The following is a 55873-nucleotide window of genomic DNA, read 5'->3' on the forward strand; positions in this document are numbered from 1 at the left end:
ATGAATGCGAGGATCCCATAAACCACCAGCGGCACCGCGGGGTGGATGGCAGCGAGCGGCGATGCGGCGAGGAAGCCGAGCATGCCGCCGGCTGCGCGGAGACCGTCGAAGCCCTGGGCCACCGTGGGCTGCCCGCCCAGGACGTGGGCCAGGCCGGAGCCGGCGAAGGTCATGATGAGGAAACCGATGCCTACCCGGTTGTTGCCGCGCCCGTCGGAGGGCTGCCGGAACAGCCTGAACGCGCAGACGAACAGGATCAACGGAAGCAGGAGCGCCATCCAGCCGAACGTGCCGTTGACCACGGCGTGGACGGCGTCCGGGAACCAGCCCGTAAGCCCCCACCAGGCGAAGGTGGCGATGAAGACCGCGAGCACCAGATTGAAGAGCGCGGCCCCGTCGCGGCGCTCCTCGGCGGGGAGATCGCTGACGTCATGTCCGATGCGCCGGACTCCCCCGCCCACCAGGTGGCCGATTCCCAGCCACGCTCCGCCCACCACGCGCAGCAGCCACGGCTGGTGGTGTTCGACGGCGGGAAGCGCGCGGGTGCGCGAAGAGCCTGCCGGGGTTCCCGACCGGCCAGGCCTGGAGGCGGTGCCGCGGCTTCCCGCGCCGCCGGATTTCGTGGCGGAGCTGCCCCTGCCTGATCCCTTGGGCGCGGAAGTAGTACGTGTGGCCATACTGCCACGCTACCGGAAGCAGGGCCTCATTCCGCGGATTGACGGGCTTCCTGGACTGTTCGTCAGCGCACGTTTAAGCGACTGTGCCCCGGTTCGGGAGAACCGGGGCACAGGGCGCAGCAACGCGCTGGCGGATCAGGCCTCGAGCACCACAGGGATGATCATCGGCTTGCGGCGGAGCTTGCGGTTGACCCACGTGCCCACGACGCGGCGGACCACCTGCTGGAGCTGGTGCGTGGTGTGGTCTGCGTGGTTGAGAACGGCTTCTTCCAGTGCAGCGTTGATCTTGGGCATGATGTCGTCGAACACGGAGTCGTCCTCCGCCACCCCGCGGGCGTGGATTTCGGGACCCGAAACGACCTTGCCGGTGGCGCGGTTGATGACCGTGATGATGGAGATGAAGCCCTCATCGCCGAGCACGCGGCGGTCCTTGAGGTCGGCGTCGGTGATTTCGCCCACGCTGGAACCGTCCACGTAGACGAACCCGACCTCCACCTGGCCCACGATGTCCGCCTGGTGGTCCCGGAGGTCGATGACTGTGCCGTTGTCTGCGAGGATGACGCTTGCTTCCGGCACGCCGGACTCGATGGCGATCTTGCCGTTGGCGATGAGGTGCCGGGTTTCGCCGTGCACCGGCATCGCGTTCAGCGGCTCGAGGATGTTGTAGCAGTACAGCAGTTCGCCGGCGGCAGCGTGTCCGGAGACGTGCACCTTGGCGTTGCCCTTGTGGATGACGTCCGCGCCCAGCTTCAGCAGGCCGTTAATGATCCGGAATACGGCGTTTTCGTTGCCCGGGATCAGGCTGGAGGCGAGGATGACGGTGTCGCCTTGGCCCACCACCACGCGGTGGTCGCCGTTGGCCATGCGGGACAGCGCGGCCATCGGCTCACCCTGGGAGCCGGTGGACATGAGCACCACGCGGTTGTCCGGCAGGTTGTCGATGTTCTTGATGTCCACGATCAGCCCGGCCGGAACGTCCAGGTAGCCGAGTTTCTCGGCGATGGCCATGTTCCGCACCATGGAGCGGCCCACGAAAGCCACCTTGCGGTTGTGCTTGGCGGCTGCATCCAGGACCTGCTGGACGCGGTGCACATGTGAGGAGAATGACGCAACGATGATGCGCTTGCTGGCCTGGCCGAACATCCGCTCCAGGGTGGGGCCGATTTCCTTCTCGGCGGTGGTAAAGCCCGGGACGTCGGCGTTGGTGGAGTCGGACATGAAAAGATCCACGCCTTCCTCGCCGAGCTTGGCGAAGTGGCGGAGGTCGGTAATGCGTCCGTCCAGCGGCAGCTGGTCCATCTTGAAGTCGCCGGTGTGCAGCACGGTACCGCCGGCGGTGCGGATGAACACGGCCAGGGCGTCCGGGATGGAGTGGTTGACGGCGACGAACTCGCATTCGAACGGACCGAACTTCTCCACCTGCCCCTCTTCCACGGTAAGCGTGTAAGGACGGATGCGGTGTTCCTGCAGCTTGGCCTCGATCAGGGCAAGCGTCAGCTGGGATCCCACCAGGGGAATGTCGTTGCGCAGGCGCAGCAGGTACGGCACGGCACCGATGTGGTCCTCGTGGCCGTGCGTCAGCACGACGGCCACCACGTCATCCAGGCGGTCCTCGATGTAGGAGAAGTCCGGCAGGATCAGGTCTACGCCCGGCTGGGTCTCTTCCGGGAACAGAACACCGCAGTCAACGATCAGCAGCTTGCCGTCGATTTCGAATACGGCCATGTTCCGGCCGATCTCCCCCAGCCCGCCCAGCGGGACAATCCGGAGCGTGCCCTGCGGGAGGCGGGGCGGGGTAACAAGGCCGGTAAGGGCGGTTTGGGTCATATTGCACTACTTTCCAGGCGGAAGGGTGCCGGGCTTCGCCGTCAGGAGAAGACCAGCCCCGCTTCCGCCAAATCCCCGCGGATGGTTTCGATCTCGGCTTCGTCCGGCTCCACGAGGGGCAAACGGACAATCGAGTTGGGCAGGACTCCCTGCCATTTAAGAATCTGTTTGGCGGCTACGGCGCCCTGGACCCGGCTCATCGTGGCGCGCACCACCGGCTGGAGTTCAAAGTTGATCTTCCGCGCCGTGGAGAGGTCGTTGGCGTTGACGGCATCGATAAGCTCGCGGAAACGGCGGGTTGCCACGTGGGTCGTCACGCCGACCAGGCCAACAGCGCCCAGGGCCATCCACGGGAGGGTCAGCCCGTCGTCTCCCGAGTAGAACAGGAGGTCGGTTTCGGCCATGACGCGGGTGGCCGAAACCAGGTCAGCCTTGGCGTCCTTGACGGCCACGATGTTCGGGTGCTGGGCCAGGCGGATCATGGTGTCCGGCTCGATGGGAATGGAGGAACGGCCGGGGATGTCATAGAGCATGACGGGCACGTCCACGGCCGAGGAAATGGTCTCGAAGTGCGCCCGCAGGCCGGCCTGGCTGGGCTTGTTGTAGTAGGGCGTGACCAGGAGAAGTCCGTCCACGCCGAGCTTCGCGGCCTCCTGCGACAGGTGCACGGAGTGGGCGGTGTCATTGGTGCCGGTGCCGGCAATAATGGCCGCGCGTCCACCGACTGCTTCCTTGACCGCCCGGAACATGCCGAGGTTTTCCTCGTCAGTCAGGGTGGAGGTCTCGCCGGTGGTGCCGGTGACCACCAGTCCGTCGCAGCCGTCATCCACGAGCTTCGCGGCAAGCGCTGCCGCCTGGTCGTAATCCACGGCTCCGTCCTTGGTGAACGGGGTAACCATGGCGGTCAGGAGCGTGCCAAGGGCAGGGATGTGCGCGGAAGTGTCAGCCATGGGAAAAACGTTACCCTGTCCGCCGCTGGTTAGGACAATGCCGGGACAGTGAGGAAGATCAAATCGCGGCATCCGAAGCGGGGCGCCCGCCGCAATAGCGCCCGACGGCGGCCTTCCGCAGCTCCCCTGCCCAGGCTTCGAGCCGCTGGGCTGCCCGCACGTAGTGGAACAGCTCGACCGGCGTCAGGGCGTCAAGGTCGGTTTCGGCGAGACGGCGGGCCAGTTCGGCCCCGCCGGGCTGGTCGGAGAGGGCGACCCCTTCGCGTTCCCATTGCTCGTCCTCGGGCGGCCGGCCGTTAACGAGCTGGCGGAAAAGGTAGTCGACCACTCCGGGGCTCATGGCTTTCATCACCCCGGCGCGGGAGCCCGGGGAGGCAGGGGTATCCGGTGGCGTTTGCATGGAATCACTTTATTCGAACATATCTTCGAATACAAGACTGCTTTGGCGGCCGTGACAGGCAGCGTCCCGGTCCGGTGTGAGAGCATCGGCTCATGACCCCCCGCACCCAGGCACGGAGTTCTGCCGCCAGCATCCGGCCAGGGTCCGGACGCCTGTACGGGGTCGATGCCGCACGCGGGCTGGCCCTGCTGGGCATGATGGCAACCCACCTGCTGCCCACCTTCGAGTCCACTCCGGAACTGACGCCCACCTGGGTCGGGCTGGTGTTCTCCGGCCGGGCTTCGGCCCTGTTCGCGGTGCTTGCCGGCGTGGGACTGGCCCTGTCGACAGGGAAGCACAGGCCGCCCGCCGGCCCCGAACTTTGGGGTGCGCGGCGCGGGATAGCGCTCCGCGCGCTGGTGATTGCCGCCGTCGGACTTTCCCTGGGCGGGCTGGACGTCAACGTGGCCATCATCCTGGTGCACTACGCCGTGCTGTTCCTGTGCATCCTGCCGTTCCTGGGCATGGAGCTCAAGCGCCTGTGCGCGTGGGCCGGCGGCTGGATCGTCGGATCCCCGGTGCTCGCCTACCTGCTCCGGCCCTGGTTCCTCGCCCCCGCGCCCCCACTAACGCTGGGGCACAACCCGTCCTGGGAGGACGTTTCCGCCCCGGCCCGGCTCCTGGGCGATATCTTCTTCACCGGCTACTATCCCGTTTTCCAGTGGCTGTCCTACTTCCTGGTGGGACTCGTCGTCGGCCGCCTTGTCCTGGACCGCGCCATGGTACCCGTGGTGCTGCTGGCGGGCGGGCTGATCATTGCCCTGCCTGCCAAATGGCTGGGGACCGCGGCGATGCAGGACTGGGGCGGCCTGGAGGCGCTGGAAAAGGTGATCAACTCCCCCGGCTATCCACTGGAAAACATCCTGCAGGTGAACCTGACCGGCATCCCGCAGAAGGATTCCTGGTGGTGGCTGGCCTCTGCAGCGCCGCACTCGGGCACCACCCTGGACCTGCTGCACACCTCCGGGACTGCGGTGGCCGTTATCGGTGCCTTCCTCCTGCTCGGACGGCTGGCCGAATGGGTGGACCTGGACCTGCTGCTCCCGCTGCGCGGCGCCGGCGCGATGACCCTGACCCTGTATTCCGCCCATGTCTGGGCGATGTCGGGGCTCTACGGGGAACCGGTACCTCGGGGCTGGACCGAGAACGGCCTGTACTTCGTCCAGGCTGCCATCGCCGTGGCGGTGGGCGTGGTGTTCGCGCTGCTGCAGCGCAGGGGCCCGCTGGAGTGGGTGGCGCACTCGGCCGCCCGGCTTGGGCGTGGAAAGGTCAGCGCGCGGCGCTGAAGAGGCGTCCGGCGTCGCGCATTGCCGCCCGCGCCCGCTTCCGGTCCCCCGAAGCGTCATAAGCGCAACTGAGGCGGAACCACGAACGCCAGTCGTCCGGCGCGGCCTCGGCCTCGGCCCGGTACTTCTCGAACTCCGCATCCGCCGCGGACCGGACAATCCTGCCGGCAGGAGTACGGGGAAGCTCGTCGACGGGCAGTCCGCCTTCGGCCTCCAGGGCCTTGGCCATCTGTTCGGTGCGCGCCCCGAACATCAGCTCGCGGATCAAGGCCCAGGCGCCGATGACCGGCAACACCAGGTAGGCGGCACCGATGGCCTGCGCGGCGAGGTTGGAATCGGTCAGGAGCAGCACCGAGCGCTGCAGGGACACCACCAGGTAGAAGACGAGCAAGAGCGTCACCGCTCCCACCCAGATCTTGGTGCGGTTCTTCCGGAAGGCACCCATCACGGCCGGCATGCCGCTAGATTCCCAGGTCCAGGTAGCCGTCCAGGCCCACGGTGAGGCCGGGGTGCGCAGCCACCTGGCGAACCCCGAGCAGGACGCCGGGCATGAACGATGCACGGTCGTAGGAATCGTGGCGGAAGGTCAGCTGCTCGCCGGGACCGCCCAGCAGCACTTCCTGGTGCGCGACCAGGCCGCGTAGCCGCACGCTGTGGACGCGGACACCATCCACCTCGCAGCCGCGGGCTCCGGCCAGCTCCGTGGCCGTGGCGTCGGGGCTGGGCGGAACCTGCGCTGCGGCGCGCTCGGCGGCAATGAGCTGGGCCGTGCGGACGGCGGTGCCGGACGGGGCGTCCACCTTGTCCGGGTGGTGCAGTTCGATGATCTCGACCGATTCGAAGTACTTCGAGGCCTTGGCCGCGAATGCGGAGGCCAGCACCGAGCCAAGCGCGAAGTTGGGGGCGATCAGCACGCCGGTCCCAGGGTGTCCTGCCAGCAGGTCCCCGAGGGAGGAGAGGCGCGCGGGGTTCCAGCCCGTGGTGCCGACGACGGCATGGATGCCGTGTTCGACGGCGAAGCGGACGTTTGCTTCGGTGCTTTCCGGCACGGTGAGGTCAACCACGTACTGTGCGCCGGCTTCCGTGACGCGCTCCAGCGAGTCGCCGCGGCCCAAGGCTGCGACAAGTTCCATGTCCGGTGCGGCCTGGACGGCTTTGACGGCTTCGGCGCCCATGCGGCCGTTGGCGCCCAGCACGGAGACCCGGAGGAGGGCAGGGTGTTCTTCGGTCATGCCGTTAACCCTACCGGCGGAACCGGGTGTCAGCCGCCCGCGCCCACCCACTCCACGGTGCCGTCCGTAAAGAACTGTTCTTTCCAGATGGGCACCTGCTCCTTGATCCTGTCCACCAGCTCCGAGCAGACGGCGAAGGCCTGTCCGCGGTGTGCTGCGGACACGGCGCAGACCAGGGCGGGGTCGCCGATTTCCAGCATTCCGATCCGGTGCGCGGCCCAGATGCGGACCGGCTGGGCCGGTGCCGAGGCGTCAGGCTCACCATTTCCTTCCGCCTGCCCGGCAACCAGGCGGGCGACGACGTCGGCCATCACCTGGTGGGCCGTGGGATGCGCGCTGTAGCTGAGGCGCTCAACCTGCCTGCCGCCGTCGTGATTGCGCACTACTCCGCTGAAGCTGACCACCGCCCCTGCCGTGTCGCTTTCTACGGCCGCTATGGCCTGGTCCACCGAGATGGGGTCCGCACTGAGCACGGCGTGGACCACCTCGAATGCCTGGTCAGTGTCCATGTACGCCTTCCAATTGGTCGCAGAGGTGCCCGATCATCGGGTCCAGGACGGTCAGCCCGTCCATGACCCCCTTGGGTGATCCTGGCAGGTTGACGATAAACGTGGTCCCGGCGGCGCCCGCGTAGCCACGGCTCAGCGCCGCGAGCGGTGTCTTGGCGGCACCGGCGCGGCGGATGGCCTCCATGATGCCGGGAATCTCCCGCTCCAGGAGCGGCAGGGTGACTTCAGGCGTGCGGTCATCGGGGTTCAGCCCGGTTCCGCCGCTGGTGATGACGACGGCGGGCCGCTGGGTGAGCAGGGCCCTCACGGCGGCACCCACCGGCTCGCCGTCCGGGACCACCATGGCCGGGAAGACGTCGAAGCCGTGTTCGGTGAGCCAGTCGGTGATCACGGGGCCGGTTTCGTCGTCGTAGAGCCCGGCGGCTGCACGGGTGGAGGCGATGACAACCCCGGCTTTCCTGCCCTGGACGTCACCGTGGCGGTGCGGTTCGGGGGTGGTGCTCACAGGGTCCAGTCTCCGCTCTTTCCGCCGCTCTTGGCCAACACCTTGATGTCCGTCAGGACGGCGTGCCTGTCCACGGCCTTGACCATGTCGTACACGCTGAGCGCGGCGACGGAGGCGGCCGTGAGCGCCTCCATTTCAACACCGGTGACACCCCGGGTCTTGACCGTGGCCAGGATTGTCACCGCATCGGCGTCGAGCGAAAAGTCCACCGTGACCTTGGACAACGGCAGCGGGTGGCACAGCGGGATCAGCTCCGGGGTTTTCTTGGCGGCCATGATCCCGGCAACGCGCGCGACGGCGATGGCGTCGCCTTTGGGCAGGCCGCCGGAGCCCAACAGCCCCATGACGTCGCGGGTGGTCCGCACGGTGGCCGTGGCCGTGGCCTCGCGGGTGGTCTCGGTTTTGGCGGAAACGTCCACCATCTGGGCGCTGCCGTCCTGGCGAAGGTGCGTGAGGGCCGGCGGGGTCTGTTCTGCATTCACAGTGTCCATACTTCCACCTCGTCCCCCGCGCTCAGAGCCGATTGTCCTTCCGGGACGTGGACCAGGGCGTTGGACCCTGCCAGCGCGTGCATCAGGTGCGAGCCCGCCCCGCCCTGCAGCCCCACCGTTCCGTCCGGGTGGAGGGTGCCGCGCCGCACCTGGTGCTTATGGTGCGGCGACTCCAGCGGATGGCGCAGCCGCGCCCGGACCCGCGGCCGGGGCGCCGGGGCGCCGAGTAGTTCCGTGAGGGCAGGCCGGAGGAACATCTCGAAGGACACCAGGCAGCTCACCGGGTTTCCGGGAAAGCCAAGGATCGGAACGCCGTCAACGGTGCCGATGCCTTGGGGTCCGCCCGGCTGCATGGCAACGGGCAGGAATTCCACCGGCTGGTCCGCCAGCGCCTGCCGCACCACTTCGTAGGCGCCCTTGCTCACCCCTCCGGTGGTCACGATGAGGTCCGCGCCTGCGGACTCGGCGCGCAGGAGTTCCAGGAGCTCTGCCGGGTTGTCCGTGGCGATGCCCGCCCGGCGCACCCGGAGTCCGGCCTGGACCATCGCCGCTTCGAGGAGGGTGCCGTTGGCGTCGTAGATTTTGCCCGCCGGCAGTTCCTGTCCCGGCGCCACCACTTCATCACCCGTAGTGACCAGCAGGACCGTGACCGCCCGGTAGACGGCCACCTCCGGGAGGCCGAGGGCCGCGAGCAGCCCCAGCTGGGCCGGCCCCAGGAAGGAACCGGCCGGCAGGGCAACGGACCCTTCCCGGAGGTCGCTGCCAACGGCACGGACATACGTTCCGGCCGCCGTGGCCGGCAGCGTCACCGCCGCTTCATCCCCCGCGGCCAGGAACCGGTCCGGCACAGCCTTCTCAATAGGTACGACTGCGTCCGCCCCCGCCGGGAGCATGGCACCGGTCATGATGGGCGCCGCTGTCCCCGGGGCCAGCCCGGGCGGCGTTGTGCCCGCTGGAACCGGGGCTGACACGCGGAGGCGGGCGCCGGCGTCGTGCGCTGGCATGTCCGCGTCCCCGGGGCGTTGCGTATCAACGGCGCGGACCGCGTAGCCGTCCATCTGCGAATTTGCGAAGGGCGGAAGGCTGACCGGGGCGGTGACTGGCTGTGGCAGGCCCCTGCCCAATGCCTGGACCAGGGGCAACACCTCGGTGCGGCCGGGAGCGCGGAGCCCCTCGAGCAGCGCGACGACCGCGGCACGGTGGACAGCGACGGTTCGGGGAGTCATGCGGGCGCCTTCGGTTGCGGGCTGTGGACAGGGTCCACTCTAGCCAGCGCCGCCCGTCATGTGTGATGGCCCACCCAACGTGGCGTAGCCTGAAACCATGACTGTCCAGCTAGGCATCCCGCAGCCCCGGGAGGAAAGTTCACGGCCGACGCTGCCGGAACCGGGGCCCAGGCCGGCTGATGCCCCCGACGGCCTTGCGGACCGCTATGGCCGGCGCGCCACGGACATGCGGTTGTCCCTGACCGACAAATGCAATCTGCGCTGCACCTACTGCATGCCGGCCGAGGGCTTGGAATGGCTGGCCAAGCAGGCGGTGATGTCGGCGGAAGAAATCGTCCGGATCGTGCGGATTGGCGTGGAGCACCTCGGCGTGCGCGAACTGCGCCTGACCGGCGGTGAGCCGCTGGTCAGGCACGACCTTGTGGACATCATTGCCGCGCTGCGCCGCAACCATCCTGCGCTGCCCATCTCCATGACCACCAACGGCGTGGGGCTGGCCAAAAAGGCCGCGGCCCTCAAGGCCGCCGGGCTGACGCGCATCAACGTGTCGCTGGATTCACTGCACGAAGAGACTTTCACTCAGTTGACCAGGCGTCCGTTCCTGGACCAGGTGCTCGCCGGGGTGGACGCTGCGCGGGCTGCCGGGCTGGGGCCGGTCAAGCTGAACGCGGTGCTGATGCGCGGAATCAACGACGCCGAAGCTCCGTCCCTGCTCGCATGGGCGCTGGACCGGGGCTACGAACTTCGGTTCATCGAGCAGATGCCCCTCGACGCCGACCACGGCTGGACGCGGCGCAACATGATCACCGCCGCCGAAATCCGCACCCTTCTCTCCACCGATTACGTCCTCAGTCCTGATTCCAGGGAACGTGACGGGGCGCCCGCCGAACGCTTTGAAGTACGACGGCGGGTGGCGGCTTCCGGGGACGGTTCCGCTCCGGTTCTGGGCACGGTGGGGATCATCGCGTCCGTCACCGAACCCTTCTGCGCGGATTGCCGCCGGACCAGGATCACCGCCGAGGGAAAGATTATGAGCTGCCTGTTCTCCCGTGAAGAGTTCGACCTCTTGGGGCTGCTTCGTTCCGGGGCGCACGACGCCGCGCTGGCGCGGCGTTGGCAGGACGCCATGTGGCTCAAGCCAAAGGCCCACGGAATGGACCACGTGGGACTGGACGCTCCGGACTTCGTCCAGCCGGACCGCAGTATGAGTGCCATCGGGGGCTGACACCGCATGAACGTACGTTATTTCGCTGCCGCGCGCGCCGCTGCAGGGCTGGAAGAAGAACGCTTCGACCTGCCTGCCGGGTCGACAGTGGCCGATCTCCTTGACGCAATCCTGGCCGTCGAGCGCGCCACGCCGCCGGCCGGGACGCCGCCTCTCCCCCGAATCCTGGGGCGCAGCAGCTTCCTGCTGAATGAAGTTGCCGTGCGGGATCACAGCACTGCTTTGGGGGCGGACGACGTGGTTGACGTGCTGCCACCTTTCGCCGGCGGGTAACGGCCCGGGCGGCGGTAACGGCCCGCTCCGGGGTACCGCGCGCTCGGGGGTAACGGCGCGCTTCCAGTCCGCTTCGGCCTATGTTCCGGGACCGGTCGCCTATGTCCTGGGACCCGGACGCATGGCCCTTCGATCCTGCGGACAGGTTCTCCGTGATGCTCCAGCTCAAAATGTCGGACCCTCGTTGGATGATGTGGGTATGGGTTTTGGTGGGGGTATCGGGTTGGCGGTGGAGGCTGTTGGGGGCTCCGCCGCGCGGTTGGATGCGCTGGTGCGGCAGGCAGGACACCCGGTACCCGGCGGCGCAGGTGGTGGGGTGCGGGATTGGTGGGCTGATCCGATGCGGGTCGAGGCCGATGCCCTCCTGGAGGTGATGGCCGAAGCGGCCCGGTGTGAGGCGAAGGCCGCGGCGTTGAAGGCCCGGGCTGCTGCCCGGTTCGTCGAGCTCGAAACGGTCCTCGCTCCGCCGGCGGTGAAGGCCGCGGGGATGCTGGAGGTGTCGATCCGGGCCGAGGTCGGCTGTCTCCTGCGGATCAGTGACGGCGCCGCGGCCTTGTTCCTGTCCCAGGCCCGGGCCCTGTGCACGGACCTGCCCGTAACGTTGGGTGCGTTGCAGGCCGGGGCGATCTCCTGGCGCCACGCGGTCATCGCGTGTGATGAAACCACCGGTCTCACCACCGCCGGGACCACAGCCCTGGAAACACACTTCCTCACCCCACAACCGTCCCTTCCCGGCCCCGATGCGCCGGACCCGGCCGGCCCTGGTGTGGCTGATCCTGATGCGGCTGGCGCTGGTGGTCTGGCTGGCGGGGTGTGGGGGTGTGTGGCGGGGGATCTGACGCCGGGGAGGTTCCGGTCCCGGGTGCGGGCCTGGCGCGAACGGCACCACCCCGAGAGCCTGGAGAAGCGGCATGTGCGGGGTGTCGCGGACCGCAGGGTGGAGTGTTCGGCGGACCGGGACGGGATGAGTTGGTTCAGCGCGTACCTTCCCGCGCACCAGGCCGAGGCGATCTGGAACCGGACCACCGCGATCGCCCGCGCCCTCCAGGGCCCCACCGAGTCACGGACCCTCACCCAACTGCGGGCCGACATTTTCGCCACCGCCCTCCTGACCAACAACACCGCCCCCGACCACGCCACAGCCGGCGGCAACGGTTCAGGGCGCGACCCCGACACCCACACCCACACCCACACCCACACCCACACCGACACCGAGAATGGTGCCGCCCGCGCCGCCGATACCGCCGCTGATGCCGGTGCTGACTCCGCCGGGCTGGCCGAGGAGGGGCGGGCCGGTAACGGTGACCTGGCGCGGGTGCCGGTCCCCAAAGCGCAGGTCCTGGTCACCGTGCCGGTGTTCGCGCTCCTCGGGCTCACGGACGAACCGGCAGACCTGGACGGGTACGGCCCCGTCCCGGCCTCCATGGCCCGCCAGATCCTGGCTGACGGTGCGGACTCGTTCTACCGGGTCCTTGTTGACCCCCGCGACGGGGCGCCGTTGGAGATCGGCCGGACCAGCTACCGCATCCCGCAGGCCATGCGGAACTGGCTCCGCCTCCGCGACACCAAATGCCCGTTCCCGGGCTGCACCAACCACTCCCTGGACAACGACGCCGACCACCTCACCGCCTGGCGCCACGGCGGCACCACCGGCATCAGCAACCTCGCCCAGCCCTGCCCCAAACACCACCGGCTCAAACACGCCAGCACCTGGACCCCCACCCCGGCCACCAAAACCACACCGCCAGGCTGGACCTCACCGGCCGGACGCCACTACAACACCGAACCCCACCCCTGGCACCCACCCCAACTGCCCGCCACCACGCTCAACATCGACCGCGTGCCCGAGCACCCGCACGGCTGCATGCTGCCCGAACACCTCCCGAACCCTACGGACCCGGAGCACTCCTGCCCGAACACCGAATACCCGCCCGATGACCCACCACCTGACCCAACCGGCCTCCACTACATCGATGCCCGCGACCTCCACCCGGCACACCCCGCCTGGGACACCTACCCCTGCCCCGACACCCTCCCCGAAGACCCCATGGCATGGTTGTTGGAGCGGATGCCTGAACCGGCGAGGACCTAGGGTTTCGCCCGGTCCGTGCCGGCATGCCGTTGGTCGGCCGCAGCCAGGCGAGGGTGCGTCAATCAGCCACGCGTCGGTAGCGGGACGTCATCAGGGGCCGGTAACCGCCGGCTTCCGGCAAGGCTGATGCCGCTCCCGAGCGGATTTCCGCAACATGGGTCAACAGGTCGCCCTCCACGCTGAGCGTGTGCCGGGTCCAGCCGCCGTCGCTGCGCCGTTCCACCCGGAGGACACCGTCGTGGACCACACATCTGGTGGGGCCGTCCGGCACCGGACCGGCGGTGTCCACGTAGTACCAGAGGACGTCCTGGCGCTGCGGATCCAGGGTGAAGATGCCATGACCCTCGTAGTGGCTGCCGTCGGCCTCTGTATGCCGGTACGTCTGCACTACTGCGAAACCGCCGGCCAGCCGGCGGTACGTCAGCTCGGCATCAACAGTGCGCGCGGGACCCCAAGGGCCGGCGGGGATGTGGGTGCTTCCGCGCCAATGCCCCAGGAGGCTGGCCAAGGCCGTGGACGGGTGGTCCGAACTGGCTGGGGTCACGGTGGGTTCCGCTTTCGCTAGCAACTCGCGGGGTTGCACCCATACTATTCCCGTCGGGACCCAACGTTCTTGGTTACTGCGCTCAGAGTCCGAAGCTTTCGGATTCCTCGAAGGGTCCCACCACGGTGACGGTGCGTGGCGCGGCAGCAAGCTCGGCTGCAAGATCCTGTACCTGCTGGACCGTCACGTCCTTGATGAGGCGAAGGGTCTCGTCAATGTCCTGGTACTCGCCTGAGACGAGTTCAGCACGCCCCAGCCGCGACATCCGCGAGCCGGTGTCCTCCAGCGCCAGCACAATCCCACCGCACAACTGGCCCACGGCCTTACGGAGCTCATCCTCCGTGATGCCGTGCTCTGCCAGCTTGTCCAGCTCGGCGCCCAGCAGCTCCAGCACCTGGCGCACCTTGGACGGAGTGCAGCCGGCGTACATGCCGAAGTACCCGGCATCCGCGTAGGAGGACGCAAAGGAATACGTGGAGTACACCAGGCCCCGCTTTTCGCGGATCTCCTGGAACAGCCTCGAGGACATGCCACCGCCCAGCACCGCGTTCAGCACGCTCATGACATAGCGGCGGTCGTCCGTGGCCACAATCGTGGGGCAGCCCATGATGATATTGGCCTGTTCCACCGCCCGCTTCACAACGTGAAGTCCTGCCGTGCCGGTGATCAGTGCACGGTCCGTAGGGCGCCGGTCCACGGGTGCCGCGTCGGACTCCAGCGACCACCCGGCAGACTCAAGCGCATCCACCACAAGTCCGCATACGACGTCGTGGTCCAGGCCGCCTGCGGCAGTAATCACCAGCTCATCGGGCCGGTAGTAGCGCTGGTAGTGGTCCCAGACCGAGTCCCGCGCCACTGCGCGGATGGCATCCGGGGTGCCGCCGATCGGGCGGCCCAGCGGGTGGCTGCCGAGGACGGCAGCCACGAAGTGTTCGTGGGCAACATCGGTGGGGTCATCGCTGTCCATCGCGATTTCCTCCAGGATAACGTCGCGTTCCTGCTCCATCTCGGCGGGGTCGATCACAGCGCCGGTGATCATGTCGGCAATGACGTCGATCGCCATCGGCAGGTCCGTGTCCAGGACCCGCGCAAAGTAGCAGGTGCTTTCCTTGGCAGTAGCCGCGTTGGACTCCCCGCCGACTTCATCGAAGGCGGAAGCGATTTCAAGCGCCGTGCGGCGCTTGGTTCCCTTGAACAGCAGATGCTCCAGGAAGTGGGTGGAACCGTGCTGCCCCGGTGCCTCGTCCCGGGAGCCGACACCAACCCAGAAGCCGATGGTGGCCGAGCGCTGCCCGGGCATCGCCTCGGTAAGTACCCGCACTCCCCCGGGCAGCACGGAGCGGCGGACTTCGGAGCCGCCGTCGGAACCGTGGACCAGGGTGTCGCCGCGGTGGTTCTGCTCAAGCGGCAGGGGTACAACAGTCATTGAGGCCTTTCAGGAGGGGCAGCCGGATCTGGCTGCCATCGTAACAGCGGCGGGGCCGGTGGATCACCCACCGGCCCCGCCGATTAATGCTTAGGCCGGAGCCCGGAACTGACTAAGCGTCAGCGCCTTCTGCCGGTTCCGTGGAGTGCGCGCGCTCGGCGTCGCCTGCGCCCTCTTCCTCGGCAACAACCGGGGCCAGCGAGAGCTTTCCGCGGTCATCGATCTTGGTGATTTCCACCTGGACCTTCTGGCCGACGGATACTACGTCATCCACGTTATCCACGCGCTTGCCGTTGGCCAGCTTGCGCAGTTCGGAGATGTGCAGGAGGCCGTCCTTGCCCGGGGTCAGGGAAACGAAGGCACCGAAGGTGGTGGTCTTGACGACCGTGCCCAGGTAGCGTTCGCCGATTTCCGGAACCTGCGGGTTGGCAATGGCGTTGATGGCGGAGCGTGCTGCATCTGCAGACGGACCGTCGGTAGCGCCAATGTAGACGGTGCCGTCGTCCTCGATGGAGATGTCGGCGCCGGTGTCTTCCTGGATCTGGTTGATCATCTTGCCCTTGGGGCCGATGACCTCGCCAATCTTGTCCACGGGGATCTTCACGGCGATGACGCGCGGTGCGAACTCGGAAAGCTCGTCCGGGGTGTCGATGGCCGAGTTGATGACATCCAGGATGTGCAGTCGGGCTTCGCGGGCCTGCTTCAGGGCTGCAGCCAGGACCGATGCGGGGATCCCGTCGAGCTTGGTGTCCAGCTGGATGGCCGTGACGAACTCGGAGGTACCCGCAACCTTGAAGTCCATGTCGCCGAAAGCGTCTTCGGCACCGAGGATATCGGTGAGCGCCGCGTAACGGGTCTGGCCGTCAACCTGGTCGGAAACCAGGCCCATGGCGATACCGGCAACGGCGGCCTTCAGCGGCACACCGGCGTTCAGCATGGACAGGGTGGAGGCGCAGACGGAACCCATCGACGTCGAACCGTTGGAACCGAGGGCCTCGGATACCTGGCGGATGGCGTAGGGGAATTCCTCGCGGGACGGCAGGACGGGCACGAGGGCGCGCTCAGCCAAGGCACCGTGGCCGATTTCGCGGCGCTTGGGTGAACCCACGCGGCCGGTCTCACCGGTGGAGTACGGCGGGAAGTTGTAGTTGTGCATGTAGCGCTTGCGCGTAACCGGAGACAGCGAGTCGATCTGCTGCTCCATCTTGAGCATGTTCAGCGTGGTGACACCCATGATCTGGGTCTCGCCGCGTTCGAAGATCGCGGAACCGTGAACGCGGGGCAGGACCTCGACCTCAGCGGTGAGCTGGCGGATGTCCGTCAGGCCACGGCCGTCGATGCGGATCTGGTCCTTGAGGATGCGCTGGCGCACGACATGCTTGGTGACTGACCGGAATGCTGCGGACAGTTCCTTCTCGCGGCCTTCGAACTGGCCGGCCAGGGACGCGAGTACCTCGTCCTTGAGTGCGTCGGAAGCGTTGTCGCGCTCCTGCTTGTCAGCGATCTGGAACACTGCAGCCAGCTTCTCGCCTGCAGCGGACTCCACGGCTGCGTAAGCATCGTCCTCATAGTCCAGGAAGACCGGGAACTCGACCGTGGGCTTTGCAGCGCGTGCGGCCAGGTCGGCCTGGGCGTCGCAGAGGGCCTTGATGAACGGCTTGGCAGCCTCGAGGCCCTCGGAAACAACTTCTTCGGTGGGGGCGGTGGCGCCCTGTTCCTTGATGAGGTTCCACGAGTTGTCCGTGGCTTCTGCTTCAACCATCATGATGGCGACGTCGTCACCTGCAACGCGGCCGGCGACAACCATGTTGAAGACGGAGTTCTCCAGCTGGGAGTGCTTCGGGAACGCAACCCACTGGGAGCCGCTTTCGTCGGCAACCAGGGCAACGCGGACGCCGCCGATGGGGCCGGAGAAGGGCAGGCCCGAAAGCTGGGTGGACATGGAGGAGGCGTTGATGGCCACGACGTCGTACAGCTCGTCCGGGTTGATGGCCAGGACGGTAACCACGATCTGGACCTCGTTGCGCAGGCCCTTGATGAAGGCGGGGCGCAGCGGGCGGTCCATGAGGCGGCAGGCCAGGATGGCTTCGGTGGACGGACGTCCTTCGCGGCGGAAGAACGAACCCGGGATGCGGCCGGCGGCGTACATGCGCTCTTCAACGTCAACCGTCAGCGGGAAGAAGTCGAAGCCCTCGCGCGGGTGCTTGCCGGCGGTGGTGGCGGACAGCAGCGCGGTGTCTTCGTCGATGTACACCATTGCTGCGCCGGCTGCCTGCTTGGCAAGGCGGCCGGTTTCAAAGCGGATTACACGTTTGCCAAAGCGGCCATTGTCAATGACTGCTTCTGAGAACTGGATTTCGGGACCCTCCAAGAGAGTCACCTCCGTTTCTGTTTTACGGAAGTCCAGCCGCATCAACCCAGCCCAGCATCTGTCTACTGGCCCTGCACCCGGTCATCGATCGAGACCCACGGGCCGGGGCTCCTGAACGGAGCCGCTCCCGGGGATCACTACCGAGGACCGCGAATGCGTGATGCGGTTGATCCTCCTGTTTAGTTTTGGTTTGAAGAAGGCGGCCCGCTCCGTGGTGGAAGGGGCCGCCCCTAAGTCCGACTAGCGGCGCAGGCCGAGGCGCTCGATGAGCGAACGGTAGCGTGCAATGTCAGTCTTCTTGAGGTAGCTCAGCATGCGCTTGCGGCGACCAACCATGGCCAGCAGACCGCGCTGGGTGTGGTAATCGTGCTTGTGCGCCTTCATGTGCTCAGTCAGATCCTTGATCCGCTGGGTCAGGACTGCAACCTGGACCTCGGGCGAACCGGTGTCGCCTTCGCCGGTTGCGTATTCCTTGATGATGGACTGCTTTACAGCGGCGTCAAGTGCCACAATAACTCCTAGAAAATGTGCCGTGAGGGCCCAGGTCAGAAAATCACTGCCGGGTCTGCCTGCCCAGGCCTCCCGAAAAATCAGGGTTCCTGTACATAGCAGGAACCAGCCGCCACGGACTGCAGCCGGATCCATCGCCCAGTTTACCGGCCGCGTGCCAATCTTGTCGAAAAAGCTGCAGCTCAGCCGCCCAGCCGCGCGCGGATCGCCGCCATCCCCTGCAAGACCTCCCCGAAGCTGGTGCTCAACGGTGAGAGGCCTACGCGGATGCCGTGCGGGGCCCGGAAATCCGGAATGACGTCGCCGTCCCACAGCCCGGCCACGGTGGCCTTCGTGAAGTCCGGGTGGTCAACGGTGATGTGGCTGCCGCGCAGGGCGGGGTCGCGCGGCGTTGCAAGCTTAGCCCCCAGGGGAGCCAGCCACGCATCGAACACGTCCACCGCAAACCCGGTCAGCCGCAGCGACTTTTCCCGGATGGCGGCCATCGTTGCTTCCTCGATCAGGTCCAGCGTGCCCTGCATGGCGATCATTCCAAAGATGGCCGGCGTGCCGCTGAGGAATCCGCGGATACCCGCCGCCGGTTCGTAGCCGGCCGCCATCTCGAAGGCGTCCTTGCGCCCCATCCAGCCCCAGATGGGCTGCCGCAGCGAGCCAAGGTGCCGGCTGTTCACATAGGCGAACGCCGGAGATCCGGGGCCGCCGTTGAGGTACTTATAGGTGCAGCCGGCCGCGAAATCCACTCCGGCGTCGTCCAATCCGATCTCCACCGATCCCGCGGAATGGCACAGGTCCCACACCACCAGGGCGCCGGCGTCGTGCACTGCTGCCGTGATGGCGGGGAGGTCGGCGAGGTGCGCTGAGCGATAAGCCACCTGGCTCAGGAGTACGACGGCGGTGCGCGGCCCCGCTGCCTGGCGCACCTGTTCAACGGTCACCCCGCCGGCAGGGTCGGGCTGGATCCAGCGAAGGGTCAGGCCCTCCTCGCGTGCGATACCCTCCACCAGATAGCGGTCCGTGGGGAAGTTCTCGGTGTCCAGCACCACTTCGTCGCGGTGGGCGTCGTTCACTGCCGCGTGGGCGGCGCGGATCAGCTTATAGAGGACCACGGTGGTGGAATCGGCAATGACGGTCTGGCCGGGCGCGGCACCGAGCACGGCCCGGCCCAGCTGGTCGCCGATTGCCTGCGGCATCTCGAGCCACTGCTCGTCCCAGCCACGGATGAGCCGGCCGCCCCACTGGTCCGTGATGAAAGCGGCGACATCCTCCGCAGTACGCTTCAGCGGCCGGCCCAGCGAGTTTCCGTCCAGGTAGGACAGCGGGGTATCGGTGCCAATGAAATGCTGCCGGTAGTGCGCCAGCGGATCCTGGCTGTCGAGCTCCGTGGCGCGGAGCCGGAACTCCCCGTCCGCCCGCGCCGGAGTGTTTTCAGTTTCTTCCCGGTGGGTGCTCATTGTCCGATCTCCGTCCTGACAGCGAAAAGTTCCGGGAAGAACGTCAGCTCCAGGGCCTTCTGGAGGAAAGCGACACCGCTCGATCCGCCGGTTCCGCTCTTCATGCCGATAGTCCGCTGGACGGTCCGGAGGTGCCGGAAGCGCCACAGCTGGAAGTTGTCCTCGAGGTCCACGAGTTCCTCGCACGCCTCATACGCACCCCAGTTCTCTGCGGCATGCTCGTAGATGTGCTTGAACAACGGGACCAGTTCCGGGGTGAACCCGTGGGCCCGGGTCACATCGCGTTCCAGGACCGATGCCGGTACGGCATGGCCCTGCCGGGAAAGGTAGGCCAGGAACTCGTCGTAGATGCTGGGCGCTTCCAGGAGCCCGGCGAGCATTTCGTGCGACTCGGGATCGGATTCGAAAACGTCCAGCATCTTACGGTTCTTGTTGCCCAGAACGAACTCCACGGCACGGTACTGGGCTGACTGGAATCCCGAGGAATTGCCCAGGAACCCGCGGAACTGCGAATACTCGGTGGGTGTGAGCGTCGCCAGGACGGACCACTGTTCGGTCAGCGTCTTCTGGATGTGCTTGACGCGGGCGATGCCCTTCAGTGCGGAGCCCAGGTCGTCCGCGCGGAGCCAGGCTGCCGCGCTCCGCAACTCGTGCAGGACCAGCTTCAGCCACAGCTCCGTGGTCTGGTGCTGGATGATGAAGAGCAGTTCGTCGTGATGCTCTGGCTCGCTCACCGGCTGCTGCGCGCTCAACAGCGTTGGCAGCTGCAGGTAGGACGAATAGCTCATCCGGGAACTGAAATCGCGGACGATTCCCTTCTCCAGCTTCCGGGTGTTTTTCTCCACTGGCACTGGCGGGCCTTTCCTGTCTGGCTCCGGCAGTTTTGGGGCCGGGCGGTAATGGTGGCAAAACAGCCGCCCGGCCGGTTGGCGGCGGGCCGGCAGCGTCGCAGCCTGCGGGGTGCCCGGCTAGTGGCTGCGTAACAGATCGTGCGTCTGGACAACGTCCAGACGCATTTGCTCAACGAGCGCTTCCGGCCCACGATAGGCCACCATCCCCCGCAGCCGGGAGACGAATTCCACCACTACTGTCTGGCCGTAGAGATCGAAGTCCTCCACAGCTTCCTTGGGCCGGTCAATGACGTGCGCCTCGACCTGGCGGCTGACGCCGTCGAACGTGGGGTTGGAGCCCACCGAAATGGCTGCTGGCCAGCGTTTTCCGGCCTGGTCAACCAGCCAGCCGGCGTAGATGCCGTCTGCGGGAATCAGCCCGGAGGCATCGGAAGAAAGGTTGGCCGTGGGAAAGCCAAGCGCACGCCCGCGCGCGGCACCGTGCACCACTTCGCCGCGCATCCGGTGGGGCCTGCCCAGTACGGCGGCGGCGGTGGCGACGTCGCCCTCGCGCAGCGCCTCGCGCACCCATGTGGAAGAACAGCGGCGGTCCTTGCCGTCGTCCTCATGCAACGGGTAGCCCTCTGAACCGAATTCGCTGATGACCTGCACCTCGAAGCCGAACTTCCCGCCGAGCTCCTTCATGGTGTCCAGGTCACCCGAGTTGCCGCGGCCGAAGCGGGCGTCATGGCCGATCACCACGTGGCTGGCATGGAGGCAGTCCACCAGGTATTGCCGGACGAACTCCTCCGGGGTCAGGCTGGCCAGTTCCAGGGAGTACTTCATGACCAGGACGGCATCCAGCCCGAGTTCGCCAAGAGCTTCAAGCTTGTCCGGCAGGCCCATGATCATCTCCGGCGCTGCCTCGGGGCGGTGGATCACGGCGGGGTGCGGATCAAACGTGACCGCCACCGACTTCGCCCCGGAAAGCCGCGCTGAACGGATCAACTGCGACAACACCTGCTGGTGACCCCTGTGGACCCCGTCGAAGTTTCCGAAGGTGACCACGGAAGGGCCAAAGTCCGCCGGGACCTCAGCCGGATCGTTCCAGATGTAGACCATCACCCTCGCCTCAAGCTGCCTGCACGCGTCATTGTCCCCGTACCGTACCGGCCGTGGAACTCTCTAAGGTTACCCGGATTCACGAATCCCCCCGAGCGGCCCGGGGACGCCGCCGGTACAGCCAGACGAGCCCCAGGACCGGCAGGACCAGGGGTACGAAGCCGTACCCGCGGCCGAACAAAGACCATACGGTCTCGTGCGGGAACCGCACCGCGTCGAAGACGCTCAGGGCACCCACCACCAGCACGCCGACCAGCTCCACCAGGACCGCTGCGAGCGACACTTTGTACCAGGTCCGGCCGGACTTCGCGAGGGAGACGGTGGCCACCACGTAGACGAGGGCCGCGAAGGCCGAAAGCAGGTACGCCAGCGGCGCCTCGGAGAACTTGGTGAGGATCTGGTAACCGGCCCGCGCGGACGCGGAAATGGCGAAAATCGCGTAGACGGCGATCAGCAGCCGGCCGGGGCCGGTATTGCGGGTGTTCGCGGCGGGGGCGGCCGGCTCTTCTTTCAAGATGGGTGATTCTTCCACTTCAGTACCAGATCTGGTTCATTCGGGCGGCCATGACCAGCGCGGTCACGCCCACCGCGGCGAGGACAAAGTTGCTCCAGCGGGTCCGTTCCAGGATGGACCAGTACACCGCGGCGGGCGGCAGCAGCAGGGCCGTCACCAGGTAGCCCCAGAATTCCCACGCCTCCCCCGCAATCGGCTCGCCGGCCATGACCCGCACGATCGAGCCCACCAGGTAGACCACGAGGGCAAGCTCGACGGCGGCCACGGACAGGATAGTGATATCGTTCGGGGCCTTCTTCATGATGCCGGCCACCAGGCAGATACCCGTGGACAGCAGCCCGACCACCAGGATGATGTAGAAGTAGGCGTCCACGGTCAGGCCTCCCCCGCCGCGGGGGTGGCGGCGGAACCTGAGCCAGTCCCCGGGGCAAACACCAGGACCGGCTTGGCATGGTTCCCGCTGTCCGCGAGCAGGGCCACCAGGCTCCCGTCAGGGGCGAAGGCGGCCGCCGGATGGTCGGCCGTCGCCGCTGAGGGGCTACCGGCAGGCGCCCCGGCGGCGATGCGCCGGCCAAAGGAGATCTCCGTGGTTTCCTCGGCTGTGAGCTCACGGTTGGGCATCAGTGCGCGGGCCGCCTCCGCCATGTCCAGGACGTGGAGCTCCCCGGCCAGCTGCTCCAGGGTCCGCGCCTGGTCCAGCGAGTAGGGGCCCACATGCGTGCGGCGGAGGGCAGTCAGGTGGCCGCCCACGCCCAGCGCGTTGCCCAGGTCCCGGGCCAGCGCCCGGATATAGGTTCCCGAAGAACACTCCACGGTGACGTCGAGGTCCACGACATCAGCGTCGTCCGGCCGACGGATGGCGTGCACCTCAAAGCGGTGGATGGTGACCGGACGGGCAGCGAGCTTGACGTCTTCGCCCGAACGCACGCGGGCATAGGCGCGTTCGCCGTTGACCTTGATGGCACTGACGCTGCTGGGCACCTGCTGGATTTCGCCGGTGAGGGCCGCCACGCCGTCGTGAATTGCCTGCTCAGCCACCTCGGCAACCGAGGCCGTGGCCGTAACCTCGCCCTCGGCGTCGTCCGTCACCGTTGACTGGCCCAGGCGGATGGTGGCCGTGTACGTCTTGGATGTGCCCACGATGTACGTGAGCAGGCGGGTGGCCTTGTTGATGCCCACCACCAGGACGCCGGTGGCCATGGGATCCAGGGTTCCGGCGTGGCCCACCTTCCGGGTGCCGGCGATGCGCCGCATCCGGCCAACCACATCGTGGCTGGTCCATCCCTGCGGTTTGTCCACTATCACCAGTCCAGAAAGCACGCTTCCCAGTATATGGGCGCTGCCGGGCGCCACGGCGCACCCGTCGGCGGCTAGGATGGCAGGCATGCCTGAGCTTGCCGCCCATGTCCGCGACGTGCCCGTCAACCAGATCCGCGAGATCACCGAAGCCGCCTGGCGCACACCCGGCGCCCTGGTCCTCAGCATCGGCGAACCTGGCTTTCCGCTTCCGCGCCACGTCCTCGAGGCCGGCATGGCGTGCCTGGACAGGGACGAAACCAGCTACACGCCCAACGCGGGCATTCCGGCGCTGCGCGAGGCGTTCGCGGCCCGGTTCCGGGAGCGCACCGGGCTGACCGAATCAGGCGGTATCGGCGCGGACCGCGTATACGTGGTGGGCGGAGCCCAGCAGGGGCTGCATTTCGCGATGAGCCTGTTGCTCTCCCCCGGCGACGAGATCCTGATCCCCAATCCGGGGTACCCCACCTTTGCCATGACCAGCCGGCTGCTCAACGCCGTGCCCGTCGGTTATCCGCTGTACCCGGAACATTCGTTCCAGCCGCGGACCGCCGACATCGAAGCCCTGATCACCGCGCGCACGCGCGTCCTGGTCCTGAACTCACCGTCGAATCCACTGGGTGCCGTGCTCAGCGAGGACCTGACCCGCGACCTGGTGGAGCTGGCCCGGCGGCACGATCTGTGGATCATCTCCGATGAGTGCTACGAGGCCTTCACCTACGACGTTCCGCACGTGAGCCCGGCAACGTACGACGGCGGTGCACCGGGTGATGCGCGCGTGTTCACTTCGCTGACGCTCTCCAAGACGTACGGCCTTACCGGCCTCCGGATCGGTGCGCTGATCTGCCCGCCCGGGCTGGAGCAGAAGATGGACAACGTGATGGAATCGATCGTCTCCTGCGTGGCGTCCCCGTCGCAGTATGCGGCTTTGGCCGCGCTCACCGGACCCCAGGACTATGTGCGCGAGGCCCACCGGCATTACCGCGAAAACCGGGACGCGGCGTCGGCCGCGCTGGATGCGAAGGGGATTCCGTACCTGACCGCGCAGGGCGCGTTCTACCTGTGGGCGGACGTGTCGCATGCCAGCGGCGGGGACGTGCGCAGCTGGGTGCGGCGCTTCCTGAACGACTCCGGCGTGGCGCTGGCCCCTGGCACGGCGTTCGGGTCCATCGGCGAGGGCTGGGTGCGCATTGCCCTGTGCGGGCGGAAGGATGAACTCCTCGAAGGGCTGTCGCGCCTGCCGGCACGGGACTGAGGAGTACCCGGCAGCCTCGCTCTAGCGGGCCGCCTTGGCCAGCGCCGCGGCCAGCCATGACCGCAGGGCCTGCGCCGGTGCCGCGCCGGCCTGCCGTTCAATCACGGCCCCGTCCACCATCACCATCAGCGTAGGGATGGCCTGGACATCAAACCGGCGGGACAGGCCGGGGGCCTTGTCCACGTCCACCTTGACGAGCTTGATCCTGCCTGGCTGTTCCCTGGCCAGCTTGTCCAGCGCTGGGCTCACCATCCGGCAGGGCCCGCACCAGTCAGCCCAGAAGTCCACCAGCACGGGGACCGGCGACCGTTCAGCCACGGCCGCAAAATCCGAATCCCCCGCGTCCACGATCCAGGGCAGGTCAGCCTTGCAGTTGCCGCAGCGGGGCCGTCCGGCCGCGGCGGCCGGCGTGCGGTTGGTCTTCCCGCAGGACGGACACGGGATCAGGGAGGCAGCCATCATAGCTAGATCCTAGCCATGACAGGACAGGAAAGCCCGGACCAACAGCGGTCCGGGCTTTCTCCAGGCAACGGGTGTCCGCTACTTTTGCGTGCTGCCGTCTTCGTCGATGCCGTCGTCGTCACTGAGGTCGAGGTCCTCTTCGTCGAAGTCGTCTTCGTCGATTTCCACGTCACCGGAAGCGTCACTCCGGTACGGATCGGGGTCCCCTGCGTGCCGGGCCTGTGCGGCCAAAGCGGCAACCTCGGCGTCACGCTTCTTGGCCTCCCTCAGCAGCTCCTCGAGGTTGGAGGCAACGACGGGAATCTGGTCGGCCACGAACTCCAGGCTGGGAGTCAGCCGGACAGTGATGTTCCGCCCCACTTCCTGCCGCAGCACGCCCTTGGCCTTCTCCAGTCCCTTGGCAGCGTCGGCCTGCACGGCCTGGTCTCCGAAGACGGTGTAGTAGATCGTGGCGTGCTGCAGGTCGTTGGTCACCCGGGCATCGGTGACGGTAATGCCTTCAAGCCGGGGGTCCTTGACCTTGCGGCCCAGGGCCTCGGCAACAACAACCTTAATCCGCTGCGCCAACTTGGCAGCACGTGCCGGATCAGCCATATCCACTCCTAAAAATTTGGGTTGTACGACGGCGCGTTAACAGCTGGCGTACACACGTTGGGTTTTCTTGCCACGCGCCTAAAGGCGAGTCTACGACGGACTTCCGTTGGATTTTTCCGGCGGCCTTTTGGAGCCGTTGCGGGGGCCCGGGGTGGCATCCAAGGAGATGGCCGAGGGACCCGACGCGAGCTTGCGAGCGTTGGGAAGGCCAACTCCGCTGCCGAAGACGGACGGCCAACGATCGCAGATCGCTGGCTGTCCGTCGTAGGGGCGGGACCCCCTCAACGGCGGAAAAGTGCGGGGCCGCCGGAAAAATCCAACGGCCCCGCCACTGGTCTAAACCAGCTTAGACGCGCGGCTTCTCACGCATCTCGAAGGTCTCGATGATGTCGCCTTCGGCGATGTCGTTGTACGAGCCGAGGCCGATACCGCACTCGAAGTCCGTGCGGACCTCGGTGGCGTCGTCCTTGAAGCGCTTGAGCGTCTCAACGGTGAGGTTGTCACCGATGATCTTGCCGTCGCGGCTGATGCGGGCCTTCGTGTTACGGCGGATGATGCCGGAACGGACGATGGAACCGGCGATGTTGCCGAACTTGGAGGAGCGGAACACTTCGCGGACCTCGGCGGTACCCAGCTGGAATTCTTCGTATTCCGGCTTGAGCATGCCCTTGAGTGCCATCTCGATGTCGTCGATCGCGGAGTAGATGACCGAGTAGAAGCGCATGTCCACGCCTTCGCGGTCTGCCAGTTCGGCAACCCGTTCGGCCGGCTTGACGTTGAAGCCGATGATGACGGCGCTGTCCACGGTGGCCAGGTTGACGTCATTCTGCGTGATGGCGCCCACACCGCGGTGGATGACGCGAAGCTGCACGCCTTCTCCGACGTCGATCTTGAGCAGGGCGTCCTCGAGGGCTTCCACGGCACCGGACACGTCACCCTTGAGGATGAGGTTGAGGGTGTCGATCTTGCCTTCGGCCACTGCCTGGTCGAAGTCTTCGAGGCTGATGCGCTTGCGGCGCTTCGCCAGTGCGGCGTTGCGGTCCGCGGCTTCGCGCTTCTCGGCGATCTGGCGGGCGGTACGCTCGTCAGCGGTCACGAAGAAGGTGTCACCTGCGCGCGGGACGTTGGACAGACCCAGCACCTGCACGGGGCGGGACGGGCCTGCCTCGGTCAGTGCGCTGCCGTCGTCGTCGAACATCGCACGGACCCGGCCGTGGGCCGTGCCCGCCACGATGGTGTCGCCGACACGCAGGGTGCCGGACTGCACCAGGACGGTAGCCACGGCGCCGCGGCCCTTGTCCAGGTTGGCTTCGATCGCGATGCCGCGGGCGTCCTTGTTCGGGTTGGCGCGCATGTCCAGGGCAGCGTCCGCGGTGAGCAGGACTGCCTCGAGCAGGTCGTCAATGTGCAGGTTCTGGCGGGCAGAGACCTCCACGAACATGGTGTCGCCACCGTATTCTTCGGGAACCAGGCCGTACTCGGTCAGCTGGCCGCGGACCTTGTCCGGGTTGGCGCCTTCCTTGTCGATCTTGTTCACGGCCACGACGATCGGCACGTTGGCCGCCTGGGCGTGGTTGAGGGCTTCAACGGTCTGCGGCATGACGCCGTCGTCCGCGGCCACCACCAGGATGGCGATGTCCGTGACCTTCGCACCACGGGCACGCATGGCGGTGAACGCCTCGTGGCCCGGGGTATCGATGAAGGTGATCTTGCGGTCTTCGCCCTCGTGGTTGTGCGTGACCTGGTAGGCACCGATGTGCTGGGTGATGCCGCCGTGCTCGCCGGCCATGACGTCCGACTTGCGGATGGCGTCCAGCAGGCGGGTCTTACCGTGGTCCACGTGACCCATGACGGTGACAACCGGAGGACGTGCCTCCAGTTCCTCGTCGCCCTCAGCTTCGAGCTCGGCATCGAAGTCGATGTCGAAGCTGGAGAGCAGCTCGCGCTCTTCGTCTTCCGGAGAAACGACCTGGAGCTTGTAGCCAAGCTCCTCGCCCAGCAGGGCAAAGGTCTCTTCATCCAGCGACTGGGTGGCCGTGGCCATCTCGCCGAGGTGGAAGAGAACGGTGACCAGCGCGGCGGGGTTTGCCTCGATCTTGTCGGCGAAGTCCGTGATGGACGAGCCGCGGCGCAGCCGGATAACGGTGTTGCCGTCGCCGCGGGGTACGCTCACGCCACCCAGCGACGGTGCGCTCATCTGCTCAAGTTCCTGGCGCTTTGCGCGCTTCGACTTGCGCTGCTTGCCACGGCCTGCGCCGCCCTTGCCGAAGGCACCCTGGGTGCCGCCGCGGCCGCGGCCGCCCTTGCCAAAGCCACCACCGGCGGGAGCACCGCCGCCGCCACCGGGACCGCCGGTGCCCGGAGCACCCGGCCGTCCGGGACCACGGCCGCCGCCGCCCGGACGGCCTGCACCTGCGGGTGCGGGACGCTCAGTGCGGTTGGGCATCATGCCCGGAGTGGGACGGTTCCCGCCGGCACCACCGGGACGCGGGGCACCCGGACGGGGGCCACCGGCGCCTGCTGCGGGACGGGGACCGCCCGCGCCTGCTGCCGGACGCGGACCACCCGGACGGGGGCCGCCTGCACCGGCTGCGGGACGCGGACCGCCCGGGCGTTCACCGTCCGTGCGGCCGCCGCCCGGACGGGGCATGCCCTGTGAGGTGGCGAAGGGGTTATTGCCCGGACGGGGAGCACGCTCACCGTCACCGCCGCGGCCCCGGGGCATGCCCTGGGACGTGGCGAAGGGGTTATTGCCCGGACGGGGGCCGCCGGGGCGCGGTGCCGAAGCGCCGGCAGCAGCGCCACCCTGGCGGGGAGCCGGGGTTTCCGCCTTGGGGGCAGGGCGTGCACCGGGCTTGGCGCCCGTGGAGGGTGCCGCAGGGGCAGCCGGAGCTGAAGCAGCGGGGGCAGCCGGCGCCTGGGGTGCCGCGGGAGCGGGTGCTTCGGCCTTGGGGGCCGGGGCTTTGGGCGCAGCAGGGCCGGGGGCCGGTGCTGAAGGACGTGATTCTCCGGCGGGGGCAGGCGCCTTGGGGGCGGCGGCCGGTGCTGCCGACTTGGCAGCGGCATCCGGGAAGGCGTTGCGCAGCTTGCGGACAACGGGGGCCTCAATGGTTGATGAGGCGGAGCGAACGAATTCGCCCAGTTCCTGCAGTTTTGTCACTGCATCTTTGGAAGTGATACCGAGCTCTTTGGCGAGCTCGTGTACGCGGACCTTGGCCACATTTCTCCTGTCTCGGTCCGCACCGAGCCAGGCACGAACCGTCTACTTCTTACTGCGGGCCCCAGCCGCGATTGGTGCAGCAGGGCCCATTGCAGAGCGCAACAAAGTTGTCATCGTTGCGCACTCATCGCTGGGAACTCATCGGGTTTCCATCAGATTTCTGACCCGCTTTCAGGTTGGACGGTAGGTGTTGCGGCCACCGGGGCAGCTGCAACGTTCGCGCCTTGCTTGATCCGGCGTTCGACGGCGGCGGTTTCGGTTGCGCCGTTAAGGGCACGTCCGAACGCACGCCGCTTGACCGCCAGGGCCAGGCACGATTCGCCGGGATGCAGCCATGCACCCCGGCCAGCCATCCGGCGTCGTTCATCCACCAGGACAGCGGATGATCCGCTGCCTTCGGCGACGAGCCGGAGCAACTCTGACCGCAGCCCCTTCTTTCGGCATCCGATGCAGGTGCGTTCAGGCTGATTCCCGGGGTGGATTACTTCTGCCACGGTGATCGTCCTGACGTTCATATCTGCTGGCCAGGGGTTTGCCAGCCCTGCTGCTGCAGGGTGGCGCGCCCAAGGCGCACGACTGCCGGCCGTAAGGCGCGGTCCTCTTCATTCTAGCCCCTCGGGGCGGTTTGGCCCGAACCGACGGGCCCGGCCGGCCCGGCGAGGGGCAGGGCCGGCCGGCACCGGAGGTGCGGCCGCACCTCCGGCCAGCCGTCAGCGTCAGCCGGCCTGGGTGGCGGCGTCAGAGACGATATCGATGCGCCAGCCGGTCAGCTTGGCGGCGAGGCGGGCGTTCTGCCCTTCCTTGCCGATAGCCAGGGAGAGCTGGTAGTCCGGAACCACGACGCGTGCGGACCTGGTGGCTTCGTCGGTGATGGTGACGGAATTCACACGGGACGGGGACAGTGCGCTGGCGATGAACGCAGCCGGGTTCTCGCTGTAATCGACGATGTCGATCTTCTCGTCGTTCAGCTCAGTCATGACGGCGCGCACGCGGGAGCCCATCTCGCCGATGCAGGCACCCTTGGCGTTGATGCCGGGGATGTTGGCCTTGACGGCGATCTTGGTCCGATGGCCGGCCTCGCGGGCAAGTGCCACGATTTCCACCGAGCGGTCCGCGATTTCCGGCACTTCCAGTTCGAACAGCTTCCGGACCAGGCCCGGGTGCGACCGGGACAGGGTGACCGAGGGACCCTTGGAACCGCGATGGACGTCGATCACCAGGGCGCGCAGGCGGTTGCCGTGCAGGTACTTCTCGCCGGGAACCTGCTCGGGCGGCGGCAGCAGTGCCTCCACCGCGCCCAGGTTGACCTGGATCATGTGTGGGTTGTTGCCCTGCTGGATGGTGCCTGCCACCAGTTCGCCCTCGCGGCCCTTGAACTCGCCGAGGACGTTATCATCCTCGGCATCGCGCAGGCGCTGCAGGATGATCTGGCGCGCGGTGCTGGCGGCGATGCGGCCGAACCCGGCGGGAGTGTCCTCGAACTCACCGATGGGGGCGCCGTCGTCGTCGATCTCGGTGGCCCAGATGGTGACGTGCCCGCTCTTGCGGTCGAGTTCGGCGCGCGCCTTTTCGAAGGCACCCGGGGACTTGTGGTAGGCCACCAGGAGTGCCTGCTCGATGGTGGGGATCAGGAGGTCCAGCGGGATTTCACGCTCACGCTCCAGAAGTCTCAGTGCGCTCATGTCAATATCCATCAGGCCTCCTCAGAAGGTCCATTGTGTCCAGGTTCCAGACCATCCCCTGCAAGGTGGCTGAATTCGATCTCGACTTTTCCGTTGCGGATCCTGTCGAAAGGAAGTTTTACGGGTTCGCCCTGCTTGGGCTTCATGCCCTTCTTGACGGCGATTTCGGGAACGAGGGTCACGCCGCCGTCGTCCACCGACTGGATGCGGCCGGTGACGTTCTCGCCCTGCACCACATTGACCTTGACCATGCGGCCCTTGGCGCGGTGCCAGTGGCGGGGTTCGGTGAGGGGCCGGCCGACGCCCGGAGAGGAGACCTCGAGGTCATAGGGGCGGCCGTCGTCACCGGGATCGTTGTCCAGCACATCCGAGAGCACCTTGGAGATGTCCGCGATGACGTCAAGGCTGACGCCGCCGGTTTCCTCCTGGGGCAGGTCCACCACCACATGCACCACGCGGTGCGAGCCTGCGACGATGCTGACGTCTTCGAGGTACAGGCGGTTGGCCTGGACCGAGGGTTCAAGGAGCGCCCGGAGCCGCGCTGCTTCGGGGTTAGGGGCCGGTGCAGACTCAGCCGTACCCGTTCCGGTGTGGTCTGGTGAAGCCGTGGCTTCTGCGTTGCTCACGATGCCGGCCGCCCTCCTTATAGGTGATGTTGTGTGTACTAGCGTAGCTATTTTACCGGCAGAGTGGTGGACAGAGTTTTCTCCCGGCCGTGGCACCATGGTCTGTTGTGAATGACGACAGACAGGGCGCCGGCAAGCGGAGACACCTCTTCCGCTACATCCTTTTTTCGCTGGCATCCCTCCTCGTCCTCAGCCTCGGATTCACGCTGATTCCCGCGGAACCGCCGGTTCCCGGGCCACCTTCCGATGCCGAAATTGCGCGCTCCTCCGCCTTGGGGGACGCCCTCCGACTGCGCGCAGCCGGCGGGCGCCTGGCATCGCAGGCAGGGGATAAACCTGCCGCCGCGGCAGCCACCGACGAGGTTGTGACCTTGCTGACTGTGCAGGCCCGCGCGCTGCTGCTCCCGGACGTGACAGGGCCGCAGCCTGGTTTCGCGGCGGGCGCGCCGGAGGCAGCCCTGTCCGTGCCTGGCCTGGCCAAGGACCTGGCAGCCAGCGGTGCCGCGCGCCTCCGGGATGCAGAAACGGCGGACGACGGCGGCATGGCCCGCCTCTTGGCCGGCGTCGGGACCGCGCAGCTCCTTGCCGCGGAGCGGCTTCAGACCGGTGCTGCCGCTGAACGGCTGGGGGCCGGTGCCGGCGGTCCGGCGAAGCACCCTGCACCGGGGACCGGAAAGGCTGACCGGGAACCTGCCGGGCCGTGCTCCTCCCCCACAGGAGCCGACACCGGCTCCGCCGACGCTGCCCGTGCGCTGTCCGCTGCGCTGCTTGCCGAGCGGGAAGCAGTCTATGCCTACGAGGCCGCCATGTCCCGCCTCGCACCCGGGGCGGCCGGACCGGCGTCGGCATTCCTTGGCAGCCACCGGGAGCTGGCCCGGGACGCCGAGGACCGGCTCCTCCTGACCTGCCAGGCGGTCCCGCTGCAGAAGCCCGGCTACGCCATCGACGCGGAATTCCTCCGGGCCCCCGCCGGCAGGCTGGGCAGCCTCGAAGCCGGAACCCTTCCCCTTTATGGCGACCTCATCGCGCTCTCGGAGGGCGGCACCCGGGGATGGGCAGTGTCGGCGCTCCACGCGGCGGCGGCGCGGGCCGTCCAGTGGGGCGCTGATCCCGGTCCGGTCCCGGGACTGGCCATCGACGCGGCCCAGCTCCCCGAACTGGCCGGACTTTCCGGGCTGACCGGGCTGACCGGACAGGCAACACCACGTCCGGAACGCTGACGCCGGACGACGGTGTTGGCTCCGGTTCTTGCTGCCGCCCGCCGGGCGGGTTTCCTTGGGCTCCAGGGGTGGTGTAGACCCTTAGGGGCTGCGTGAGCCGCGGACTGCCGCCAGGGCGGACCTTACCGCGTCCACGGCAGCCTCGACTTCCTCCGGGCCGGTCTGCCAGTTGCTGACGGAAACGCGGAGGACCTCGCGGTCGCGCCAGCGGGAACCGGACATCCACACCCTGCCGTCCTCGATGATGCGCGCCGTCACGGCCCGGGTGGTGGCGTCATCGCCGAAGGCCACGCACACCTGGGTGTACTGCACGTCGTTCAGCACGTCCACGCCGTCCAGCCTGGTCAGCCCCTCGGCAATGCCGGCAGCCGCCTCCGTGAGCGCGGTGACCTGGCCGGCCACGCCCTCCCGGCCAAGGCTCTTCAGGGCAGCCCAGACTGGCACACCCCGCGCCCGCCGTGAAAGCTCCGGCGCTTTCTCGAAAGGATCTCCCGGCCCTTCAGCGTCGTGCATGAGGTAGCTGGCGTGCAGGCCCATCGCGGACCGTAGCGCAGCGGTGTCCCTGACGATGGCGATGCCGCAGTCGTAAGGGACGTTCAGGGTCTTATGGGCGTCGGTGGCCCAGGAATCCGCTTCCTCGAATCCCGCTGTCAGGTGGCGGAGCGGCGGGGCGGCTGCGGCCCACAGCCCGAACGCGCCGTCCACGTGCACCCAGGCGCCGTGCCGGTGGGCCACCTCGACCGCCCGGGCAAACGGGTCGAACGCGCCGGAGTGGAGGTTGCCCGCCTGCAGGCAGACCAGCGCCGGCCCGCTGGCACCGGTGCCCCTGCCGGGCTCCGCAAGGGCGGCATCGAGGGCTTCGGGAAGAAGCCGCCCCTGGTCATCGGTATCCACCACCGTTGGCCGGCCGAGGCCCAGGTAGCGCAGCGCGAGGTCAACGGTGTCGTGGCGTTCCCGGCCAACGAAGCAGCGGATCCGTGGCGCTCCAGCCAGGCCGTCGCCGTCCAGGTCCCACCCGGCGTCCGCCATCAGCCGCCATCTGGCCGCGGCCATGCCGGTGAAGTTGGCCATGGTGGCCCCGGTAACGAACCCGACGTCGGCCTGCGGCGGCAGCCCCAGCAGGTCCAGCAGCCACCCGGCGGCGCCTTCCTCGACGGCTGCCATGGCGGGGGTGGCGTAGCGCAGGCCGGCGTTCTGGTCCCAGGCGCTCACCAGCCAGTCGCTGGCGAGGGCCGCCGGAAGGGTTCCTCCAATGACCCAGCCGAAGAACCTGCCGGAGGGCATCGCCATCAGTCCGGGGTCGGCGGTGCGGGCCAGCAGGTCGACTACCTGGTCCGCAGGCATCCCCTGCGCGGGCATCGGACCGCTAAAGGCAGGCACGAGATCGTGCGCGGTCCGGCCTGGACCGATGTGGCGCTCCGAAAGGCTCCCCAACCAGGCTGCTGCATGCTGGGCGGCGGCGGCAAGCGCCGCCGCGTAACCCTCGTCATCATGGGCCATACCTGCATGCTACGCCCGGGCGCCGCGGCGGACGAGGCCTCCCGGGCGGCTGGTCAGGCCAAGGCTTCCTGCACGATGTCGTAGCCAAGCTTGATGATCAGGGCGGCCACCACCAGCAGGAAAACGGCCCGGACAAAGCGGCTGCCCTGCTTCACCGCAGTCCTGGCGCCGAGGTAGCCTCCTGCCATGTTGGCAGCTCCCAGCAACAGCCCCAGGCCCCACAGGATGGAGCCATGCGGAAGGAAAAACATCAGCGCGCCGGCATTGGTGGCCATGTTGACGATCTTCGCCTTGGCGCTGGCCTCCAGGAAGGCGTAGCCCATGGCGGAGACGAGAGCGATCACCAGGAAGGATCCCGTGCCGGGGCCGATGAGCCCGTCGTAAAACCCAATGACAGCACCAATCAGGCAGGCCACCACGTAGTGCCGGCGGCCTTCATGCCGCAGTGCGGTGAAGTGCCCGGCGTCGGGCTTAAGCGCAGTGAAGAGCGCCACGGCCACAAGCGCTGCGACAATGACCGGTTTGAAGACCGACGCCGGGAGGCTGGCGGCCAGCACCGCCCCGCCGAAGCTGCCGGCCAGCGCAATGACTGCCATGGGAAGGGCCGTTTTCAGGTCCGGCCGGACCCTGCGGTAGTACGTCGCAGCGCTGGTGGCCGTTCCGAAAATCGATCCCATCTTGTTGGTGGCCAGCGCCTGGACAGGGGTAATGCCAGGAACCAGCAGCAGGGCGGGGAGCTGGATCAGCCCTCCCCCGCCAACCACGGCGTCCACCCACCCGGCGGCAAAGCCGGCAACCAGGATCAGCAGGATGGTGCCGGGCTGCAGCGACTCCGGGAAAAAGTCCACTGCCGCGGCCGCTAGCTGCGGACTGCGTTGACTACGTAATCAACAGCTTTGTCCACGGCAACGTTCTCGGCTTCACCGCTGCGGCGGTCCTTGATCTCGACCACTCCGTCCACCAGTCCGCGGCCAACGGCCAGGATGGTGGGGACGCCCACCAGCTCGGCGTCACCGAACTTGACGCCCGGGGAAACCTTGGGACGGTCGTCGTAGATGACGTCCAGGCCGGCAGCCTGCAGGTCGAGGGACAGCCGCTCGGCCGTGGCGAAAATTTCGTCGCCGCGGCCCACGGCCACAACGTGCACGTCCGCAGGCGCGACGGCGCGGGGCCAGACCAGGCCCTTGCTGTCATGGTTGGACTCGGCCAGTGCCGCCACCGCCCGGGTGACGCCCACGCCGTATGAACCCATGGTGACCGTGACCTGCTTGCCGTTCTGGTCCAGCACCTTCAGTTCCAGGGCCTCCGCGTACTTGCGGCCCAGCTGGAAGATGTGGCCCATCTCGATTCCGCGGGCGGTCTCCAGCGGACCGGAGCCGTCCGGAGCCGGATCGCCCTCGCGGACTTCGGTGCACTCGATGACGCCGTCCCAGGTGAAGTCCCGTCCGGCCACCAGGCCATAAACGTGCTTGCCCGCCTGGTTGGCGCCCGTGATCCAGGATGTGCCGCGGACAACTCGGGGATCGACCAGGTACAGGAGCTTGGTTGCGCTGTCGGAGCCGAGGAGCGGTTCTTCCAGGGACAGGCCAGGCCCCAGGTAACCCTTGACGATGAGCGGCTGCTTCTTGAGGTCGTCGTCGTTGGCCGCTTCGATGCCGAGTTCGCCGGCTATGGGCAGGAAGGCACCGATGTTGGCCTCGACGCGCTTGAGGTCCACGCCCCGGTCGCCGGGGACGCCGATGACCACCAGCAGCCGTTCCCCGGTGGGCAGGGTGACGGCGAGCACCACGTTCTTGAGCGTGTCAGCGGCAGTCCAGGCCCCGCCGTCGGCCTCTGCCCGCGGTGCGGCCTGGTTCGATGCCGCCACGAGCGTTTCGATGGTGGGGGTGTCCGGTGTGTCCAGGACCTCCGCTGCGGGGGCGCCGGTGAAGTCGATTTCCGCGGGGACGACAGTGGTGACGGCCTCGACGTTTGCCGCGTAACCTCCGGCCGAGCGGACGAAGGTGTCTTCGCCAATCTCCGTGGGGTGCAGGAACTCTTCGCTCTTGGAGCCGCCCATGGCCCCGGCCGTCGCCGTGACGGGGATGACTTCGAGGCCAAGGCGTTCGAAGATCCGCAGGTAGGCGCCCCGGTGGGCCGCATAGCTGGCGTCCAGGCCGGCGTCGTCCACGTCGAAGGAGTAGGAGTCCTTCATGATGAACTCACGGCCGCGCAGCAGGCCGGCCCGGGGACGGGCCTCGTCGCGGTACTTGTTCTGGATCTGGTACAGGCTCAGCGGGAGGTCCTTGTAGGACGAGTAGAGGTCCTTGACCAGGAGCGTGAACATTTCCTCGTGCGTCGGCGCAAGCAGGTAGTCCGCGCCCTTGCGGTCCTGGAGCCGGAAGAGCCCTTCGCCGTACTCCGTCCAGCGGTTGGTGGCCTCGTAGGGTTCGCGCGGGAGCAGTGCCGGGAAGTGCACCTCCTGGGCGCCGATGTTGGCCATCTCTTCGCGGATTACCGCTTCCACCTTGCGCAGGACGCTCAAACCCAGCGGGAGCCAGGTGTAGATCCCGGGGGCCGCGCGGCGGATGTAACCTGCACGGACCAGGAGCCTGTGGCTGGCAACCTCGGCGTCGGCGGGGTCTTCACGCAGGGTGCGCAGGAAAAGCTGGGACAGTCTAAGGACCACGGGTGGTATCCGTTTCTGGGGAAGTGCTGGATCAGCAGGGCCGGACGGTTTTTGTCTGGGTACTAATCTACCGGCACGTGGCACGCGTGCCGCACTTGGCCGGCCCATCCGGCCGGCCTGGAAGCAGTAGAGCCACGCCCGGGAATACAAAGCCCCTGGCCCCCCATGGAGCTGGTCATCGCATCCGGGCGTGGCTCGACGCCGTTACCGCCTTTATGACTGGTGCGAACAGAGACCGTCCAAACCACTCCAGCGCAGCTAGAACGAACCTATGTGATGACGGGCACATTGACAAGTATTTTTTCGACCCGGTGTGTTGACCGCCGCTCCCCGGCGGTCCTACCGTTAATTCATCAGCTGGTGAATTAACGGGCATTCGGCCCGGACGGCCAGCAGCGGAGGCTGCCATGTCCCACTCGGCAACACTGCCAGGACCGTTTCCTGCCGCGGCAGATGCCGCGGTGACAGCCAGCGGTTTGAGTGTGCGGCGCGGCAGGATCCCGGTCCTTCGGGACCTGGACTTTTCGATACCCGCCGGCAGGATCACCGGACTCCTGGGCCCCTCGGGCAGCGGAAAGACCACCCTCATGCGGGCCATCGTGGGCGTGCAGGTGGTATCTTCCGGCACGGTCCGCGTACTGGGCCTTTCCGCCGGCAGTCCCGTGCTCCGCCACCGCGTCGGCTACGTGACCCAGTCCCCCAGCGTGTACCCGGACCTGACCGTCGAAGCCAACGTGAGGTACTTCGGCGCCATGCACGGCAAAGGGAAAGCCGCCGTGGCGGAGGCGATTGCCGCCGTCGGACTTGACCCCCAGGCGAAGCAAAAGACCGCGGACCTTTCGGGCGGCCAGCTAAGCCGTGTATCCCTTGCCTGCGCGCTGGTGGCGCACCCCCGGCTGCTGGTGCTCGACGAACCCACCGTGGGGTTGGACCCCGTACTGCGGGCGGACCTGTGGGGCCGCTTCCGCGCCATGGCGGACACCGGCACGACTCTCCTGGTGTCCAGCCACGTCATGGAGGAAGCCAGCCACTGCAGCGAACTGCTGCTGCTGCGCGAAGGCAGGCTGCTGGCCCAGCTGACGCCGGCCGAGCTAAGCCGCCGCGGCCGCAGCACCGACCTGGAACAGGCGTTCCTGGCCATCATCCGGGAATCCGGCGGGGAACAGGGCGGGCCGCTGGAGGAAAACGCCGCGACGCTGCAGGCAAAGACCCGGCAGGGAGGCGGCGCACGATGAACCTGCGCATGATGCTTGCCACTACCCGCAGGGTGCTCAGCCAGCTGCGGCACGACCACAGGAGCGTCGCCATGATCCTGGTGGTTCCCGCGCTGCTGCTGACCGCCGTGTACTTCCTCTACGAAAACGAGACGCTGCCTCCGGGGGCACCCCGCACCTTCGACCGCGTGGGCCTGATGATGCTGGCCATTTTTCCGTTCGTCGTGATGTTCCTGGTCACGTCCATCACGATGCTGCGGGAACGGACATCGGGAACGCTGGAGCGGCTGCTCACCACGCCGGTCCACAAGGCCGACCTGCTCTTCGGGTACGGACTTGCCTTCTCCATCATGGCCGGCCTGCAGTCACTGGTGGCCACTGCGGTGGCGTATTGGGTTTTTGACCTGGACATCCAGGGCTCACCGGGCTTCGTGGTGATGATCGCGGTGATCAATGCCGTCCTGGGCGTGGCGTTGGGCCTGTTCTGTTCCGCGTTTGCCCGGACGGAATTCCAGGCGGTGCAGTTCATGCCGGTGGTCGTGGTGCCGCAGATCCTGCTGTGCGGGCTGTTCGTCCCCCGGGACCGGATGAACGAGGTCCTTGAGGCGGTCAGCAATGTCCTGCCGTTGACCTTTTCGGTGGACGCCCTGCAGGAAGTCGCGGCCTATGCCGAGCCCACGGAGGCGCTGTGGCAGGATGCCGGAATCATGGCCGCGATCGTCCTGGGCATGCTGGTGTTGGCCTCCCTGACCCTGCGCAGGCGCAGCCCGTGACGGCTGCACGGGGGCGGCGCAGCGGGACCACCGCCTCCAGGGACCACATCCTGGAAGCCGCCCGCCGCCTGTTCGCCGAGCACGGGTTTGAGGGGACCAGCCTTCGGCAGGTGGCCCGGGCCGCCGGCGTGGATCCCGCCATGGTCCACCACTTCTTCACGGGAAAGGACGAGCTCTTCGCCCTCAGCGTTGAGCTGCCGGCCGACCCGGAGCAGGTACTGTCCGGTGTGGTGGACTCGGACCCCCAAGGGCGTGGGGAACTGGTGGTGCGGGCGGTCCTGCGCCTTTGGGAAAGTCCCGCCCAGCCGGGCCTGGTGGCCTTCATCCGCGGCACGCTGGGCTCCAAGGCGAAGACCACCCTGCTGCGCGAGATGGTGACCCGGACCATCATCAGCCGGATCATCGCCGGACTTCCCGGCACCCCGGAGGAGCTTGCACTGCGGGGAAACCTTGTGGCCACCCAAATGGTAGGGCTGATGATGGTCCGGTACGTGGTACGCCTCGAGCCCCTGGCATCGGCGCCGGCGGACGAGGTGGTGCGCCTGGTGGCGCCGAACGTGCAGCGGTACCTCACGGGACCCCTGGAGTCGTAGGTGCCGGCGCAGGGAGACGCTAGAAAAGGATCGTGGCGAAGGTGCCCCGCTGGACGAAACCCACCCGTTCATAGGTGGAGCGGGCCCTGGTATTGAAGCCGTTGACGTACAGGCTGGTCACCGGAGCGATCTCCTGGGCCCGGCGCACCACCGCGGCCATGTATCCCGCACTGAGCCCCAGCCCGCGGAATTCCGGATTCATCCAGACTCCCTGTACCTGAGTGACCTCCGCCGTCACCGCCCCGAGCTCGGCTTTGAACACCACGTCGCGGGCTTCGTTAAGGTGGACCAGCGAGTGGCCCTGCCGGATCAGCCCCTCCACCCTGCGGCTGTAGAACTCCCGGCCGCCCAGGAAGGGTGAGTATCCCACTTCCTCTTCGAACATGGCCGCGCAGGCGGGAAGGATGCGCTCGAAGTCGGCCAGTTGGCCCCGTTCCAGCCCGGGGTGGGGTTCGACGGCGGGCGGGCCTTCGATGGTCATGAGCGGCTGGTCGTCGCGGACTTCATGCGCGCGGTGTCCCAGGGCAGCGAGCTCCGCGTGCAGTGCCAGGACCGCGTCGGCAGGCCCAAAGGCCGAGGCATAACGGCGTCCGGAACGGTTTGCTGCTGCGGCAACGGTTCCCGCCAGAGCCGGGTCCAGCTGCACCGGCACAAGGTTGGCCCCGGCCCAGCAGGCGCCCACCAGGATCCCTTGGTCAAAGACACCAAAAATGCCGGCACCGCCGCTGGTCGGCGCGGCAGTGCCGGCAGTACGCAAATGCGCGAGGATGAAGACGTTGCCCACCGGGTCCTGCTGGGCAAGCGTGCGCAGGGAAGCGGTATCTTCCCCGTCGAGGGTGCGGACGGAAATGCCCGCCGGAACCTCGTCGTCCCTACGAGACGCTAACCACGGGGCTACCCTTGACAGCATCTTCGCCATCGGCCTCCCCCATCTCTTCAGCGATACGCATGGCCTCTTCGATCAGTGTCTCAACAATTTGGCTTTCGGGCACCGTCTTGATGACTTCGCCCTTCACAAAGATCTGGCCCTTGCCGTTGCCTGAGGCCACCCCGAGGTCCGCTTCGCGGGCTTCGCCCGGTCCGTTGACGACGCAACCCATGACTGCCACCCGGAGGGGGATCTCCATACCTTCCAGGCCGGCGGTAACCTGCTCGGCCAGGGTGTAGACGTCCACCTGCGCTCGCCCGCAGGAGGGGCACGAGACGATCTCGAGCTTCCGCGGACGCAGGTTAAGCGACTGCAGGATCTGGTTGCCCACCTTGATTTCCTCCACCGGCGGAGCGGAGAGGGAAACCCGGATGGTGTCGCCGATGCCGCGGGAGAGCAGCGCACCAAAGGCGGTTGCCGACTTGATGGTTCCCTGGAAGGCGGGCCCGGCTTCGGTGACACCGAGGTGCAGCGGCCAGTCGCCCTTCTCGGCGAGCATTTCGTAAGCGGCGACCATGATCACGGGGTCGTTGTGCTTGACGGAGATCTTGAAGTCGTGGAAGCCGTGCTCTTCGAAGAGCGATGCTTCCCAGACGGCGGACTCGACCAGCGCCTCCGGGGTGGCTTTGCCGTACTTCTTGAGGATGCCGGGCTCGAGCGAACCGGCGTTGACGCCGATGCGGATGGAGGTTCCGTGGTCCCGGGCTGCGGCCGCGATTTCCTTGACCTGGTCATCGAACTTCCGGATGTTCCCGGGGTTGACCCGGACAGCGGCGCAGCCGGCCTCGATAGCCGCGAAAACATACTTGGGCTGGAAGTGGATGTCCGCAATCACCGGGATCTGGGACTTCCGGGCGATGATGGGGAGCGCCTCGGCGTCGTCTGCCGAGGGGCAGGCAACACGGACGATGTCGCACCCGGATGCCGTGAGTTCGGCGATCTGCTGCAGGGTTGCATTGATGTCCGTGGTGGGCGTGGTGGTCATGGACTGGACGCTGATGGGCGAGTCCGAGCCCACCCCGACGGAGCCGACTTTGATCTGGCGCGTCTTGCGGCGGGGGGCAAGGACGGGGGGCGGGGCTGAGGGCATTCCCAGGCTGACCGAGGTCACGTGGACTCCTAGAGTTGGAAAGGTGTGGCGGCTACGCTGCGGTCCCGGCAAGCATGCCGGTCACGGGAGCCCATTCGGTGATGCGCGTGCCGGCAATGACGCCTGCCGCTGCGAAGGGGTCCTGCTTGAGGATGGAGTGCAGGGCCGCCTCATCGGCGGTCTTGAAGATCAGCAGCGCTCCGGCACCGTCCCCATAGGGGCCGCTCGCCAGGATAACGCCGTCCTGGGCGAGGCTCCCGGTCCATTCGCGGTGGGCCGGCCGGGCCTCATCGCGGGCTTCGGTGGAATCGGCGGCGTAAACGTACTCAACGGCAAAAACTGTCATACCGCTACCCTATCGCTCCCCCGGCCTCCGCACCCATCCGGCCGGGACCGCCCGGGCCGCCTCAGGCGGGAAACAGCATCATGACCAGGGCCGTGGTCCCGGCAGCCCACAGCAGGGACGTCAGGGTGCCGATAATGAACCGTTCCGCCGCCACCGGGGTTTCCTTCAGCTCCGCGAACCTGCCCAGTCCCTTGATGGCCACAATGTAGGCGATGGCCACGGACTGGCCGGTGAGGATGGCCACGGCCACCCCCAGGCGTTCGAGGACCCCAATAATCGCGCCGCCGCGCAGGATCCGCTGGCGGGGTGCATCCGGAGCGTGCACCGGGCCGGCGACGGTTTCCTCCCGCGCCGCGTCCGCCGCGCGGTCGTCGATGGTCCTGGCCAGCTTGAACACCAGGGCCGTGACCGGCCAGCCGCCAAAACCGGCCACTGCCAGCGCGGCAATTATCCAGACTGCGCTCACGGCACCGTCCTTCCTGATCCCTGGGCGGGCACCCCCGCCCGCTTCACGGGCCCCCGCCCGGCCCGACGACCGCGGTCCGGGCGTATTCGAGCAGCATCGCTGCCGCAGGCCTCGCCGCCCATTCTTCCTGCCAGCCGGACCGGATCAGGGTCCGGCTCACCGATTGCTCGGTAATTCCCAGTTCGCGGGCCACCTGCTTCTGGCGTCCATGTTTGTCCGGACCAAGGCGACGGAGGGCGTCTGCCACGCGCCACTGGGCGTCTGTGCGTTCCTGCACCAGGCGCCCGAGGAGGCGGAGCACTGCCTCCGCGTTCGCACATGCCCGCACCCCTTCGTCCCCGGCCGGTCCTCCCCTGATGTCCCTGCCCATCGTGCCCGACACCACCGACAACGGGACGAGCGACCCCGCAGACTTGGCTGCTTCCACGGCCTGGCGGGCAGCTACAAAGCCCGTCCCGGAACCTTCACGGGAGCTCGCGCCGGGGGTGAGGACTACATGGCCGACACCGATCCCCACATACCAGTGTCCGGATCGCAGGGCGTGGAGCGCGGCGTCCACAACCTGCCCGGGATCAGCAATGACGCCCTGCACTTCATCCCCCACGGAGCGTTCGAAAGCAGCGCCGGTCCCCGGTCCGGAAAGCCCGGAGAGCTCGGAGACCAACTCCGGCACGCGGTCGCGGTCGCCGGTGCTGCCACGTTGGTCGATGGTCAATACGAACATTTCTCAACCATAAGCATCTGATACCCAAATATCAATCATAAATGGCTGATAAAGTCAGAATAAGCCGGAAGAGGCTGAGTACAGGCTAACGAGTCCCTACCCGAAGATGTTGACCGGCTTCACGATGTCGGCATAGATCAGCAATACGCTCATCCCGATCAGCAGGGCGGCCACCACGTAGGTCACCGGAAGCAGCCTCGCAATGTCGAACGCGCCGGGGTCCGGGCGGCCCGCAAGCCTGGCCACCTGCCGCCGCGCACCCTCGTACAGTGCACCCGCCACGTGGCCGCCGTCCAGCGGCAACAGCGGAATGAGGTTGAAGACTGCGAGCGCAAAGTTGAGCCCCGCCAGCAGCCCCACCAGTGTGGCCAGGCGCGAGACGGCTGGGATTTCCTCCATAGCGGCCACCTCTCCGGCCACACGCCCCACGCCGACCACGCTGATGGGGCCGTTGGGATCGCGCGGTTCCTCGCTGAAGGCGGCCTTGGCGACGCCCACCACCCGGGCGGGCAGGTTGAGCACCACGCCGGCCACCTGGCGGATGTTCTCCCCCGCCATGGGCAGCACGGACGACGCCGGCTGGGGCACCAGGGTGGTCTGCGCGCCAATGCCCAGGAATCCGACGTCCTGGTACCGGAGGTTGCCGTCGCTGTCGCGCTCCTGGCGTCCGTCCACGCCGATCACGGGACGGGCGGAGAGGACGGGCGTCACGGTGGTGGAGACCGGCCCGCCGTCGCGCTCCACGGTGATGGCCACTTCCTGCCCGGCCGAAGCACGGATCCATTCCGTGAGTTCTTCCCAGTTGGTGACGGTCCTGCCGCCGAAGGAGACAACGGTGTCGTTGGGCCGCAGCCCGGCAGCTGCCGCGGGTGTGGGCGTGCATTCGGCCGAATCGGGATCGACGGTTTCGCCGGCCGCCACCTGGCACTTGGAGACGTCAGAGATGGTGGTGGTGGCCGTGGCCATGCCAAAGCCCATCAGCAGCACCGCCGTCAGGATGAGGCCCAGCACCATGTTCATGGCGGGCCCGCCCAGCATGATAATGATCTTCTTCCACACGGGCAGCCGGTAGAACACCCGGTTTTCGTCGCCGGGCCCCACCTCCTCGTGGGCCATGGAGCGGGCTTCCGTGGCCAATGTCTGGAACATTCCCGTGCTGGAGGCGCGGACCGTGCCGTCTTCCCTGTTGGGCGGATACATTCCGATCATGGACACGTAGCCGCCCAGCGGGATGGCCTTGATGCCGTATTCGGTCTCGCCCCTGCGCCGGGAGCACAGCGTGGGTCCAAAGCCGATCATGTACTTGGTGACCCGCACCTTGAACAGCTTGGCAGGCAGCAGGTGGCCCACCTCGTGGAGGGCGATGGACGCGGCGATACCGACGGCGACGAAGACGACGCCGACGATAAAGAGGAGTACGGGTGTCATGGGGGTACTTACTGCTTCCTAGAGGCTGCTGAGTGCTAAACGTTCGTTGGCGCGCGCGCGTGCCCACGCTTCAGCGGCCAGCACCGACTCCACCGTCAGCGCGGAGGATCCTGCGTGTTCGCTGAGGACTGCCTCGATGGTGTCCACGATGTCCGTGAAGCGGATCCGGCCGGCGTGGAATGCCGTCACTGCCTCCTCATTTGCGGCGTTGAAGACTGCGGGGTAGGTGCTGCCGCTCCGGGCAGCGTCCTTGGCCAGGCCCACGGCCGGGAAGGCTTCGGTGTCGAGGGGCTCAAAGGTCCAGGCGGCGGACTTGGTCCAGTCGCAGGCGGACACGGCTCCGGGGACCCGGTCAGGCCAGCCCAGCCCCAGCGCAATGGGCAGGCGCATGTCCGGTGGTGATGCCTGCGCGATGATGGAGCCGTCCACGAACTCCACCATGGAGTGCACCACTGACTGCGGATGGACCACCACGTCGATCCGGTCCAGCGGGACGTCGAACAGCAGGTGCGCCTCAATGAGCTCCAAGCCCTTGTTGACCAGGGTGGCCGAGTTGGTGGTGACCATGACGCCCATGTCCCACGTGGGGTGGGCCAGCGCCTCCTGCGGGGTCACTGCGTGCAGGTCATTGCGGCTCCGCCCGCGGAAGGGCCCGCCGGAGGCCGTCAGGATCAGCTTTTCCACCTCGGACCGCGTGCCCGAGCGCAGGCACTGGGCGATGGCCGAGTGCTCTGAATCCACAGGAACGATTTGGCCTTCCCGGGCGGCGGCCTTGACGAGTTCTCCGCCCACGATCAGCGATTCCTTGTTGGCCAGCGCCAGCGTTGCGCCGGACTGCAGTGCCGCGAGGGTGGGCGCCAGGCCGATGGAGCCGGTGATGCCGTTGAGCACCACGTCGGCGTCGACGGCGGCGATGCGGGCCGAGGCGTCCGGGCCGGCCACGATCTCGGGACGGTAGCCGGTTTTGCCGGCTGCGGCGGCTTCCTCGGCAATCAGCGCCGCCAGCCGGCGGGGATCGCCACCGGCTATTCCGACGGCGGCGGCTCCGGTATGCACGGCCTGCCGGGCGAGCAGTTCAAGGTTTCCCCCTCCCGCGCTGAGTGCCACCACCTCGAAAAGGTGCGGGGCGCCGTCGACGACGTCGATCGCCTGGGTGCCGATGGAACCGGTGGATCCGAGAAGGACGATTCTGCGAGGCTGCATTGCTTAAGTATCCCGCACCATCCTTAACCTCCCGTGCGGGGACCGCCGGGCGTAACGTGGATCCCGTGGACTGGCTCGCATGGTTTGACGCGCCCGAATACGGGTTCGCCCGCCAGGTGCTGCAGCGCGGCGTGGCAGCGCTGTACTTCGTGGCGTTCCTGTCCACGCTGAACCAGTTCCCTGCCTTGCTGGGCGAACGCGGCCTGTTACCGGTACCCGAATACCTGAAGGGTTTCAGCAGGCTGCGCCGGCCCACGCTCTTCCGGTGGCACTACTCGGATGCCCTGCTGCGGGGAGTCTGCGCGGCGGGACTGGCCGTGTCTGCTTTGCTGGTCGCCGGTATCCCGCAGACCGGACCGCCGTGGGTTCCGCTGATCGCCTTCCTTGCCCTGTGGCTGCTGTATATGTCGATTGTGAACGTGGGCCAGACGTTCTATGGTTTCGGCTGGGAAATGCTGCTCCTGGAAGCCGGCTTCACGGTGGCGTTCCTCGGCTCGGACCAGACGGATCCGCCACGGACCATCCTGCTGCTGATCGTGTGGCTGGTGTTTCGGCTGGAATTCGGCGCCGGAATGATCAAGATCCGCGGCGGGCGGGAGTGGCGGGACCTCACGGCGCTCTACTACCACCACGAAACCCAGCCGATGCCCGGGCCGCTCAGCCGGCAGGCGCACCTGCTGCCCAGGCCACTGCACCGGATGGAGGTGCTGGGAAACCATTTCGCCCAGCTGGTGGTGCCGTTCTTCCTCTTCGCACCGCAGCCGGTGGCCAGCGTAGCCGCGGGAATCGTTATCGCCACCCAGCTGTGGCTGGTGGCCAGCGGAAACTTTGCCTGGCTGAACTGGATCGCGATCGTGCTGGCCTTCTCCGCCGTCAGCGATCCGGTACTGCGGGCCGTCTTTCCCTTCCTCCCGGCGGTCGGGCCGGAACCAGCCGGCGGGACTCCGCTGTGGTGGCTGGCCATTACCCTGGCGGCCACCGTGCTGCTGCTGGCGCTGAGCTATTGGCCGCTGCGGAACCTGCTCTCCGGGCAGCAGCTGATGAATGCCAGCTTCAACCGGTGGCAGCTGGTCAACACCTACGGCGCGTTCGGCACCGTGACCAGGCAGCGGATCGAGATCGTGGTGGAGGGCACCCTTGACGCCGACCCGGATGAGGCTTCCGCCTGGCGGGAATACGGGTTCAAGGGCAAACCCGGTGACGTCCGGCGCCTGCCACGCCAGTGGGCGCCTTACCACCTCCGGCTGGATTGGCTGATGTGGTTCCTGCCGCTGCGCACCGTGCACGAGGAATGGTTCTACGCCTTCCTGGGCAAGCTGCTGGAGGCCGACCGGCAGACGCTGCGGCTGCTCCGGCATGACCCTTTCGACGGCGCCCCGCCCCGCTGGGTGAGGGTACGGAGCTACCACTACCGCTTCGCCAGCCGGGAAGAGTTCCGCAGGACGGGGAACCGGTGGATGCGGACCCTGCTCTACGAGCCGATTCCGCCGTTGTCACTGCGCCGGTCCTAGAGTCCTGCCCTGCGGATGGTGGCCTGGGCGTGCTTCAGGATGGGCCCGTCGATCATCTTCCCGTTGTGCTGGAACACTCCAGAACCAGCGTCCCGAGCGGCCTGCAGCAGCTCCTGCGCGGCCGCAATCTCAACGTCCGACGGCGCGTAGGCCTCGCGGACCACGGCCGCCTGGCTGGGATGGATACATGCTTTGGAACTGAACCCGGACGCCACCGCGTCCGCCGCTTCGGCAGCGAGGCCGGGCAGGTCCGGGATGTTCACGTAGACCGCGTCCACTGCTTCCTTGCCGTGGGCCCGGGCCGCCAGGAGCACCGATGAGCGCGCGTGCATCGCCACGGCCCGGTAGCCGCCGTCGTCCGTCCTGCTGGACGTGCCGCCCAGGCTTGCGAGGAGGTCCTCCGCTCCCCACATCAGGGCAACCACGTTGGGGGCAGCCGCTATGGCGGGGGCGTTCAGGACGCCGAGCGCCGTTTCGCAGAGGGCGATGACGTGGTAATCGGCCAGGGCTTCGAGCTGGGCGGCGTCCTCGGCCTTGGCCAGCATCACGGTCCGGTACGGGGTGTGTGCCAGGCAGTGCAGGTCCTTCTCGAACTCCTCGGTGCCCACCGGGTTGACCCGGACGATGGTGCGGCTGGGCTCCAGTTCCGGGACCTCCCCCGTGGCCCCCACCTGGGCGAGGATGGCACCGCGGGCCCGCTGCTTGTCCCCCGGCGCCACCGCGTCCTCGAGGTCAAGGATGACGGCGTCGGCACGGGCTGCGGCCTTCTGGTAGCGCTCGGGACGGTCGGCAGGACAGAAAAGGAGGGACGGGCCCATCACGAAGGTCATACCGGCATTGTCTCCTGTCCGTCCCCGGCGCCGCCGCGCAGCTGCCGGGCGTGCGCCTCCCTGGTCCACATGAGGCAGCTGCGGGTGGCCAGTGCCACCACCGTGCCGTCCTGGTTGCGGCCGGTGTGCTCCATGGTGACGATCCCCTGCCCGGGCCGGGACCCGGACAGCCGCTTGCCGCTGATCACCGTCTCCGTGTACAGCGTGTCGCCGTGGTAGAGCGGGTGCGGGAAGGACACGTCCGTCAGGCCGAGCTGGGCGATGATGGTGCCCTGTGTCAGCTGCGATACGGACTGGCCCACCACCGTGGCGAGGGTGAACATCGAGTTGACCAGCCGCTGCCCGAACGGCTGTCCGGCGCTCCATGCGGCATCCAGGTGCAGGGCCTGGGTGTTCATGGTGAGCGTGGTGAACAGGACGTTGTCCGCTTCGGTGACCGTCCGGCCGGGGCGGTGCGCATACAGGACCCCCTCCTCCAGTTCGTCGAAGTAAAGCCCGCGCTGCTCGATGACCCGGGGGCCGGCGTCGTCCGTTATTGCGTTGCCGTTCATACGGTCAGTTCCATGTCTTCCTCGAAGAGTTCCGCCGCGGTGGCCGCAGCCACGTCCGCCACGGAGACGTTGGGGGCCAGTTCGCGCAGCACCAGCCGCGGACCGGCGTCGTCCTGGACCACGTCGATGACCGCCAGGTCCGTGATGATGCGGTCCACGCAGGCTTTACCGGTCAGCGGAAGGGTGCACTCCCGGACGATTTTGGGGTTGCCGTTGCGGTCTGTGTGCTCCATCATGACGATGACCTTCTTGGCCCCGAACACCAGGTCCATGGCGCCGCCCATGCCCTTGACCATCTTGCCGGGGATCATCCAGTTGGCCAGGTCCCCGTTGGCGGCGACTTCCATGGCGCCGAGCACGGCAACGTCCACATGGCCGCCGCGGATCATGCCGAAGGAGGCGGCGGAGTCGAAGAACGCCGCGCCCTTGTTGACGGTGACGGTTTCCTTGCCCGCGTTGATCAGGTCCGGGTCAACGGCCTCCTCCGCAGGATAGGGCCCGACGCCGAGGATCCCGTTCTCCGAGTGCAGCACCACCTCCACGCCCGCGGGGATGTAGTTGGGGATCAGGGTGGGCATGCCGATGCCCAGGTTCACGTACTGGCCGTTGCGCAGTTCCCGGGCCACACGGGCCGCAAGCTCGTTACGGGTCCAGCCTTTGGTCTCGGGGCTGCCGTCGGCCGGGGCAGGGTGCTCCTGGTGGGACGCCCGGCGGTATTCAGGCCGGACCGCCTCCGGGCGGGGGGCCTCGGGGCTGTTGGGATCCATGGCTATGCTCCTGCCTGGTTGAGGGCCACCGTACGCTTTTCGATCCGTTTCTCCGCGTCCGCGGCCAGGACCACCCGCTGGACGAAGATGCCGGGCGTGTGGATGTGTTCCGGGTCCAGTTCGCCGGGCTCCACCAGTTCCTCCACTTCCGCAATGGTGATCCTGCCGGCCATGGCACACAGCGGATTGAAATTCATGGCTGTGGCGTGGAAGACGAGGTTGCCGTGGCGGTCGCCCTTCCAGGCGTGGACCAGCCCGAAATCCGGGGCGAGGGATTCCTCCAGAACGTAGTCCACACCGCCGAAGGAGCGCACTTCCTTCGGTTCGGAGGCGACGGCAATCCCGCCGTTGGCGTCGTACTTTTGCGGCAGGCCGCCGTCGGACACCTGCGTGCCCACTCCCGCCTTGGTGTAGAACGCGGGAATGCCGGCACCCCCTGCCCGGAGCTTTTCGGCCAGGGTGCCCTGCGGAGTGAGCACCACCTCCAGCTCGCCCGAGAGGTACTGGCGCGCGAATTCCTTGTTCTCCCCCACATAGGAGCTGATGGTGCGGCGGATGCGGCCGTCCTTGAGGAGGATGCCCAGGCCCCAGTCGTCCACGCCGCAGTTGTTGCTGACGGTTTCCAGTCCGGTGGTGCCGGCCTGGTGGAGGGCGTCGATGAGCGTGACCGGAATGCCGCAGAGGCCGAACCCGCCCACGGCGAGCGAGGCGCCGTCCGGTATGTCCGCCACGGCTTCCGCGGCGCTGGCAACAACCTTGTCAATCATCGATGATCCTTTCAGGCCGGCAACGGTGCCCGGGCCTACAGGCCCAGTTCGCGGGCGATCAGCATCAGCTGGACCTCCGTGGTGCCCTCGCCCACTTCGAGGATCTTGGAGTCGCGGTAGTGGCGCGCCACGGTGAATTCGTTGATGAAGCCATAGCCGCCGAATACCTGGGTGGCATCCCGCGCGTTGTCCATGGCAGCCTCGCCTGCGACCATCTTAGCGATGGCGGCCTGCGTCTTGAACGGCTTGCCGGCGAGCATCCTGGCCGCGGCGTCGTAGTAGGCCAGCCGGGCCGTGTGGGCACGTGCTTCCATCCGGGCGATCTTGAAGGAGACCGCCTGGTACTTGCCGATTTCCTGGCCGAAAGCGCGGCGCTCCTTGGCGTAGCGGACTGAGAGGTCCACGCAGCCCTGGGCCGCGCCGGTAGCAAGCGCTGCGATGGCGATCCGGCCTTCATCCAGGATGGACAGGAAGTTCGCATAGCCGCGGCCCTCGGCGCCCAACAGGTTGGCCTCGGGCACCCGGACATCCTTCAGGGTCAGCGGGTGCGTGTCCGAGGCGTTCCAGCCCACCTTGTTGTAGGGCTTCTCCGCTTTGAAACCCTGGGTGTCCGTGGGCACCAGGATGGTGGAGATTTCCTTCTGCACGCTGCCGTCCGCGCGCTCCTTCTGGCCGGTGACGGCCGTGACGGTGACCAGGCGGGTGATGTCCGTGCCGGAGTTGGTGATGAATTCCTTGTTGCCGTTGATGACCCAGCTTCCGTCCTCGCGGCGGGCGGTGGTCTTGGTACCGCCCGCGTCCGAACCCGCCTCAGGCTCGGTGAGGCCGAAGCCTGCGAGCGCCTGGCCCGAGGCCAGCAGCGGCAGCCACTCCTCCTTCTGCGCGTCCGTGCCGAACCGGTAGATGGGCATGGCGCCCAGGGAGACCCCGGCTTCCAGGGTGATGGCCACGGACTGGTCCACGCGGCCCAGCTGTTCCAGCGCGAGGGCCAGTGCGAAGTAGTCGCCGCCCATGCCGCCGAACTCCTCCGGGAACGGCAGGCCGAAGAGCCCCATCTCCGCCATCTGCTTCACAACTTCGTACGGGAAGCTGTGTTCCTCATCGTGCTTGGCGGAGACCGGGGCCACCACCGTGTCCGCGAAATCGCGGACGGTGTCGCTGAGGTCCCGGTATTCCTCCGTCAGTTCAAAACCGTTCATGTCTGGGCTCCTTCGCCATCAAGTTCGTTGGGGGTGTTCGTGTCTTCAAGCGGGTGGATGGTGGCCACCACCTGGTCTGCCTTCACCAGGGCGCCGGCGGCCGTTGTGAGGTGCACCGTGCCTGCCAGCGGCGCGAGAAGCTGGTGCTCCATCTTCATGGCCTCCACGGAGAGCAGCACCTGCCCGGCTTCGACCGTGTCGCCGTCCTGGACCGGAACGGAGACCACCGTGCCCGGCATGGGTGAACGCACCGCAGGATCCGCTGCGCCTTCCTCCCGCTGCACTGCTGCCAAGACGCGCTCCAGCCGCGCCTCGCGGGTGAGGATTTCCAGCCGGCAGGACCAGCCTTCATTGCCCAGGAAGAGCGCCGAGGGATCGGGCTGCGGGTCCAGCCAGCTTTGCGTCCGGGGTCCGGTGAACACCGGGGCCAGCGAGTAGTCCCGGCCCTCGCCGTCGAGTTCCAGCCGGAAGCCTGCCCGGGAGGTCAGGCTCAGCGCGGCGCGGCGCACCGGGCCGCCGTCCACCTGCACCGAGGCCCGTACGGGTTCCTCCCCGGCTGCGTCTGCCGGCACCTCCAGGGCGCTGACCGCCACGGCGGCCACGCCGCCGTCGGGCGTTCCGATGCTGAAGCGCCGCGGCGCCGGGGTGCCTATCCGCCAGCCGTCCTGCCGCTGCCACGGACCCTCAGGCCCGGACGCGGTGTTCTGCTGTTCAAGCTCTGCGGCGCAGAGTGCGGCGGCGGCGAACTCGAAGGCGTCCGCCCTGCGGAAAGTGAGCTCCGGCATGCGGCGCCCGATCAGGCCCGTATCCAGGCGGCCGGCGCGGACGTCGTCGTCATTGATGAGCAGTCTCAGGTACTCCACGTTGGTGTGCACGCCCAGGGCGGTGTAGCCGGCGAGCGCCGCGTCCAGCGTGTCCAGGGCGTCAGTGCGGTCGGCACCCCAGGCAATGACCTTGGAAATCATCGGGTCATAGTTGGAGGAAAGCTGCAGGCCGTCCACCAGCGAGGAATCCACCCGGACCCTCCCCCGGGCCGTGGCCACTTCGTTGCGTGCAGGAGCGCCGGGCCGCTGCCGTGGACCGGGCAGTTCGTCCAGCAGGAGCACGGTGCCGGTGGAGGGCAGGAAGTTGTTTTCCGGCACCTCCGCGTAGACGCGCGCCTCCACGGCGTGCCCGGAAAGTTCGACGTCGGACTGCCGGACGGTCAGTTCCTCACCGGCGGCGATGCGCACCTGCCATTCGACCAGGTCCATGCCGGTGACCATCTCCGTGACCGGGTGCTCCACCTGCAGGCGGGTGTTCATCTCCATGAAGAAGAACTCGTCCGGAGCCTCGTCAGAGACCAGGAACTCCACCGTGCCTGCACCGGTGTAGTTGACGCTTCGGGCGGCGTTGCAGGCCGCCTCGCCGATCCGGGCACGGACCTCAGCACCGTTGGGCAGCCCCGCCAGCAGCGGCGAGGGCGCCTCCTCGATCACCTTCTGGTGGCGGCGCTGCAATGAGCATTCGCGCTCGCCCAGGTGGATGACGTTCCCGTAGTTGTCCGCCAGCACCTGCACCTCGATGTGCCGCGGCGTGGTGACCAGGCGTTCCAGGAAGAGGGTGTCGTCGCCGAACGCGCTGGCCGCAACCCGGCGCGCCGTTGCCAGGGTGGCCGGCAGTTCCTCCGGGGTGGCCACCGCGTGCATGCCCTTGCCGCCGCCGCCCGCGGAGGGCTTGATCAGGAGCGGATAGCCGACGGCGGCAGCCGCCTCCTCGAGTTCGGCGTCAGTCATTCCCGGGCGGGCCACGCCGGGGACCACCGGGACGCCGTAACCGGCTACGTGCATCTTGGAACGGATCTTGTCCCCCATGACGTTCAGCGCCTCAACCCGGGGGCCGATGAACGTGATGCCGGCGTCCTCCAGGGCACGCGCGAACTCGACGTTCTCGCTGAGGAAGCCGTAGCCGGGATGCACCGCGTCGGCGCCGGTCCGCCGGCAGGCTTCAATGACCGCGTCGATGCTGAGGTAGCTCTCGGCGGCCGCGGCCGGGCCGATCCGTACGGCAGTGTCAGCCTCGCGCACGTGGCGCGCGCCGGCGTCGGCATCGCTGTAGACGGCGACCGAGCGGATGCCCAGGCCGCGCAGCGTACGGATGACCCGGCAGGCGATCTCGCCGCGGTTGGCCACCAGGACGGTGCCGAACAGGGCCGGAGCGGCCTGCGGCGTTGATTCGGAAAGTGCGGGAGTAGTCATGGCTGGTTCACATCCGGAAGAGGCCGAAGGAGGTATCGGGCAGCGGGGTGCGGGCCACGACGTCAAGCGCCAGGCCCAGCACGGTGCGGGTGTCCGCGGGGTCGATTACGGCGTCGTCCCAGAGGCGGGCCGTGGAGTAATACGGGCTGCCCTGGTCCTCGTACTGCCGGCGGATGGGCGCCTTGAAGGTTTCTTCGTCTTCGGCGGACCATTCCGTCCCGGCGGCCTCGTACTGGTCCCGCTTCACCGTGGCCAGCACGCTGGAGGCCTGGTTCCCGCCCATCACCGAGATCCGCGCGGCCGGCCACATCCACAGGAACCGGGGGGAGTATGCCCGCCCACACATGGAATAGTTGCCGGCGCCGAACGAACCGCCGATCACCACCGTCAGCTTGGGCACGCGTGCAGTGGCCACGGCGGTGACCATTTTGGCGCCGTTTTTGGCGATGCCGCCCTGCTCGGCGTCCTTGCCCACCATAAAACCGGAGATGTTCTGCAGGAACAGCAGCGGGATGCCGCGCTGGTCGCAGAGTTCGATGAAGTGCGCACCCTTGAGCGATGACTCGCCGAAGAGGACACCGTTGTTGGCCACGATGCCCACAGGGTGGCCGTGGATGCGGGCGAAGCCGGTAACCAGGGTGGTCCCGTACTCCTTCTTGAATTCGTGGAACCGGCTGCCGTCCACCAGCCGGGCGATGACCTCATGCACGTCATAAGGGGCGTTGACGTCCGTGGGCACGGCGCCGTAGAGCCCGGCCGGGTCCGCGGCAGGTTCGACGGCGGGCTGCACCTCCCAGGCGGGTGCGGGCGGCGGTGGCAGGGTTGCCACGATGTCGCGGATGATCTGGAGCGCGTGCTCGTCATCTTCGGCCAGGTGGTCCGTCACGCCGGAGATGCGCGAGTGGACTTCGCCGCCGCCCAGTTCCTCTGCGGTGACGATCTCGCCGATGGCGGCCTTCACCAGCGGCGGCCCGCCCAGGAAGATGGTGCCCTGGTTGCGGACAATGACGGTCTCATCGCTCATGGCCGGCACGTACGCACCGCCTGCGGTGCAGGAGCCCATGACGGAGGCGATCTGCGGAATCTTCGCCGCGGACATCCTCGCCTGGTTGTAGAAGATCCGGCCAAAGTGTTCCTTGTCCGGGAACACCTCGTCCTGTTTGGGCAGGAAGGCCCCGCCGGAGTCGACGAGGTAGATGCAGGGCAGTCGGTTCTCCAGGGCAATTTCCTGGGCCCGAAGGTGCTTCTTGACGGTCAGGGGATAGTAGGTGCCGCCCTTGACTGTGGCGTCATTGGAGATCACCAGCACGTGCCGGCCATGGACCAGACCGATTCCGGCTATGACGCCGGCGCCGGGGGCCTCGTCGCCATACATTCCGTTGGCCGCCAATGGGGCAATCTCCAGGAACGGGCTGCCATCGTCCAGGAGTTGGTCGATGCGGTCGCGGGGCAGCAGCTTGCCGCGGGCCACGTGCCGCTGCCGGGATTTCTCCGGACCGCCCAGTGCCGCGTCCGCCAGTCTCTTGCGCAGGTCCGCCACCAGCTCCAGCTGCGCCTGGCGGTTGGCCGCAAACGCCTCACTGGCGGGATCAAGGCGGCTGAGAAGGGTCTCCATCGACGCGTTCCGTTTCTCTTCCAAATCCGGGCCGGGAATACCAACTCGGTTAGTGTTCAATAACTGAAATTCAGGTTAGTCTCTATTAACTGTGATGTCCAACACAGAGGGGCCTTGCTAGACTCTGCGGGTCCAAGGAGGAGATGTGCCCACCAACAGCAGCGCTGCCCAGCGAAGCAGTTCGACGCAGCGCAGCAGTTCTACGCAGCGCAGCATGGCCAAGGAGAGCCGAAGGCAGGCGTTGCTGGCCGCTGCCGCTTCCCTGTTTGCGGTGAACGGCTTCAACCGGGTCTCGCTCGAGGACCTGGGCTCGGCGGCCGGAGTCAGCGGCCCGGCAGTCTACCGGCACTTTCCCGGCAAGCAGGCCGTCCTGGCGGACCTGCTCACTACCGTCAGCCAGGACCTCCTGGAGGGAGGCCGGAGGGTGGTTGCGGACAACCCGGACCCCGCGACGGCCCTCCGGCGGCTCGTGGAGTTCCAGGTGGACTTCGCGCTGGGCAAGCCGGACGTGATCCGGGTCCAGGACCGGGACCTGAGCAACCTGTCGGACCAGGACCAGGCTGAGGTCCGGGCCCTGCAGCGCAGCTACGTTGAGATCTGGGTGGACGTGCTGGCCCGGGTCCATCCCGGCACGGACGCGTCCGATCTGCGCATGCGGGCACACGCCACGTTCGGCCTCATCAACTCCACGCCCCACTCGGTCCGCAGCCATGGGCGCAGGATGGCCTCGCGTGCGGCGCGGCCGCTGCTGGAGGCGATGGCAATGGCCGCCCTGACGGTCCCCGCCGGCTGATCCCGCCGCCACAACCGGCCCGGAGCAAGCCCGGAGCAGGCAGCCCTGTTCCGTGGCGGCGGGCCCCCAATCATCCCGCCGCCACAACCGGCCCCGGCACGCACTACCGGCCCCTGGCACCACCGCCCAAGCGGGCCGGGGCCGGTCGTGCGCATGTCAGACCATGGTGAGGACCATGCCCGGCTCGGCCAGGATGGCCCCGACGTCCGCGAGGAACCGGGAGGCCTGCTCGCCGTCCACCAGGCGGTGGTCGAAGGACAGGCTGAGCGTGAGCACCTGCCGCAGCGCCACTTCGCCCTGGTACTCCCACGGCATGTTCCGCACCGCGCCCAGGGCGAGGATTGCCGCTTCGCCCGGGTTGAGGATGGGCGTGCCGGCGTCGATCCCGAAGACACCGATATTGGTAATCGAGATCGTGCCTCCGGAAAGATCCGCGGGAGCGGTCTTGCCGGCGCGGGCCGTTTCCGTGAGTTCCGTGATCGCGCCCGCAAGGTCCCGCAGGGAGAGGGAGTCGGCGTCCTTGACGTTCGGCACGGTGAGACCGCGCGGGGTGGCTGCGGCGATGCCCAGGTTCACGTAGTTGAACGTCACGATCTCCTGGCTGGCCTCATCCCAGCGCGAGTTCAGTGACGGATTCCGCTTTAGGGCAATCAGCACCGCCTTGGCCGCGAGCGTCATCGGCGTCACCCGGCAGTCCTGGAATTCCCGGCTTGCCTTGAGTTTCGCCAGCAGTTCCATAGTGGGCGTGACGTCCATGGTGAGGAATTCGGTGGCGTGCGGCGCCGTAAAAGCGCTTTGGACCATGGCTGCAGCAG

Annotated in this window: 55 protein-coding genes (2 of these 55 running past the window's edge); 11 read left to right on the forward strand and 44 right to left on the reverse strand. The window is 67.6% G+C overall.

What is annotated here, in order from left to right; genetic code table 11:
* The 4 genes from ACIQCM_RS08335 to ACIQCM_RS08350 form a co-directional block, all read right to left on the reverse strand.
* Positions 1-677: the beginning of a DNA translocase FtsK gene (locus tag ACIQCM_RS08335; RefSeq protein WP_400606289.1), read on the reverse strand. The gene continues 2200 nt to the left of window position 1, outside the view; only the first 677 of its 2877 coding nucleotides appear in the window; it begins with the start codon at positions 675-677; the stop codon falls past the left edge of the window.
* A gap of 135 nt (positions 678-812) precedes the next feature.
* On the reverse strand, positions 813-2504 hold the full coding sequence (locus ACIQCM_RS08340) for a ribonuclease J (protein ID WP_400606287.1): 1692 nt from the start codon (positions 2502-2504) through the stop codon (positions 813-815).
* 41 nt (positions 2505-2545) lie between these two features.
* A complete protein-coding gene (gene dapA / locus ACIQCM_RS08345; RefSeq protein WP_400606285.1) occupies positions 2546-3454 on the reverse strand; it encodes a 4-hydroxy-tetrahydrodipicolinate synthase in 909 nt (302 codons plus the stop codon).
* A 58-nt stretch (positions 3455-3512) separates the two neighbouring features.
* The gene (locus ACIQCM_RS08350) at positions 3513-3854 is read right to left on the reverse strand and encodes a hypothetical protein (RefSeq protein WP_400606282.1); all 342 of its coding nucleotides are present in this window, start codon (positions 3852-3854) and stop codon (positions 3513-3515) included.
* 92 nt (positions 3855-3946) lie between these two features.
* Here ACIQCM_RS08350 and ACIQCM_RS08355 point away from each other — a divergent pair, with 92 nt between their 5' ends.
* Positions 3947-5179: a heparan-alpha-glucosaminide N-acetyltransferase domain-containing protein gene (locus tag ACIQCM_RS08355; protein ID WP_400606280.1), complete on the forward strand. Its 1233-nt coding sequence runs from the start codon at positions 3947-3949 to the stop codon at positions 5177-5179.
* Here the strand turns inward: ACIQCM_RS08355 and ACIQCM_RS08360 are convergent.
* The 6 genes from ACIQCM_RS08360 to glp are packed head-to-tail and all read right to left on the reverse strand — an operon-like array spanning position 5163 to position 9142.
* Positions 5163-5636 (reverse strand): hypothetical protein, encoded by a 474-nt coding sequence (locus tag ACIQCM_RS08360; protein WP_400606278.1) that lies wholly within the window; start codon positions 5634-5636, stop codon positions 5163-5165. The genes ACIQCM_RS08355 and ACIQCM_RS08360 overlap by 17 nt on opposite strands.
* A 4-nt stretch (positions 5637-5640) precedes the next feature.
* On the reverse strand, positions 5641-6411 hold the full coding sequence (gene dapB, locus ACIQCM_RS08365) for a 4-hydroxy-tetrahydrodipicolinate reductase (RefSeq protein WP_400606277.1): 771 nt from the start codon (positions 6409-6411) through the stop codon (positions 5641-5643).
* Between the two features lie 29 nt (positions 6412-6440).
* Positions 6441-6920, reverse strand: a complete 480-nt coding sequence (locus tag ACIQCM_RS08370) for a molybdenum cofactor biosynthesis protein MoaE (protein WP_400606274.1) — start codon at positions 6918-6920, stop codon at positions 6441-6443.
* Complete coding sequence (locus tag ACIQCM_RS08375) at positions 6910-7425, reverse strand: MogA/MoaB family molybdenum cofactor biosynthesis protein (protein WP_400606271.1); 516 nt, start codon at positions 7423-7425, stop codon at positions 6910-6912. The genes ACIQCM_RS08370 and ACIQCM_RS08375 overlap by 11 nt, the downstream gene beginning before the upstream one ends.
* On the reverse strand, positions 7422-7916 hold the full coding sequence (gene moaC, locus ACIQCM_RS08380) for a cyclic pyranopterin monophosphate synthase MoaC (protein ID WP_400606268.1): 495 nt from the start codon (positions 7914-7916) through the stop codon (positions 7422-7424). Before moaC ends, ACIQCM_RS08375 begins: the two co-directional genes overlap by 4 nt.
* Positions 7904-9142 (reverse strand): gephyrin-like molybdotransferase Glp, encoded by a 1239-nt coding sequence (gene glp, locus ACIQCM_RS08385; protein ID WP_400606265.1) that lies wholly within the window; start codon positions 9140-9142, stop codon positions 7904-7906. The genes moaC and glp overlap by 13 nt, the downstream gene beginning before the upstream one ends.
* Before the next feature lie 97 nt (positions 9143-9239).
* On the opposite strand from glp, the gene moaA reads away from it, so the two are divergent.
* From moaA to ACIQCM_RS08400, 3 genes are all read left to right on the forward strand, one after another.
* Complete coding sequence (gene moaA / locus ACIQCM_RS08390) at positions 9240-10367, forward strand: GTP 3',8-cyclase MoaA (RefSeq protein WP_400606263.1); 1128 nt, start codon at positions 9240-9242, stop codon at positions 10365-10367.
* Positions 10368-10373: 6 nt separating this feature from the next.
* A complete protein-coding gene (locus tag ACIQCM_RS08395) occupies positions 10374-10640 on the forward strand; it encodes a MoaD/ThiS family protein (protein ID WP_400606260.1) in 267 nt (88 codons plus the stop codon).
* 199 nt (positions 10641-10839) lie between these two features.
* Positions 10840-12732, forward strand: a complete 1893-nt coding sequence (locus ACIQCM_RS08400; protein WP_400606258.1) for a DUF222 domain-containing protein — start codon at positions 10840-10842, stop codon at positions 12730-12732.
* A 58-nt stretch (positions 12733-12790) separates the two neighbouring features.
* On the opposite strand, the gene ACIQCM_RS08405 is transcribed toward ACIQCM_RS08400, so the two are convergent.
* From ACIQCM_RS08405 to truB, 10 genes are all read right to left on the reverse strand, one after another.
* A complete protein-coding gene (locus ACIQCM_RS08405) occupies positions 12791-13276 on the reverse strand; it encodes a DUF1579 family protein (RefSeq protein ID WP_400606255.1) in 486 nt (161 codons plus the stop codon).
* A gap of 82 nt (positions 13277-13358) precedes the next feature.
* Entirely contained in the window at positions 13359-14702 is a 1344-nt protein-coding gene (locus ACIQCM_RS08410) for a M16 family metallopeptidase (protein WP_400606252.1), read from the reverse strand.
* Between the two features lie 112 nt (positions 14703-14814).
* Positions 14815-17073 carry a polyribonucleotide nucleotidyltransferase gene (locus tag ACIQCM_RS08415; RefSeq protein WP_400606430.1) on the reverse strand — a complete coding sequence of 753 codons (2259 nt, stop codon included), beginning with the start codon at positions 17071-17073 and terminating at the stop codon, positions 14815-14817.
* A 240-nt stretch (positions 17074-17313) separates the two neighbouring features.
* Positions 17314-17583: a 30S ribosomal protein S15 gene (gene rpsO, locus ACIQCM_RS08420; protein WP_377215495.1), complete on the reverse strand. Its 270-nt coding sequence runs from the start codon at positions 17581-17583 to the stop codon at positions 17314-17316.
* Positions 17584-17765: 182 nt separating this feature from the next.
* Positions 17766-19034: a kynureninase gene (gene kynU / locus ACIQCM_RS08425; protein ID WP_400606249.1), complete on the reverse strand. Its 1269-nt coding sequence runs from the start codon at positions 19032-19034 to the stop codon at positions 17766-17768.
* Complete coding sequence (gene kynA / locus ACIQCM_RS08430; protein WP_400606246.1) at positions 19031-19885, reverse strand: tryptophan 2,3-dioxygenase; 855 nt, start codon at positions 19883-19885, stop codon at positions 19031-19033. Before kynA ends, kynU begins: the two co-directional genes overlap by 4 nt.
* Before the next feature lie 117 nt (positions 19886-20002).
* Positions 20003-20986, reverse strand: a complete 984-nt coding sequence (locus ACIQCM_RS08435; RefSeq protein ID WP_400606244.1) for a bifunctional riboflavin kinase/FAD synthetase — start codon at positions 20984-20986, stop codon at positions 20003-20005.
* 79 nt (positions 20987-21065) lie between these two features.
* Positions 21066-21500 carry a hypothetical protein gene (locus tag ACIQCM_RS08440; protein ID WP_400606241.1) on the reverse strand — a complete coding sequence of 145 codons (435 nt, stop codon included), beginning with the start codon at positions 21498-21500 and terminating at the stop codon, positions 21066-21068.
* Positions 21501-21519: 19 nt separating this feature from the next.
* On the reverse strand, positions 21520-21873 hold the full coding sequence (locus ACIQCM_RS08445) for a hypothetical protein (RefSeq protein WP_400606238.1): 354 nt from the start codon (positions 21871-21873) through the stop codon (positions 21520-21522).
* A 2-nt stretch (positions 21874-21875) separates the two neighbouring features.
* Entirely contained in the window at positions 21876-22820 is a 945-nt protein-coding gene (truB, locus tag ACIQCM_RS08450) for a tRNA pseudouridine(55) synthase TruB (RefSeq protein WP_400606236.1), read from the reverse strand.
* Between the two features lie 64 nt (positions 22821-22884).
* Here truB and ACIQCM_RS08455 point away from each other — a divergent pair, with 64 nt between their 5' ends.
* The gene (locus ACIQCM_RS08455; RefSeq protein ID WP_400606234.1) at positions 22885-24051 is read left to right on the forward strand and encodes a pyridoxal phosphate-dependent aminotransferase; all 1167 of its coding nucleotides are present in this window, start codon (positions 22885-22887) and stop codon (positions 24049-24051) included.
* Positions 24052-24072: 21 nt separating this feature from the next.
* Here the strand turns inward: ACIQCM_RS08455 and trxA are convergent, their stop codons facing one another.
* The 6 genes from trxA to rimP form a co-directional block, all read right to left on the reverse strand.
* Complete coding sequence (trxA, locus tag ACIQCM_RS08460) at positions 24073-24510, reverse strand: thioredoxin (protein WP_400606428.1); 438 nt, start codon at positions 24508-24510, stop codon at positions 24073-24075.
* A gap of 81 nt (positions 24511-24591) precedes the next feature.
* Positions 24592-25107 carry a 30S ribosome-binding factor RbfA gene (rbfA, locus tag ACIQCM_RS08465; protein ID WP_400606233.1) on the reverse strand — a complete coding sequence of 172 codons (516 nt, stop codon included), beginning with the start codon at positions 25105-25107 and terminating at the stop codon, positions 24592-24594.
* 346 nt (positions 25108-25453) lie between these two features.
* The gene (gene infB / locus ACIQCM_RS08470) at positions 25454-28327 is read right to left on the reverse strand and encodes a translation initiation factor IF-2 (RefSeq protein ID WP_400606231.1); all 2874 of its coding nucleotides are present in this window, start codon (positions 28325-28327) and stop codon (positions 25454-25456) included.
* A 152-nt stretch (positions 28328-28479) separates the two neighbouring features.
* Positions 28480-28842: a YlxR family protein gene (locus ACIQCM_RS08475; protein ID WP_400606229.1), complete on the reverse strand. Its 363-nt coding sequence runs from the start codon at positions 28840-28842 to the stop codon at positions 28480-28482.
* A 201-nt stretch (positions 28843-29043) separates the two neighbouring features.
* Positions 29044-30021, reverse strand: a complete 978-nt coding sequence (gene nusA, locus ACIQCM_RS08480; protein WP_400606226.1) for a transcription termination factor NusA — start codon at positions 30019-30021, stop codon at positions 29044-29046.
* Positions 30021-30635 carry a ribosome maturation factor RimP gene (rimP, locus tag ACIQCM_RS08485; protein ID WP_400606224.1) on the reverse strand — a complete coding sequence of 205 codons (615 nt, stop codon included), beginning with the start codon at positions 30633-30635 and terminating at the stop codon, positions 30021-30023. The genes nusA and rimP overlap by 1 nt, the downstream gene beginning before the upstream one ends.
* A 107-nt stretch (positions 30636-30742) precedes the next feature.
* Here rimP and ACIQCM_RS08490 point away from each other — a divergent pair, with 107 nt between their 5' ends.
* Positions 30743-31855 (forward strand): DUF4439 domain-containing protein, encoded by a 1113-nt coding sequence (locus ACIQCM_RS08490; RefSeq protein WP_400606222.1) that lies wholly within the window; start codon positions 30743-30745, stop codon positions 31853-31855.
* Positions 31856-31936: 81 nt separating this feature from the next.
* On the opposite strand, the gene ACIQCM_RS08495 is transcribed toward ACIQCM_RS08490, so the two are convergent.
* From ACIQCM_RS08495 to ACIQCM_RS08505, 3 genes are read right to left on the reverse strand one after another with little or no spacing between them, the layout of a single operon-like run.
* Positions 31937-33355, reverse strand: a complete 1419-nt coding sequence (locus tag ACIQCM_RS08495; protein WP_400606221.1) for a pyridoxal phosphate-dependent decarboxylase family protein — start codon at positions 33353-33355, stop codon at positions 31937-31939.
* Between the two features lie 53 nt (positions 33356-33408).
* Complete coding sequence (locus tag ACIQCM_RS08500) at positions 33409-34203, reverse strand: sulfite exporter TauE/SafE family protein (protein ID WP_400606219.1); 795 nt, start codon at positions 34201-34203, stop codon at positions 33409-33411.
* A gap of 11 nt (positions 34204-34214) precedes the next feature.
* The gene (locus ACIQCM_RS08505) at positions 34215-36023 is read right to left on the reverse strand and encodes a proline--tRNA ligase (RefSeq protein ID WP_400606217.1); all 1809 of its coding nucleotides are present in this window, start codon (positions 36021-36023) and stop codon (positions 34215-34217) included.
* A gap of 407 nt (positions 36024-36430) precedes the next feature.
* Between ACIQCM_RS08505 and ACIQCM_RS08510 the strand changes: the two genes are divergently transcribed.
* From ACIQCM_RS08510 to ACIQCM_RS08520, 3 genes are read left to right on the forward strand one after another with little or no spacing between them, the layout of a single operon-like run.
* Entirely contained in the window at positions 36431-37258 is an 828-nt protein-coding gene (locus tag ACIQCM_RS08510) for an ABC transporter ATP-binding protein (protein ID WP_400606215.1), read from the forward strand.
* Positions 37259-37266: 8 nt separating this feature from the next.
* Entirely contained in the window at positions 37267-38010 is a 744-nt protein-coding gene (locus tag ACIQCM_RS08515; RefSeq protein ID WP_400606426.1) for an ABC transporter permease, read from the forward strand.
* On the forward strand, positions 38007-38603 hold the full coding sequence (locus ACIQCM_RS08520; RefSeq protein ID WP_400606213.1) for a TetR family transcriptional regulator: 597 nt from the start codon (positions 38007-38009) through the stop codon (positions 38601-38603). Before ACIQCM_RS08515 ends, ACIQCM_RS08520 begins: the two co-directional genes overlap by 4 nt.
* A 19-nt stretch (positions 38604-38622) precedes the next feature.
* Here the strand turns inward: ACIQCM_RS08520 and ACIQCM_RS08525 are convergent, their stop codons facing one another.
* The 7 genes from ACIQCM_RS08525 to dxr form a co-directional block, all read right to left on the reverse strand.
* Positions 38623-39513, reverse strand: coding sequence for a GNAT family N-acetyltransferase (locus tag ACIQCM_RS08525; protein ID WP_400606424.1), 891 nt, complete (start codon positions 39511-39513; stop codon positions 38623-38625).
* Positions 39476-40642 carry a flavodoxin-dependent (E)-4-hydroxy-3-methylbut-2-enyl-diphosphate synthase gene (gene ispG, locus ACIQCM_RS08530; protein ID WP_013600504.1) on the reverse strand — a complete coding sequence of 389 codons (1167 nt, stop codon included), beginning with the start codon at positions 40640-40642 and terminating at the stop codon, positions 39476-39478. Before ispG ends, ACIQCM_RS08525 begins: the two co-directional genes overlap by 38 nt.
* A gap of 31 nt (positions 40643-40673) precedes the next feature.
* The gene (locus ACIQCM_RS08535) at positions 40674-40967 is read right to left on the reverse strand and encodes a YciI family protein (RefSeq protein WP_377215473.1); all 294 of its coding nucleotides are present in this window, start codon (positions 40965-40967) and stop codon (positions 40674-40676) included.
* Between the two features lie 61 nt (positions 40968-41028).
* Positions 41029-41433: a hypothetical protein gene (locus ACIQCM_RS08540; RefSeq protein ID WP_400606211.1), complete on the reverse strand. Its 405-nt coding sequence runs from the start codon at positions 41431-41433 to the stop codon at positions 41029-41031.
* A 43-nt stretch (positions 41434-41476) separates the two neighbouring features.
* Positions 41477-42157, reverse strand: coding sequence for a MarR family transcriptional regulator (locus ACIQCM_RS08545; RefSeq protein WP_400606209.1), 681 nt, complete (start codon positions 42155-42157; stop codon positions 41477-41479).
* A 96-nt stretch (positions 42158-42253) separates the two neighbouring features.
* Positions 42254-43585 (reverse strand): M50 family metallopeptidase, encoded by a 1332-nt coding sequence (locus ACIQCM_RS08550; protein WP_400606206.1) that lies wholly within the window; start codon positions 43583-43585, stop codon positions 42254-42256.
* Positions 43586-43603: 18 nt separating this feature from the next.
* Positions 43604-44788 carry a 1-deoxy-D-xylulose-5-phosphate reductoisomerase gene (dxr, locus tag ACIQCM_RS08555; RefSeq protein ID WP_400606204.1) on the reverse strand — a complete coding sequence of 395 codons (1185 nt, stop codon included), beginning with the start codon at positions 44786-44788 and terminating at the stop codon, positions 43604-43606.
* A 65-nt stretch (positions 44789-44853) separates the two neighbouring features.
* On the opposite strand from dxr, the gene ACIQCM_RS08560 reads away from it, so the two are divergent.
* Positions 44854-46299, forward strand: coding sequence for a lipase maturation factor family protein (locus ACIQCM_RS08560; RefSeq protein WP_400606202.1), 1446 nt, complete (start codon positions 44854-44856; stop codon positions 46297-46299).
* Here ACIQCM_RS08560 and ACIQCM_RS08565 read toward each other — a convergent pair.
* From ACIQCM_RS08565 to ACIQCM_RS08595, 7 genes are read right to left on the reverse strand one after another with little or no spacing between them, the layout of a single operon-like run.
* A complete protein-coding gene (locus ACIQCM_RS08565; protein ID WP_400606200.1) occupies positions 46296-47129 on the reverse strand; it encodes an HpcH/HpaI aldolase/citrate lyase family protein in 834 nt (277 codons plus the stop codon). The two genes, ACIQCM_RS08560 and ACIQCM_RS08565, sit on opposite strands and share 4 nt — an antisense overlap.
* Positions 47126-47680: a MaoC family dehydratase gene (locus tag ACIQCM_RS08570; RefSeq protein WP_400606198.1), complete on the reverse strand. Its 555-nt coding sequence runs from the start codon at positions 47678-47680 to the stop codon at positions 47126-47128. The genes ACIQCM_RS08565 and ACIQCM_RS08570 overlap by 4 nt, the downstream gene beginning before the upstream one ends.
* Entirely contained in the window at positions 47677-48447 is a 771-nt protein-coding gene (locus tag ACIQCM_RS08575) for a CoA transferase subunit B (RefSeq protein ID WP_400606196.1), read from the reverse strand. Before ACIQCM_RS08575 ends, ACIQCM_RS08570 begins: the two co-directional genes overlap by 4 nt.
* A gap of 2 nt (positions 48448-48449) precedes the next feature.
* The gene (locus tag ACIQCM_RS08580) at positions 48450-49214 is read right to left on the reverse strand and encodes a CoA transferase subunit A (protein ID WP_400606194.1); all 765 of its coding nucleotides are present in this window, start codon (positions 49212-49214) and stop codon (positions 48450-48452) included.
* Positions 49215-49249: 35 nt separating this feature from the next.
* Positions 49250-50413: an acyl-CoA dehydrogenase family protein gene (locus ACIQCM_RS08585; protein ID WP_400606193.1), complete on the reverse strand. Its 1164-nt coding sequence runs from the start codon at positions 50411-50413 to the stop codon at positions 49250-49252.
* Positions 50410-52650: a biotin carboxylase N-terminal domain-containing protein gene (locus ACIQCM_RS08590; RefSeq protein ID WP_400606191.1), complete on the reverse strand. Its 2241-nt coding sequence runs from the start codon at positions 52648-52650 to the stop codon at positions 50410-50412. Before ACIQCM_RS08590 ends, ACIQCM_RS08585 begins: the two co-directional genes overlap by 4 nt.
* 7 nt (positions 52651-52657) lie before the next feature.
* Positions 52658-54265 (reverse strand): carboxyl transferase domain-containing protein, encoded by a 1608-nt coding sequence (locus tag ACIQCM_RS08595; protein WP_400606189.1) that lies wholly within the window; start codon positions 54263-54265, stop codon positions 52658-52660.
* A 214-nt stretch (positions 54266-54479) separates the two neighbouring features.
* On the opposite strand from ACIQCM_RS08595, the gene ACIQCM_RS08600 reads away from it, so the two are divergent.
* Positions 54480-55058 (forward strand): TetR/AcrR family transcriptional regulator, encoded by a 579-nt coding sequence (locus ACIQCM_RS08600; RefSeq protein ID WP_400606421.1) that lies wholly within the window; start codon positions 54480-54482, stop codon positions 55056-55058.
* 156 nt (positions 55059-55214) lie between these two features.
* Here the strand turns inward: ACIQCM_RS08600 and ACIQCM_RS08605 are convergent, their stop codons facing one another.
* On the reverse strand, positions 55215-55873 hold the 3' end of the coding sequence (locus ACIQCM_RS08605) for a dihydrolipoamide acetyltransferase family protein (protein WP_400606187.1). The gene runs 772 nt beyond the window's last position; the window shows 659 of its 1431 coding nt (coding positions 773-1431); its start codon lies off the right edge, out of view; the stop codon is at positions 55215-55217.

It is taken from the genome of Pseudarthrobacter sp. NPDC092439 (assembly GCF_044754945.1).
In the GTDB taxonomy this organism is placed as follows: Bacteria; Actinomycetota; Actinomycetes; order Actinomycetales; family Micrococcaceae; genus Arthrobacter.

Excerpts from the sequence above, each read along its gene's own strand:
- ACIQCM_RS08350 (WP_400606282.1), bottom strand. The coding sequence starts at position 3,854 with ATGCAAACGCCACCGGATACCCCTGCCTCCCCGGGCTCCCGCGCCGGG.
- ACIQCM_RS08435 (WP_400606244.1), bottom strand. The coding sequence starts at position 20,986 with ATGGTCTACATCTGGAACGATCCGGCTGAGGTCCCGGCGGACTTTGGC.
- ACIQCM_RS08580 (WP_400606194.1), bottom strand. The coding sequence starts at position 49,214 with ATGATTGACAAGGTTGTTGCCAGCGCCGCGGAAGCCGTGGCGGACATA.
- ACIQCM_RS08595 (WP_400606189.1), bottom strand. The coding sequence starts at position 54,265 with ATGGAGACCCTTCTCAGCCGCCTTGATCCCGCCAGTGAGGCGTTTGCG.
- ACIQCM_RS08515 (WP_400606426.1), top strand. The coding sequence starts at position 37,267 with ATGATGCTTGCCACTACCCGCAGGGTGCTCAGCCAGCTGCGGCACGAC.
- glp (WP_400606265.1), bottom strand. The coding sequence starts at position 9,142 with ATGACTCCCCGAACCGTCGCTGTCCACCGTGCCGCGGTCGTCGCGCTG.
- ACIQCM_RS08410 (WP_400606252.1), bottom strand. The coding sequence starts at position 14,702 with ATGACTGTTGTACCCCTGCCGCTTGAGCAGAACCACCGCGGCGACACC.
- ACIQCM_RS08455 (WP_400606234.1), top strand. The coding sequence starts at position 22,885 with ATGCCTGAGCTTGCCGCCCATGTCCGCGACGTGCCCGTCAACCAGATC.
- ACIQCM_RS08600 (WP_400606421.1), top strand. The coding sequence starts at position 54,480 with ATGGCCAAGGAGAGCCGAAGGCAGGCGTTGCTGGCCGCTGCCGCTTCC.
- ACIQCM_RS08355 (WP_400606280.1), top strand. The coding sequence starts at position 3,947 with ATGACCCCCCGCACCCAGGCACGGAGTTCTGCCGCCAGCATCCGGCCA.
- ACIQCM_RS08395 (WP_400606260.1), top strand. The coding sequence starts at position 10,374 with ATGAACGTACGTTATTTCGCTGCCGCGCGCGCCGCTGCAGGGCTGGAA.
- kynU (WP_400606249.1), bottom strand. The coding sequence starts at position 19,034 with ATGAGCACCCACCGGGAAGAAACTGAAAACACTCCGGCGCGGGCGGAC.
- dapA (WP_400606285.1), bottom strand. The coding sequence starts at position 3,454 with ATGGCTGACACTTCCGCGCACATCCCTGCCCTTGGCACGCTCCTGACC.
- dapB (WP_400606277.1), bottom strand. The coding sequence starts at position 6,411 with ATGACCGAAGAACACCCTGCCCTCCTCCGGGTCTCCGTGCTGGGCGCC.
- ACIQCM_RS08370 (WP_400606274.1), bottom strand. The coding sequence starts at position 6,920 with ATGGACACTGACCAGGCATTCGAGGTGGTCCACGCCGTGCTCAGTGCG.
- moaA (WP_400606263.1), top strand. The coding sequence starts at position 9,240 with ATGACTGTCCAGCTAGGCATCCCGCAGCCCCGGGAGGAAAGTTCACGG.
- ACIQCM_RS08360 (WP_400606278.1), bottom strand. The coding sequence starts at position 5,636 with ATGCCGGCCGTGATGGGTGCCTTCCGGAAGAACCGCACCAAGATCTGG.
- ACIQCM_RS08585 (WP_400606193.1), bottom strand. The coding sequence starts at position 50,413 with ATGAACGGTTTTGAACTGACGGAGGAATACCGGGACCTCAGCGACACC.
- ACIQCM_RS08575 (WP_400606196.1), bottom strand. The coding sequence starts at position 48,447 with ATGGATCCCAACAGCCCCGAGGCCCCCCGCCCGGAGGCGGTCCGGCCT.
- ACIQCM_RS08510 (WP_400606215.1), top strand. The coding sequence starts at position 36,431 with ATGTCCCACTCGGCAACACTGCCAGGACCGTTTCCTGCCGCGGCAGAT.
- ACIQCM_RS08495 (WP_400606221.1), bottom strand. The coding sequence starts at position 33,355 with ATGGCCCATGATGACGAGGGTTACGCGGCGGCGCTTGCCGCCGCCGCC.
- nusA (WP_400606226.1), bottom strand. The coding sequence starts at position 30,021 with ATGGATATTGACATGAGCGCACTGAGACTTCTGGAGCGTGAGCGTGAA.
- ACIQCM_RS08570 (WP_400606198.1), bottom strand. The coding sequence starts at position 47,680 with ATGAACGGCAACGCAATAACGGACGACGCCGGCCCCCGGGTCATCGAG.
- ACIQCM_RS08590 (WP_400606191.1), bottom strand. The coding sequence starts at position 52,650 with ATGACTACTCCCGCACTTTCCGAATCAACGCCGCAGGCCGCTCCGGCC.
- ACIQCM_RS08525 (WP_400606424.1), bottom strand. The coding sequence starts at position 39,513 with ATGCTGTCAAGGGTAGCCCCGTGGTTAGCGTCTCGTAGGGACGACGAG.
- ACIQCM_RS08565 (WP_400606200.1), bottom strand. The coding sequence starts at position 47,129 with ATGACCTTCGTGATGGGCCCGTCCCTCCTTTTCTGTCCTGCCGACCGT.
- ACIQCM_RS08340 (WP_400606287.1), bottom strand. The coding sequence starts at position 2,504 with ATGACCCAAACCGCCCTTACCGGCCTTGTTACCCCGCCCCGCCTCCCG.
- moaC (WP_400606268.1), bottom strand. The coding sequence starts at position 7,916 with ATGGACACTGTGAATGCAGAACAGACCCCGCCGGCCCTCACGCACCTT.
- ACIQCM_RS08545 (WP_400606209.1), bottom strand. The coding sequence starts at position 42,157 with ATGTTCGTATTGACCATCGACCAACGTGGCAGCACCGGCGACCGCGAC.
- ACIQCM_RS08475 (WP_400606229.1), bottom strand. The coding sequence starts at position 28,842 with ATGAACGTCAGGACGATCACCGTGGCAGAAGTAATCCACCCCGGGAAT.
- ACIQCM_RS08400 (WP_400606258.1), top strand. The coding sequence starts at position 10,840 with ATGGGTTTTGGTGGGGGTATCGGGTTGGCGGTGGAGGCTGTTGGGGGC.
- dxr (WP_400606204.1), bottom strand. The coding sequence starts at position 44,788 with ATGCAGCCTCGCAGAATCGTCCTTCTCGGATCCACCGGTTCCATCGGC.
- ACIQCM_RS08535 (WP_377215473.1), bottom strand. The coding sequence starts at position 40,967 with ATGACAGTTTTTGCCGTTGAGTACGTTTACGCCGCCGATTCCACCGAA.
- rbfA (WP_400606233.1), bottom strand. The coding sequence starts at position 25,107 with ATGGCTGATCCGGCACGTGCTGCCAAGTTGGCGCAGCGGATTAAGGTT.
- ACIQCM_RS08550 (WP_400606206.1), bottom strand. The coding sequence starts at position 43,585 with ATGACACCCGTACTCCTCTTTATCGTCGGCGTCGTCTTCGTCGCCGTC.
- trxA (WP_400606428.1), bottom strand. The coding sequence starts at position 24,510 with ATGGCTGCCTCCCTGATCCCGTGTCCGTCCTGCGGGAAGACCAACCGC.